This window comes from Acinetobacter sp. AR_0276, from assembly GCF_003000705.1.
Lineage (GTDB): Bacteria > Pseudomonadota > Gammaproteobacteria > Pseudomonadales > Moraxellaceae > Acinetobacter > Acinetobacter nosocomialis.
On the sequence record NZ_PSQO01000004.1, the window covers coordinates 1556779 to 1614449 of the forward strand.

Genomic DNA, 57671 nt, shown 5'->3' on the forward strand with positions numbered 1-57671 from the left:
TCGCGGATTTGCATGCTTAAAGGCGGCTGGCTCATGTTTAAGCGCTGCGCAGCTTTGGTAAAGTTTTTTTCTTCTGCTACTGCCAAAAAGTAGCGTATATGCCTAAGTTCCATTGTTATATATAAAACATATCATGACCTATTGTTAAATATATTAGAAAAATACCCTCTAAATTGCTAATTTTAATTCATCGAATTTTCTCGATGCAGCATGCCCAAAGCACTGCTCTTTTTTCTGTCATGGTCATGATATGAACTCTTCATCTACACCCAGTACATTAAACCCTGAGGCAACGTCTGTTCTTTCCCGCGAGTGGATTCACAAAGGGACTAAAGCCTATAAACACGCAGGTTTCGCTTTGTTCCTTGTAGGTTTTGCCAGTTTCTCACTGATTTATTGTGTACAGCCGTTGTTGCCTGCATTTAGCCAAAGCTTCCAGATTAGTCCTGCGAGTAGCTCTTTGGCACTATCATTAACGACTGCCTTTTTAGCAATTTCGATTGTACTATCGAGTGCCTTTTCACAAGCGATTGGCCGTCGCGGTGTAATCTTTACGTCCATGCTGTGTGCAGCAATTTTAAATATTGTCTCGATGTTTACACCGAACTGGCATAGTTTGCTGATGGCACGTGCGTTAGAAGGTTTATTACTCGGTGGTGTACCCGCAGTAACGATGGCTTGGATTGCCGAAGAAATTGCACCTGAGCACTTGGGTAAAACCATGGGGTTATATATTGCAGGTACGGCCTTTGGCGGCATGATGGGCCGTGTCGGTATGGGTATTTTGGTTGAATATTTTTCATGGCGCACAGCTTTAGGTTTACTTGGGGCAATCTGTTTTATTTGCTCAATTGCCTTTTTAAACTTACTGCCTGCTTCGCGTAATTTTGTGCAGAAAAAAGGACTGAATTTAGGCTTTCACATGCAAATGTGGCGCGCTCATTTAAGCAATACTAAATTATTACGCCTGTTTGCGATTGGGTTCTTGCTCACCAGTGTTTTTGTCACTTTGTTTAACTATGCGACCTTCCGCTTAAGCGGCGCGCCTTACTCACTGAGCCAAACACAAATTAGCCTTATTTTCTTGTCGTATAGCTTCGGTATGGTGTCTTCATCGTTGGCAGGTAGCTTAGCCGATCGCTTCGGTAAAAAAACCATGATGATGAGTGGCTTTGCGCTCATGATTGTGGGTAGCCTCATGACGCTACTTAGCTCGCTTTTTGGCATTATTATTGGGATTGCCTTTATTACCACAGGCTTCTTTATTACCCACTCACTCACCAGTAGTTCGGTGGGTGCTGAAAGCAAACAAGCGAAAGCTCATGCGAGTTCTCTGTATTTACTTTTTTACTATATGGGTTCAAGTATTGTCGGTTCAGCAGGTGGTTGGTTCTGGTTACACGGCGGTTGGAATGCGATTGTCGGTTTAACCGTTGTATTATCATTACTTGGGATATTTTTGGTTGTTTATACCGCATACGCAAAAGCGCATTAATTGATACATGAAAGGAAAATCACATGTCGAGTTTATTTGTTTATGGCACTTTAGGCCCTGGTCGCCCTAATGCGCATATACTTGAAAATATTGGCGGCCAGTGGGCAGAAGGTTGGGTAAACGGAACCCTACGTCATGAAGGTTGGGGAGCAGATTTAGGCTATCCGGGAATTGTACTCGATGATAGTGCTAACCAAGTGCAAGGTTTTGTTTTTAGCTCGGAACATCTAGATGCAAACTGGAAATTACTGGATGACTTTGAAGGCGAAGAGTACGAAAGAGTACCTGTTCGCGTCACTTTAAATAGTGGTGAACATGTTGATTCTTTTATTTATATGTTGAAGCCTTAGGCCATTTTTAAAGCTCAAACGCATAAGCGCTTAAAAATTGATAGAAAAAATCCAAATGCTCATTTTTTGGCTTGTATTTTTTTTAAGAAACTGTAAAATTCACTCCACATCGCCGGCATAGCTCAGTTGGTAGAGCAACTGACTTGTAATCAGTAGGTCCACAGTTCGAATCCGTGTGCCGGCACCATCATTAAACCTCATGAATATTTGATTTATGGGGTTTTTTGTTGTTTGTAGGTTTTGAAATATAGCTTTTAGCTGTGTTGCCTTAGACGAAAAAGAGATTCGTTAATAAGAAATGAAAAAAGCCCAACTTCCTGTTGGGCTTTTTTCGTATTTCGTTACTAGGTATACATCCTCTAATACCTCACGTCCTGATGCTTAAACTTATTATTGTTGTTTTACGTTTTGGAACTTCCTGTTCCTGATGAGTTCATCATAGGTAATTCGCGAGGTCATAGAAAGACGTCAATTTCCTGAATGGATGTAGGAAAAAGCGTACGAGCTTGTCAGAACAGCTACCCTTCTTTCTTCTTCTCTATCATTTTTTCAAAGTGTTTAAGGTTTGGGTTCAACATGTCCCAAGCATAGGCCTGACTCACAAAAACCTCCGCTTTAGGGTGATAGAGACTTGGGTCATCCAAAGTACCTGCGCGTATTGAAATCATTTCAGGAACAAGTTCAGGTAAACCAAAAAGCTGAGAACCACAAGTCGGGCAAAAAGCTCTTTTAATCGGACGGCCAGAAGAACCAACGGTCTCAAAATATTTAAGTTCACCAGTTATTTTCAATTCAGATTGGTGAAAAAAAGCGATGGGCGCATAGGCTGAACCTGTGGCTTTTTGGCAATCTCGACAATGGCAATTAAAACTATAACGTGGCTCTGCATCGCTTTGATAGCTTACAGCTCCACATAAACATGATCCTTGATATTTAACTGACATGGCACATCCTATTTTTTTATTGCTGTTATTTGAATATAACGGACATATCCATATTGATAGAGTTGTTGGCACAACTTTGCAGTCATTTGAATTTTAAACTTTGCCAACCCTCGACTATGGCTTTGTCCTTGTTGATTTCGAATATATTGTGAAAAACCTAATAATACCTGTTCTGACAAATCTTCGATTTTAATATCTGTAAAACCTTGTTGTTCCAAGGTAGTTTTCAGTATGTCTTCGGTTGGCACAGCATCCCAAGTGACATCGGCTGCCTTAAGTAAATAACGGTGCTTTTGTTCTTGAAAGGCTGTCATGTTCTCACATGAGTTAGCACGCATTAAGTAATGAAAACCTAATCGTCCTTTTGAATTTAAAACTGGCGTAACCGAATCAAGAAATGAATTTAAATGACTGTGATAAGCCGCATCAATACAGAGCACCACATCGAAAGGTTGTTTGAATTTAAATTGTTTTAAATTTAAAAATGAACCACAGAAAATCTGGCTTATTTCAGGAATAAGTTTTTGAATTTTATTAATACACGAGGCCTGTAGTTCGACTGCACTCAGGCTTTTGGGGTGATAGTACTGTAACCAGTGCAACAAACTTGCGCCCTGCCCACAGCCTAAATCAAGTAAATGATCTTTTGAATTTAAATTGACAGCTTGAGCCAAATGGTCAGCCAATTGGCGACAAGCTTCACGGTAGGTTCGGGTATTTTTCCAAAAACCCAAATTTGTCCAAGCAAGCTCTTCACTATCCCCCAAACTTGATGCATCAATTACATATTTATGGGGAATAAAGCGAGAAAGAGCTGCTCGAACTTTTGCTTTCACAATTTTAGTAACCGAGTTCTGGGGCAACTTCAACCTTAGGCTTTAATCCTACAAATGGTAAAGGTGCACCTAAGATTTCAGCAATATGCATTGCTGAAGTCACTGCTGACTCTAAAATTGGCAAACCATCACATGACCATGAACCACAGTAGAATACTTTACGGTTTGGTTCTAAGTGACGTTGCTGTAGCTCTTTGTTTAAAGCAATGGTTTGTGAGTCTACAACTGCACGCGTTAAGGTCACTTTTGAAATGATTTTTTTAGGGTCAATATCAGTCACTGGACGCCAAGTCTGGAATACAGGATTTTTACCCACAAGCGATGGCTCTACCGCGTTCATCCAAACCGTAAACTGCTGACGAGTAAACTTACGGTCCATCATATAGCTCAGCACTGACCAGTCTTTACGGCGTGGCGGCATCACTGTTGCGTCTGTATGAATAACCAAGTCACCTTGTTCAAAGCGGAACTGTTTAAGCAGATTCATATCTTCTGCAAACTGTTCAGGATTTAAGAACTCTTCAAGTTTAGATGTTGGTGTCGCCACAATAACGCGGTCAAATGTACCTTGGTCACCTTTCTCATTTTCGACCAGAACCTTTTCACCTTGTAGCTCAACTTTTTTAATTGCCGAACCGCTATGGATATCAATGCCTTTAATTAAGCTGTCTACAAACGCAGGTGTACCTCCTTTCATACGTAAGAGCATGTCACCATCAGTTAAATGACGCAAAAACTCAAGAAGGTTTTTCGCAGGCCAGTCACCAATTGTTTTTGGGTTACATGTACAAATGGTATAAAGCACCGGCATTACTACACCATGCCAGAATACTTCTTCAATATCGTTCTGATTAATAAATTCAGCGAGAGTAATATCTTGATTTTTAGATTTGAAAAACTGGTGAATCGCAGTTTTTAATTGCAACATCCCTTTAACAAGACGCCAGCCATATTGCTGAATGCCTTTACGGTTATTGATAATCGGGAAATTACCAATACGACTACGAGATGTGGTTAACCATGTTTCAGTACGATCTTCAAATAACCAGCTACAAGACATGTAGGTACGTACCGGAAAGGTTTTAATACCCAAGTGTGCAGCAAGGCTGAGTGTGTTTTTCCATAGATGAGGGTTCATCACGCGCAATGGTGCATCAATAATCCCACCATCGAACTCAATGCTATGACTGTCCATTCCCCGGCCAGGAAGTGCTTCAAATATCGTGATTGTATGTCCTGCATCTTTCAGGATTCTTGCTGCTGCAAGTCCTGCCATTCCACTGCCAATAATTGCGATATCCAAAATGATGTCCCATTTTTCGAGAATTTTTTTGATTATCACTCATACCCTAAAAAAACACCGTATTAAAAACTACCAGATTTTTATTTTTTGCATCAATTTATATAGAAGAATTTTAACGACGCAGTGGAGCTATCGTTCATAAAATTTTACAAAAGAGGATGACTGTATAAAAATCTATATTTTTTAAAAATTTAAAAAAATTCTTTTAAATAAAATGAGATAATTTAACTGTATTTATATCATTCGTTTTACAAGCAATCCTTTTTGCGGTATCATGATGACATAATAATGAGAACTAAATCACACAAAACAATGCCGACACAATAATGATATCCATCATAAAAACAGAAACTTTACAGCGAAAAAGCCCGCTATTCACACTTGATAGCGGGCTTTTTATTACTTTGCTTTAAAGGAACATTAAGCACAATTTAGCAATTTATGCTTCTTGCATGATAGAGCCGAATTTTCCACGATTAAAATCATCAATCGCTTCCATAATCTCGGCTTTGGTATTCATGACAAATGGACCATAACCTTCAATTGGCTCATTGAGTGGTTGACCAGTCAACACTAAGAATTTAGTGTCTTCTTCAGCATTTAAGCTAAACTCAACTCCCTCACGAGATAAAATCGCAACGGTTTTACCTTCAAGACGGTTTGTATCATTAATAACAACCGCACCCTCTAATATCACCACAAGTGTGGTATGCCCTTCAGGCACATAAAGGGTATGTTTTTGGCCTTTGACCAATTTACCATCCCATACGTTTAATGGACTAAACGTCGTTGCTGCACCTTTTGCATCTGCATATTCACCTGCAATCACACGCAAATGGCTACCGTGCTCGTCTAGCGCAATGTCTGGAATATCTTTGGCTTCAATCGCTTGATATTTTCCAGGGGTCATTTTTGAATGTGAAGGTAAATTTACCCACAATTGCACCATTTCAAACAATCCGCCATGCTCTGCAAATTCAGGAGAATGGAACTCTTCGTGTAACACTCCTGCACCCGCAGTCATCCATTGCACGTCACCGGTTTTAATGGTTCCACCACCACCACTTGAGTCTTTATGTGTCACTTCACCTTGGTAGGCAATCGTCACGGTTTCGAAGCCACGATGAGGATGTGACCCTACACCTTGTTGTTCGGTGGTTGGTGAGAAGTTATAAGGCGCTGCATAATCCAGTAACAAAAATGGGCTTAGGGTTTGGCCTAAACGGTCATAAGAGAACAGGTTATATACAGGGAAACCATCACCAACCCAATGCATGTGGTTATTTTGATATGCACCAAGAAATTTCTTCATCTGATCTCTCCTATATATGTAGGATTTTCTTGAACTGAGAGTAATTTTACGCCTCAATAATTGCAGTTTATAGATCAGGATTAGCAACACATTATTTCATATATGAGACAATCATAAAGTTTGCGGGATTCTTTAAAAGATCGTCCTATTTTTAAAATTCTTAATCCTATTTTTTAGACTTAATCACGACAATAAACTCAACTAGCATAATTTTAGGCACGAATGACCTACTTAATAATTTTGATTATTTATTTTGATAACATGAGGATATAAAAATGGCTCAAGATTACGCACGTTTAGACAAGGATAATGCTGCGGTTCTTTTAGTTGACCACCAAGCAGGTTTACTTTCTTTAGTTCGAGATATCGATCCTGATAAATTTAAAAATAACGTTTTAGCGCTTGCAGATGCAGCAAAATATTTTAACTTACCGACGATTTTAACGACCAGTTTTGAAAATGGTCCAAACGGTCCTTTAGTTCCAGAACTAAAAGAACTTTTTCCAGATGCACCATTTATTCCACGTCCTGGTCAAATTAATGCATGGGACAATGAAGACTTCGTAAAAGCAGTTAAAGCAACAGGTAAAAAACAGCTAATTATTGCAGGTGTGGTGACCGAAGTTTGTGTGGCATTCCCTGCACTATCTGCACTCGCAGAAGGCTTCGAAGTGTTTGTGATTACTGATGCTTCTGGTACTTTCAATGAATTAACCCGTGATGCTGCTTGGGACCGTATGTCAAAAGCAGGTGCTCAGCTGATGACTTGGTTTGGTATGGCATGTGAGTTACACCGTGACTGGCGTAATGATGTAGAAGGCTTAGGTGCTCTCTTCTCAAATCATATTCCTGATTACCGCAACCTAATGACAAGCTATAGCTTTAATACATCGCAAAAATAAGCAGAATTGCTAAGATTAGAGTGCTTAAGCGCTCTAATCTTAAATTTAAATGGATTGATCTGACATTGATAAGCTCTTTTGATGATTTTTATTATTTCTATTTAGTCGTAAAACACGGCGGCTTTAGTGCGGCCAGTGAAGCCGAAAATATAAGTAAATCCAAACTCAGCCGACGCATTATTGACCTTGAAAATAAATTTAATGTCAGCCTGATTCAAAGAACAACCCGCCATTTTAAAGTGACCGATTTAGGCCAAGAATTTTATGAAGAATGCTGCAAAGTTATTGCTCAAGTTGAATGTGCAGAAAACGTGTTATTAAAGCAAAAAAGTGAGCCTCAAGGTTTGGTAAAAGTCAGCTGCCCACCTTTAATGATGCATTTTCAAATTAGAAAAATTTTAAATCAGTTTTTAAAAACCTACCCTAAAGTTGAAATATCGCTTGAGCTAACGAGCCGCCGAGTTGATATCTTGCATGATGACATCGACCTTGCGATTCGGACCAATTTCGAACCGAATGAAGATTCGAATTTAATTGTTCGTGATGTGATTAAAACCGATCACTGCCTGGTGGCTTCGCCTGAATTACTACAAGGTCGAACCATTGAACATTATTCTGAATTACAAGACTTTCCAAGTATTAGCTTAGGTACTCAAAAGCAAAATTATATTTGGCATTTATGCAATATTCGAAATGGTGAATCGGTTGATGTACCTTATCAACCACGAATCAAAAGTAATGATTTGGCTGGTGTTTATTATTCTGTGATGGATGGTTTAGGCATTGCTGACCTTCCCTTTTTAACCGTTGAATCAGAAATTCGTAAAGGCACACTGGTTCATATTCTTCCTGACTGGAAGTCGAATATTGGCATGCTACAACTGGTTTATGTGTCCCGAAAAGGACAACGTCTGGTGGTCGAAAAACTCATTGAAACGCTAATTGAAGAACTCAGACGTTTACCTGAAAGCCATGAAGGGTATTTGCCAACTTAAATAAAAAAACCGGTCATGAATGGGCATGACCGGTTTTTTGTGAAACATCACATACAGCATAGCTGCATGTTTTCGTTCAGAACAAAACGAACTTGTTTTGTTCCTTACTCAGATAAGTCTACGCAGAGATATTTCATTTCGACATATTCTTCGATGCCGAATTTTGAACCTTCACGGCCTAGACCTGACTGTTTTACGCCACCAAACGGAGCAACTTCGTTTGAAATCGCGCCCGTGTTAATGCCGACCATACCGTACTCAAGTGCCTCACCCACGCGCCATTGACGAGCTGTGCTTTGAGTAAATAAATAAGCAGCTAAACCGAACTCGGTATCGTTTGCCATTGCCACTGCTTCATCTTCAGTTTTAAAGCGGAACAGTGGTGCAAGCGGACCAAAAGTTTCTTCTTTAGACACTTTCATGTCTTGTGTTACGCCAGTTAACACAGTCGGTTCAAAGAATGTACCGCCAAGTGCCGAGCGCTGACCACCGATACGAACTGTTGCACCTTTCTCAGTTGCATCTGCAATATGAGACTGAACTTTTGCAACTGCATCTTCATCAATTAAAGGGCCTTGAGTTGAACCTTCTTGACGTCCGTCACCTACTTTAAGCTTAGACACAGCTTCAACCAAACGCTCTGCTAACGCATCATAAATACCGTCTTGAACATAAATACGGTTAGCACATACACAGGTTTGACCGCTGTTACGATATTTACTTGCCATAATGCCCTGAACTGCTTGTTCGAGGTTAGCATCGTCAAATACCACAACTGGTGCATTACCACCGAGTTCAAGCGAAAGTTTCTTAATGGTTGGCGCACATTGTTGCATCAAGATACGGCCAACTTGTGTTGAACCTGTAAAGCTTAACTTACGAACAATATCGCTTTCGCATAGGGTTTTACCGACTTCAACCGCATCACCACTAATGTTAATTAAAACATCGGCTGGTAAGCCTGCCTGTAAAGCCAATACTTCAAGTGCATAAGCGGTTAACGGCGTTTGTTCTGCTGGTTTAACCAACATAGAACAGCCCGCAGCAATCGCTGGACCTGCTTTACGCGTAATCATGGCAGCCGGGAAGTTCCACGGCGTAATGGCAGCGGTAACACCAATTGCTTGTTTAATTACGAGCAGACGTTGATTTGGTTGAGTAGGTGTTAACACCTCCCCATCAATACGGCGCGCTTGCTCGGCAAACCAGCGAATAAATGAAGCTGCATAACCAATTTCACCACGTGCTTCTGCTAATGGCTTACCTTGCTCAGCCGTTAAAATCTGTGCCAGATTTTCTTTGTGCTCAAGCATGAGGTTGTACCATGCCAATAGCACATCAGCACGAGCCAAGGCAGTTTGCTTTTTCCAAGCAGCCTGCGCTTTTGCTGAACGGTTAATTGCGGCTTCAACCCCTGCACGGTCATAGGTTTTTACCCATGCCAAAGTTTCACCTGTAGCAGCATCATTCACCTCGATATAGTCATTTGATGCAGGTGCTTCTAATGAAATATCAGGATGTTTTAATAAATACTGCAAATTATTTTGAATCATGCAGATTGCTCCATTGCTTTTGCACTACCTGCTTTTAGTGTCGCAAAACCTTGTTTCAAGATATCAAGACCTTGACGGAATTGCTCAGCAGGAATGGTTAATGGATATAAGAAACGAATTACATTACCGTATTTACCACAAGTAAGAAGTAACAACCCGTTTTCCATTGCATAGTTTTGTACAACTTTTGCTTGTTCAGCCGTTTCAAGTTCTACTGCAACCATTGAACCTAATGCACGAATATCAGTGACCACGTCGCCTGTTGCTTGTTGAATATCTTTAAGCGTAGCAACTAACTCGGCGCCTAACTCATTTGCACGGTCGCATAGGTTTTCTTCTTCAATCGCGTCAATCACGGCATGTGCAGCTGCAACTGCAATTGGGCTACCTGCATAAGTACCGCCTAGACCACCTGGGTTTGGTGCATCCATGACTTCTGCACGGCCCACAACACCCGAAATAGGGAAACCACCGCCCAAGCTTTTTGCCATCGTGATGAGGTCTGCTTTAGTTTCATAATGGTTCATCGCAAACAATTTACCAGTACGCGCAAAACCAGATTGAACTTCATCAGCAACAAGTAAAATACCGTGCTTGTCACAAATTGCGCGTAAACGTTTTAAGAACTCGGCTGGCACAACATTAAAACCGCCCTCACCTTGTACTGGCTCAAGTACAATTGCTGCAACATCATGTGGCGCAATATCTTCACTGAAAATATCTTCAACGCTTTCAATTGCCGCATCTACTGAAATACCTTTAGCAGGCACAGGGTAACGTGCGTGAAACACACCCGCTGGCATTACACCAAAGTCACGTTTGTAAGGCGCAGTTTTACCTGTCATTGCCATAGTCATAAATGAACGGCCGTGGAAACCATTACCAAAGGTAATAATGCCGTGACGACCTGTGTAAGAGCGAGCAATCTTTACTGCATTTTCAACTGCTTCTGCACCTGTAGTGAAAAAAGCTGCCTTCGCAGGACCCGCAATTGGCGCGCGTTCATTAATACGTTCAGCTAGAGCCACATAGCTTTCATAAGGCGTAACTTGATAAGCAGTATGCGTAAATTTAGTGAGTTGTTCAGTCACCGCTGCAATTACTTTAGGGTGGCGATGGCCTGTATTTAAAACCGCGATACCACCAGCAAAGTCGATAAATTGGTTGCCTTCCTTGTCCCAGAGCGTGGCATTTTCAGCTTTTTCCGCATACCACTGACACATCACGCCTACACCACGTGGAGTTGCTTGCTGTTTACGTGCGTTAAGTGCAGAATGTTGATTATCCATTTGATTCCCTCATATTTTCATCATCAGTTGCAGCTTTGGTTTCTTGCATCCTGTGCTTAATTTTCAGGGTGCTTTACAACGACTGCCTATGCATGTAATTTCGCTCGTCTGACGCCAACTGACGAGAGCCACTTTTTAACTGTAGGAGAGAGCCAATTGCGTAGTTTACTTGGAGATCATTTGCTGCAACGACTCCAACAGGACACTGAAGGGAAACTACATCAACGCCTTTTCCGTTGCCTGCGTGGTGCCATTATTGATGGAGTCATCCAGCCGAAGACTCGTCTACCTGCATCACGCGACTTAGCCAGTGAAATTCATGTTTCAAGAAATACGGTGCTGAGCGCCTACGAACAACTACAGGCTGAAGGCTACTTAGAAGCGCGGACAGGACATGGCACTTGGGTTGCCGAAAAGTTACCAGAGAGTTTTTTAAATACACAAAATAAGAAAAAAGTAGTTTCTAGTCCAAGTGTTCAAAGTTCTTATGCCCTCTCGCAGCGTGGTTCAAACTTATTAGGCTATGCTGCGGCCTCGCCACATCAATGGGGCGCTTTTGTTCCGGGAGCACCCGATGTTACCGAGTTCCCTCATCATATTTTTAGCCGTATTCAAGCACGTTTAAGCCGCGAACCGGACATTAACCGCCTGATTTATAGCAACGCTGGTGGCTGTATAGAGCTTCGAAGTGCGTTGGCAGATTACTTACGTGTTGCGCGTTCAGTTCAGTGCGATGCAGACCAGATTATTATCACCGAAGGCATTCATCAAGCGATTGATTTAGTCTCACGTGCACTGAGTGATATGGGAGATAAAGTCTGGATTGAAGATCCCGCTTATTGGGGAATGCGTAATACATTACGAATTAATGGCCTCGATATTCAGCCCATGCCTGTCGATGCTGAAGGTATTATTCCTGAAGAAAATCCGGCAAAGCCGCCTAAACTCATTTTTGTCACCCCTTCACACCAATATCCGCTTGGTTCTCATTTAAGCCTTGATCGACGCAGACAATTGATTCAAATCGCACGTCAGCACAATAGCTGGATTGTAGAAGATGACTATGACAGTGAGTTCCGTTTCTCGGGTCAGCCTTATCCATCTTTGCAAGGCTTAGAAAATAACGCACCTGTTTTATATATGGGCACGTTTAGTAAAACCATTTATCCATCTTTAAGAATTGGATATTTGGTCGTCCCTAAGCCGCTATTTTCACCGCTACGTATTGTCGCAGCCGAGCTTTACCGTGGTGGGCATTTGCTTGAGCAAAAGGCTCTCGCTGAATTTATTCGTGAAGGCCATTATGAAGCGCATATTCGCCGTATGCGCCTGCTCTATGGTAAACGCCGTGACTACTTGGTGAGTTTAATTCAACGCTACCTTGGCCCCGAATTTATTCATGAATATGACGAAGCAGCAGGGTTACATCTGGTTTTAAAACTGCCGAACACTTGTGATGATGTCGCGATTGCGGCGACTGCGCTTGAACGTGGCGTTAAAGTTCGTCCACTTTCACAATACTACATGCAGTCGCATGCACATGCCGAACGTGGACTGCTCATGGGCTTTGCCTGTGTAAATGAAAAAGACATGGTGATGGCTTTTGGTGTCTTGCTACAATGCTTACGTGAAGCAGGCGTACCTACGCTGAATTGATCTTTTTATCTGAGTAAATAAAAAAAGAGCCTCATTGTGAGGCTCTTTTGGTTTAAAAATTCTAAACTAATTTTTCTTCATGGCTATGAGTTAAATGTGTCGCTCTACGCTCTTTACCCCAACCTAGCTTTTCAGACAACAATCCGAAGAACACAATAATGCCGAATAGCGCTGTAGTGTAAATCACTTCTTTAAAATAAGTACCTTCAATCAGCATGGTGAGAATTGCACCAATAATTGCAAAGATTACCAGGTAAGTTAAGTAAGGGAACATCCACATTTTAAAGTCAATTTTCACGCCTTCAGCTTCTAATTTTTTACGCATACGAAGCTGAGAATAAGCAATGGTTAAGTACACATATAGTGTTGCCGCGCCTGTTGTTAGCATGAAAAAGTCATACACATCCATACTCTTGGTTGCAGTTAAAATCACGGCAATTACAGAGAAGAAGCATGACACAATCACGCCCACCCACGGACTACTTTTACTGTTTACAGAACCAAAACTTTTCGGTGCATCACCACGTTTAGACAACGAGAATAACATTCGTGAACATGTGTAAAGCGCCGAGTTAAAACAACTACATACCGACGTTAACACTACAAAATTTACGATATGGCGCGCGCCCGGAATACCAAGAGCAGACAACGTAACGCTATAAGTACCCCAAGTTGAATCTTTCAAAAGTTCATTGTTGTGAGGAATGAGGCATACCGCAACGAACATTGATCCAACGTAGAATAAAATAATTCGCCAAACCACAGAGTTTGAAGCTTTACGAATTTCTTTAGATGGATTTGCCGACTCTGCTGCTGCTACAGTCACAATTTCAGCGCCAATATAGGCGAACATCACCCCAAGCAAGGCGGTAATCACTGATGAACCGCCATTTGGCATAAAGCCTTGAGAAGTTAAGTTACTAATACCAGATGCAGCCGGATTGCCCCAAGGCCATAAATGCATGATCGCTAAGCTACCAATCACAAGGAAAACAACAATCGCGATAACTTTGATGAGTGCAAACCAGAACTCGAATTCACCATAGTTCTTGACGTTTTGTAAATTAACAGCAACCAGTGCACCAATCACCACGGTCATATAGACCCAGATCGGTATAAACGGGAACCAGTTGTTTAAAATTTTTCCTGCTACATAAGCTTCCCAGCCCATGAGCATTGCCAGCGTACACCAGTACAACCAACCAATTGAAAACCCTGCCCATCGGCCAATCGCACGATCCGCATAAGTTGAAAAAGAGCCACTGTCGGGATTTAAAACGGCCATCTCGCCTAACATACGCATGATGAACCAAACGAGTAAACCACCTAAAGCATAAGTTAGAAAAACCACCGGACCGGTGTTGTAAATAATACTGCCTGAGCCAACAAAGAGAGAGCCACCAATAACCCCAGCAATCGAGATCATGGTTAAGTGGCGTGATTTAAGTCCATGTTTTAAACTTTGGGAGTGATTGGCTTCAGAACCATTTTGATGAGCTGCCATATCATTTTCCTTAATATATGGAGGATATCGGCTAGTCTCGGAAATCCTCCGAAGCCAAAAAATATCCCCTAAAAATTTAGCCGTTCTGCTCAACTCCTAAAACAGAAAATTCACTGAGCTTATCCGGCGCTTCCGTATGCATACTTCCAATGGCTTTAATTTGTCGTTTCAGCTCTCAAGAAACGAGAGCCATTTTTGTAATAAAAGAGAGAGCCAATTGCAAAATTTATACGCAAAATTGGCCCTTTTTGTATTAAATGAGGCTAAATGGCTTTTAATTTTTTTTTTAAGCAGTTTGAAATACTTTAGTTTTGTTCAGAAATTAATAACGCTTTTGTGCCTGTTTCCAAGGCTCTAAATATATGCTTTTGATCGGCTGGATAACAAATATAGTCTCCAACACCCAGCTCAACCGCTTCATCAATTAATCCCACCAAAGCTTTACCTTCAACCACAATAATATGTTCTACAGAACCGACCGGATGTGGTTCTGAAAGTCGATCTTCACCCGGTTCAACAATCAATAAATACACATCTCGGCGCGCATGGGGTGGACAGGTCGCCAACAAAATTGCTTTGTAATTAGCAATCTCCGAACTCACCGTTGGTCCATCGCCACAGCGAATGACTTGCACTTGATTGCTCGGTTCTTCTATTAAACGTGCAAATGGAATATTGAGTGCAACACAAAGTGCCCACAAGGTTTCAATACTTGGATTACCTTGCCCTGCCTCTAATTGAGAAAGTGTAGATTTGGCAACCCCTGCACGGCGCGCAACCTCTGCTAATGAAAGCCCTGCTCTTTGACGTTCACGCGCTAAACCTTTGGCAATAATTTCAATTGGCTGAGACATTCACCACACCCGTTCTATAAAAAAAACGATCGTTCGTTTTGACAAAACAATCAGATTTATTCATTATAATGGAAAATCGTTCATTATATCATGCTATGTCTACATACTCTCTGATTAAAAAACTTAGCAAAGACACTACTCGCTCGATTTTCTTTGTGTGTCTAGCAACCAGCGTGGTTGGTATGTCTTTAGGTTCACTCGCTGCAAGTTATGGCTTAGCACTCTGGATTCCACTTTGCCTGTCCGTATTTGTGCTCGCAGGAACTGCTGAATTTATCTTTATTGGATTCTTGGCGGTAGGTGGTAGTCCAATTGCGGCTGCAATTGCAGGACTACTCGTCAATTTAAGACATCTACCTTTTGGCATTGCGGTCAATGAACTAATCCGAGGCAAATTCTCTCAGTATTTTGGGTCTCACATCATGAACGATGAAAGCGTTTTATTTGGCATGGCACAACCTGACTTCGAGACAAAAAAAGCTGCTTATTGGTTGTGTGGTATAGGCATTATGCTGACTTGGCCACTGGGTGTCACTGCAGGTTATTTTATTGGGAGTGCTATTCCAGAGCCAAAAACATTTGGTTTAGATGCCATTTTTCCTGCCATTTTAATTGCTCTTACTTTTAATGCTTTAAAGAATAAATCGACTCGAAACGCTGCATTTGCCGGATCAACTTTAGCACTGATGACTACACCTTTTTTAGCCTCAGGGCTTCCAATTCTGATTTCGCTTTTTGGCTTAATATGGGGTAGAAAGAAATGAGTCAACAGTTACTTATTATTTTAGGTATAACTCTACTTGCACTTGGAACGTATGGTATTCGTTTTGCCGGCTTTCACTTAGGCGCCAAGTTTTCGTTTTCTGAAAAATACCAAGTTTTACTCTCAAATGGCGCAACCGTTTTGCTCTGTGCCATTGCGGTGACCACTACATTTTTTGAAGGCCAACATTTCGCAGGTTTCGCGCGTATACTTGGGGTGGCACTAGCACTGTTCTTGGTTTGGAAAAAAGTTCCGCTTTTATTGGTGATTTGTTTGGCCTCTGTTGGCACGGCACTTCTACGTTTGCTGGGAATTGAATAATAAAAAAGGCGAGATAAACTCGCCTTTTTTGAAACTTTAATTAGAACGGTAAATCGTCGTCTAAATCAGCTGGTGCAGACGCTGGTTGTTGCGGCGCTTTAGGAGCAAATCCACCACCTTGCGGGCTATTGCCACCATTACCGAAACCACCTTGGCCACCATAACCACCGCCATTGTTTTGACCGTAGCCGCCACCTTGGTTGTTATTTTGATAACCGCCACCTTGTTGAGGTGCGTTAAAACGTGGTTGGTTAAAATCATTACCGCCAGCGAAACCTTGTTCACCTTGTTGACGAGCATCTAACATTTGCATCTGGTCGCCACGGATTTCTGTAGTGTAACGTTCCTGACCATTTTGGTCTGTCCACTGACGCGTACGTAATGAACCTTCGATATAAACCTTAGAACCTTTACGTAAAAACTGCTGAGCAATTTCCCCTAAACGGTTATGCAAAACAATACGGTGCCATTCTGTTTGTTCTTTACGTTCACCTGACGTTTTATCGGTCCAAACTTCACTTGTCGCGATTGAAAACTGGGTTAACGAGCCCCCATTTGGAAAAGTTTTTGTTTCAGGATCACGACCCAAAGTACCAACCAAAATAACATTGCTCATATTAGTTTTACTATAGGTTGCAGTATCCATATGTTTTTTAAAAATATTTTTTCAATATTTAACAAATAATACTATAACAAAAAAAAATTGCTTCCATCTACACTAAATTTAACCTATCTTTTTTTAAATTAAGGTGTTCATCATCTGTATAAGTTCATTCGAATTACTATTCCGCAATACTTATTTTATATACAGTTGAATTAGGATCAGATGTAAAGATATTTAAGGATATTATTGTTCTTGATTTATTCAGCCGCAGCTCTATTGAAATTTATAAGACTAGCCTGCTCCTATTGAGCTTCTAATAAATTCCTCAAAGCTTTTAGCTCATAGCTTAAAAGGTGAATTTCTGATTCTTTTTGATCTATAAATCGATTAATCAGTTCAGAGCACTTAGGAAATTTTATAAGATACTTTTTATATTTGCTTAACTCCTGAAATAAATCGGATATATTCTCATTTACACGTGTATATTCCATCGAAAGGCAATTCTCAACCTCTAAAGATTTCAATTGGGTAATTAAATCGCAAATATCTTTTTTTGAATAATTAGATGAATATTTGTACGTACAATTACTAGTATCCATTAATATCAAGTTTTGACTTACTAACTCCCTAAAAATAATATAGATTTTTGAATAAAATCTTTTAGGCTCATATTCAGGAGAATATTTTATAAATTCTGCTCGAATCTTTTTAAACTCAGAATTAAAGAATGTTTAATTTGATAAAAAGTCTAGGAAACTAAACTTAAGTTGATGATTTATATTCATATCTAAACAACATCTCCAAAACCTAAATATCCCATTTTGGGATATTTAAAAGAATAGTACAACATGTCGAGCTATGAGCTCAATACATGATCCTCGCTATAAACAGCTAATTGATAAACTTATTCGAATACGTGAGTTAAAAGAAGTTACTCAGGTAGAGCTTGCCTCACGCTTAAAAAAGCCACAGTCATATGTAGCAAAAATAGAGAATTTGGATCGAAGAATCGATATTCTTGAATTAATGGATTGGCTAGAGTGCTTAAATTCTAATATTGATGAGTTCCTTAAATAAATTAGAGAACCTTTCTTAACTCTTGTCGAAAAACAAAAATCTTAATCAATTTATTAACTTATTCGCCATCATATCTAATTGATTTTTTATTTTCGCCCAATCAGGCATAACTTGATTCAATAGTTGGTAGAAACGCTCACTATGATTATGTTCAACCAAATGACAAAGTTCATGCAGAATCACATAATCAATGCAGATTGTAGGCGCTTTAACTAGATGAGGATTGAGCGTAAGTACACCTGATGGGGAGCAGTTTCCCCACTGTGTTCGCATGGTCATCAAACGAATATCAGGGTAATTTTCAACCCATAAAGCTTGTTCTAGAATATGTTGCAAACGTGCTTCGAATATGACTTTTGCTCGGGTTCTATACCATTCATTTAAATAAGATTTAATACTTTCAAGACCCATATCCAAGGTGTTTACTTCCAATCTTCCTCTCAGAAGTTTTACACCTTTTGGCTTGGTATCATCATGAATCACTTTCAATTGATATTGTTTACCCAAATAAAAGTGGCTTTCACCACTTTTATATTGGCGAGGCGTGATAAATCTGCTTTGCTCACGGAACTCTCGTAATTGTTTATAGATCCAACGACTACGCTGCTTTACAGCTTCAATGATTGTTTTATCATCTGCATTTAACGGTGCCGATACAACTACCCGACAATCAGCATAGACTTTAATCAGTATCTTTTCAGTACGGCTAGGACTTTCAAGCACCTCAAAATCAACAACTTCACCACCATAAATGATGCTTAACTTTTTCTCATCTAGCATATTCATCCTAGAGCCCATTTAAACCGACCCGAGTAATTTGTACGATCATTTCCACAATTTTTTTGGCTTGATCCATACCACTCCCAATGGTTTTACATTCACGGAACATCTGCGGTAATAGTTTTTTACGGATATCTGCTTCAATATTTTGTGGATTAATTGAGTTTTCAGCTACAGAACTCATCACAGAACGATCAACCTCAAAAGCGAGTTGAATCCACTTATCTTGATTCTGTTGATCTGTTATCGAGAATGCTTCAGGTAATAGTTTCTTAAATACACCATAATAAGCTTGAGCATGCTTATTATCACTGAACACATCAGGGATTTCATCTAAACGACGTGCCTCAACTTGTTCTTCAAACTCTCTAAACAGCATGTGTTGCTTCAATGGATGATCAAACTCTTTCTCTGCTTCTTCAATGACTTGACGTAACAGCTTAGAGAAAGCCTCCTGAGCATAGGGATCATCACGCAATTGCTGTTCAATCATCTTGGTTACACGAGTTTTGATGATATCCGTTTCGTTACGTGTTTTCTCTTCACTCCAATCTTCAGGTTGCGCCACTTTGCCCATCTTGCCGACTTCATAGACTCCATCAGGGTCTTTTACCTCAATACCCACAACATGTTTATCAAGAAGTTTTTTGACTTGCTCAGCATACTGATCATAGTCAATAGTCTCTCCAGCATCTCGTTTCACAATCTGACGCAAGCTTGTAAATAGTTTGACTGTTTCTTTGTAGTGCTGACGATCTGCATCAGAAAAGCTTTTATCTTCAAAGAAGGTTGCTGACTGCAATGCAACTTTTAAACAACTGGCAAATTCTGTAAGTGCTTCATAAAAATCATCACGAACTTTTAAGTGAATATCGACTAACTCACCCTCACGTTCTTCAATGCGTGGGACTAAAACTTGGCGCAACTGCTCTGGATCATTTTTATTTTTTACACCATCAAAAATCGCCCATAGCGCTTTATACAAACGAGGTAAACGTTTGTATTCAGAGCTCATTTGCGTATACAAGCCTGTAAGATCATTGATATCATAGCCACCTTGGGTACGAGCAGCGAGATCTTGGTAATCAAGAATTGTGGAATCTAATTCTTTTAAAATACCTCGATAGTCAATCAATAAACCAAACTTTTTCATTGGATGAAGTCGGTTTACACGCGCAATTGCTTGGATCAGATTGTGCTGTTTTAAATTTTTATCAATATAAAGAACAGCATTTTTAGGTTCATCAAAACCTGTTAAGAGCTTATCCACCACTATCAGCAATTTAAGCGAATCATCTTTTTCAAAACGCTCAATTACTTGTTTGGTATAAGTTTGCTCATCCTGAGTGCCGACATTGTCTTTCCACCATTGGGTCACTTCAGGGGTAGTCGATTCATCAACATCAGTATTTCCTTCACGACTATCAGGTGGGCTCATCACCACAGCAGACTCAAACAAGCCTGCTTCATCCAAGTACTTTTTATACTTAATCGCTGAAGCCTTGCTATCGCAAGCAAGCTGTCCTTTTAAACCATCATCAATATTTTTCACAAAGTGATTGGCAATATCTAACGCAATCAGGCGAATACGATCATCCGCAGTATAAATTTCACCTTTTCTCGCAAATTTACGTTTTAAATCTGCTTTTTGCTGATCATTTAAACCTTCTGTTATCCGTTCAAACCACGTATCAATCGCTCGTTCATTGACATCTAAATCAGGAATTCGTTCTTCATAGAGCAAAGGCGTTACGGTTTTATCTTCTACCGCTCTTTGCATGGTATAGGCATGGACAATAGGACCAAACTTGTTAACGGTCTTTTCATCTTTAAGCAATGGTGTACCTGTAAATGCCACGAATGCCGCATTTGGCAGTGCGAGTTTCATACGCACATGGTTTTCACCACCTTGGCTTCGATGCCCTTCATCAATCAAGACAATGAAGTCAGAACTTGTGTTAACACATTCAGGAAGTTTGGTTGCAGAGTTAAATTTCTGAATCAAAGAGAACATGATTCGCTCTGTACCCTTACCAATTTGTTCAGCCAAGCGTTTGCCTGAAGTCGCCATAGCGTTTTGCTTGTCTCTTTTCCCTGTCAGTTCGCCACCAGAAACAAAGGTTTTACTAAGTTGATCTTCTAAATCAACACGGTCAGTAACAACCAAGATACGGCATTGTTTTAAAGCCTCATGCAAGATCAAAGCTTTACTAAGAAAGACCATGGTAAAAGATTTACCTGAGCCCGTTGTATGCCAAATCACACCACCTTCACGACCACCCTTGCTATTCTTAGTACTAATACGCTCAATGAGTCGTTTAATACCAAAAATTTGCTGATATCGAGCAACAATTTTTCCTGCTTTCTTATCGAAAAGCGTATATAGGCGAACAATTTCGAGTAGTCGTTCAGGCTTTAATAGACTAATCAGCAGTTGATCTTGACCTGTAACAGCTAAGTCTCCACCTGAAATTAGATTTTCATACCAAGTTAAGTCATCAACTGGACGATAAGAAAATTGGCTGTGTTTTTGTGAAGCAGTTAATTTCTTATTTTTAAGTGCATACATCTCTGCATCAGAAATATCTTCTTCTCGCCATGCAGCCCAAAATTTTGCAGGGGTATTACATGTGCCGTAACGCCCTTCATGTCCATTTATAGAAAGTAGTAGTTGGCTATAGGCAAACAGATGTGGAATTTCATCAGGACGTTGATTACGAAGTGTCTGGGAAATACCTTCATTAATCGTTGGACCTTTCTTAGCCTGACTATCAGGGCGTTTAGCTTCTATCACAACTAGAGGAATACCATTTACAAAGCAAATGATATCGGGTCTACGTGTATCTACACCACCTGAGCGTGTGACAGCAAACTCCTCAGTATATGAAAAATCGTTGTTATCAATATTATGCCAATCAATCAGTGGAATCGTTGGGCTGACCTTCTTTCCATTTACAAATTCAGTTACAGGAATACCGTAGAACAAATGGTTATACATTTTTTCGTTGGCTGTCAGTAGCCCTTCGTTCAAGGCAGGGCTACAGATTTCGGCAATTAAGTTATCAACTGATTTTGGCGATAATGAATATTCTTGACCCGCAAATGGAAAAGTACGCTTAGAGAGCTCTTTACGTAAAATTTGACGCAAGACAACTTGGTCTTGTTTACCATCACGGGCAACAAGTGCCTGTGATGGCGGTAAAAACGACCACCCCAAATTTGTTAACAATGTTAAAGCGGGGATCTTAGCACTGTATTCTTCTTGAAACTTAATTGAGAGACCGTTCATACCTAACCAAAATTTTTAAAATAAAACTGCGAAACATGCACTAAGATTTGCTTTATAAATAAAGCAAATAGTCATAACAATTACGACAACCAAGAATACATAAAAGCTCAAAGGTACTTTATCCCGAAAAAACCTAAATTTCTTCTGCTCATCAACCCATTCAATTTGATGCTGCCAAAAGAATTTATAGTGTGCATACCAATCACTGAACAATATTTGCTTACTCAGACCTACTGAATAATACTGACTTTCTAACTGCTGATATTCACTAATCAAATTTGTTAAATCATCAGAATCACTTTTACTTTGAACTGAGTAATATAAAGCTCGAAGCTGATTATAAATTTTAGTCAGCTCAACACCTGCCTTTTCATAATCACTTTTTTTTGCATCATACATACTGACATAGAGACCAACCACGCCAAGCACAGTGAAAGATGCTGAAAGAAAGCTTGTTGAAAGCTCCTTGAATGCTAAAGAATAAATACCGAAAGCAATTGATATAAAACTAATCCATCCTGGGGATTTTTCAACAAGATCATAAGTAGCAAAGTGTTTTTTCGCTCCAAATCCTACGTTATAGCCAGTTTCAGTGATACATTTAAGAAAATCAGATCGATTCATATTTAATCCTCAATTGGCACATAAATGCGATCACGAGCTACAACCACACCATTTTGAATGATGTAGCACTCCACTAGATGTTCACCATTAAAACTTGAATATTCATCAATGCGTTCTTTTCCATCATCCAACACAATTTGACCACGAATACAATTATGTCTTTTCGCTTCTTCACCTCTATTCAGCACTTTCCACCTCACAGAATAGTTCTGTAAATTTTTTGGTGTTGTATTTTCTTCAATATAAAAACTTAAACCACGTCCATGATTTAACTTTTTCTTTCTACGTTTAAATCCTCTTAGCCAATCAATCGTTTGACCATCTTGAGTAACTTTAGACTCAATTTTTAGCTTATATCGAATATCAATTGGATATTGATCCTCAATAAACTGCTCTGTATGTTCATAACGCATATCTTCAATGCGTATCGACATTTCTGCTTGTTTACTTGGTGCTTTAGGAAACTGTCGTCCATAAATCATTCGCCACTTACTATAAGCTTTATCGTCAGTACCTAAATCAATAGCCTCTAAACATAAATCATAGGCATCTTGTGCAGCATCTTGGAATTTAGCTTTAACTTTAACATCCTGATTACTGCCTAAAGCTTGATAATGATCACGATCAGGTTGATCAGCTAAAAATTTAAAAAAATCTCGGCTTAACCAGTCATAATACATATAGCTTTTATCATCATAGTAAGTCGTAGATTTCATGAAGTTATAAGCTAGCGTATCAATCAATAAACCTCCCATGGAAACACCATGTTTATTTTTCCATGCTCTAGCCATCTTACATAAACGACGTAAATTTCGATTTTTGGCATTGTTCATGTTTTGCATTTCATCAAGTTCAGCTTGAGGTTTTGTAATCTTCCAACTACCGCCATTTTTAGTATCTGGATATTTATATGACCCATCATCTTGCTTAAATACAGGCTGTACCTCTACATAGAAGTTCGTATATTGCACACAAACGACTAATCGATCTACAAAAACTGTAGTTCGGGGATAACGTGCAAGAATTGCATCTTTCGTATCCTTTAATAACTTCGATTGACCACCATTTTTATAATCATCCCATTTTGATGGTGGCATGATATAAAGCATGTCTAAATCTGAAATACCTTTAATCGCAGTCCATCTTCCATAGGAACCAACTTGTAATTGATTCGATGTTTTCGATTCTGTATCTCGAAATTTTTTGTTTAATGCACATGTTATCTCTTGATAACGCAACGTGATTTGTTCTTCATTCGCAACTTTAATATTGCTTAAAAAGTCTTGAAACATTTGGGAAATTGACATTACAGCCCTCAAATTTTAATTGTTGATAAAGTATTAAAAACGTCCTTGTTTCTAACGATCCATTTGATATTTAGTGACGCCAAATATAATCTTTCAGAGTCAAATTTCAGTTTGCATTAGCTTTTATTGAGCTTAAAACTCAACTGATAACGGTAAAACTCAATATTCTGAGCCACACTCAAAGCACGACGAATTCTTAAGTCATCCTCTAGTGCAATAATGACCCCTTTCACTTGCTGATCTGTCTCAGCCAACTCATCTTTGACATAGCCCATATAGCGTTGAATTTGCCCCACCACACGATCACTTGCACGACCACGTTTTAGCTCAACAACAAGCAATGTCTTTTTATCCTTACTGATTGCCAAAATATCGATAGGACCTGTATCCGATGGATACTGCTGACCGACCAATTGACCATCTTCAATATAGATATCATAAGTTGCACCCAACTCAGTTTTAGACCAGTTCTCTACCAAGAAATGCTCCAAATGCTTTTCTAAAGCAAAAGCAGTTGGGTCTTCTAACACTTCATCAGGTTCGAGATGCTCAACTGTTTCTTTGCCTTGAATAAGCGATTTAAGCTCTTCTGTATATTTGGTTAGATTACAAACTGTACCCACTGATCCAGATGAGTTTTTTAGCTCCTGAGACATCATTTCTCTAGGTAGAGTCTGCTCAAACCACTCGACTTTTCTACGATGGCTTAGCTCACCTGAAGGTACGTAGTAGTATTCTGAAATGACTTTACCCACCAAATAATGACCATCCCCACGAGGTGTAAGGATAATGTCTCCCTGTTTAATTCCCTTAGAAAGGGTATGTAACATGCCACATGCTAAACCGGCTGAAATTTTACTTTTTTCAGGCAAGGCTGTTAAATAAACAGGAATAAAACGATGATTAAACTCACGCCAATCATCAGGTAAGTCATGGGTTAAGTCTTGGTCAATGTTCCAGTTGGCGGCAATAAAGCCGCCCTCTAGAAACTCTTGAGCAAATACAGACTTCGCACCCGCCATAATGCGGTAATAGCTAGGCATCATTTGCATCATTAGGCAGCCACCTTGACACGTTTTTTACCTGTCAAAAGTTGTTGCATGAGCGCTTTTTTCTCTTGCTTTAAGCAATCAAGTTTTTTTTGCAAGGTTTCAATTTCTTGATCAGCAATAAACAGAACTTCTGCAATTCTTCGTTGTTCTTCAATTGTTGGCAAGGGAATCTGCAACTCTTTTAATGCAGCAATATTTAGAACCTTTTGAGCATTTCCAGTCGCTGTATTTAGCAACCATTCTTGAATCATTGATGAATTTAAGTATTGATAAATAAACCTCGTATCAATTCGCTTAGGATCTGCTCCAATTACTGCGAAAGCACGTGTTATGTTTGCACCATTCAATTCTTTAGGAATAACAAATATTTTTCCTAAAGTTCCAACGATTGATATAATTAAATCATTAGTATTTAAAATAGTACGACGAAACTCATAATGCAGTTCATCTGTAATCCGAATAACCTTTCGAATATCTATAAATCCTCGATCATCAATGTCTTGTATTCGAATCAAAGGATGACCATCAAGAACATCTTCACCAGGTTTCAACACCCCGTAACATAGTGGTCGATAAACCAAGGATTCTAAATTTTTAGCAGACCATTCGTTCGAAAATTTAACCCCATTCTCATCAAGCAACCGCTTCTTACTCGTCAGCAATTGTTGCATCAATGCTTTTTTCTGCTGTTGGCTATTTTCAAGCATTTTTTCAGTAGTCGAAATCGCTTGATCCCAAGTTGAAAGGATTTGGGCGATTTTTTCCTGCTCAAAATAAGGAGGTACAAGTACAGGAATTGATTTGACAATTGATCCACTCAAATTTTCCTGACTACCACTATTTGACATATTTCGAATGTTTTCATATTGATATATCAAAAACTGATAGTAGTAATCTACACAATAATCAGAAGATAGAATAATTGCGGCACAAGCCTGATTCGTAGAAGCTTCAATCCCTAACTTTGCAACTTGCCCTCTAGTCTTACCTTGCCCATACATTGCCATTAAAATGGTATTTATTGGAAATAGCTTGGCAGAAGAATTTGTTAAACCTTCTTTAGTAATTTTTTCAGCACTATCTAAAATAGTTTTAAACTGTACTTCAGCCGTTGTTACCCATGGAATATCACCATTCCAATATGCTTGTTCTTTTCTGTTTGGAGTTCCTCCAGAAGATACTGTTGCAATATCACCTATAGTCTTAATTTTCCATTCTTTAGGCACCATAACCTAACTCCTCTAAATACTTCGCCATTTGAACTTCAAGCTCAGCAAGTTGAGTCTTCAATTGCTCACGCTCAGCACGAACAGCAACCAAATCAATCTCTGCTTCTTCTTCAAAGGTATCCACATAACGAGGAATGTTTAGGTTGTAATCATTGTCTTTGATTTCCTGCAAAGTCGCCAAATACGCATACTTATCTACACTTTCACGAGCACGATAGGTTGCAATAATCTTGGCAATATTCTCTTCAGTTAAATTGTTTTGATTTTTACCTGACTTAAACTCACGGCTTGCATCAATAAACAAAACCGAATCATCAGACTTTTGCTTTTTGAAAATTAAAATCGCAGCAGGAATACCCGTACCGTAGAACAGCTTTTCAGGTAAACCAATCACCGCATCTAATAAGTTCTCGTTAATCAACTTCTCACGAATCTTACCTTCAGATGAGCCACGGAATAACACGCCATGTGGAACCACAACACCCATACGACCCGTAACAGGTTTTAGCGTCTCAATCATGTGTGAGATAAAGGCATAATCACCTTTGGTCTTTGGCGGCAAACCACGACGGAAACGATCAAACTTATCATTTTCAGCTTGCTCATAACCCCATTTATCTAATGAGAATGGCGGGTTTGCAGTCACAATATCAAATAACATCAAGTCGCCATTTTTATCCAATAACTTTGGATTACGAATGGTATCTCCCCACTCAATTTTGTGGTTATCTTCACCATGCAAGAACATGTTCATCTTGGCTAATGACCAAGTTGAACCAATCGCTTCTTGCCCATAAAGTGCATATTCTTTGCTATCGTGATTCGCTACAACTTTACGGCCACACTTCATTAACAGTGAACCAGAACCACAGGCAGGGTCACAAATACTGTCGCCTTTTTGTGGATCAAGTAACTCCGCAATTAAGTCCGATACTTCAGGTGGCGTATAGAATTCACCTGCCTTTTGACCACCACTCGCAGCAAAGTTTTTAATCAAAAACTCATAACCGTTACCAATCACATCAAGTGAACCCACACGGCTTGGTTTTAAATCTAAATCAGGCACAGCAAATACTTCTAAAAGATCTTTTAGAATCGTATTTTTTTGCTTTTCTTCGCCCAATTTATCGGTATTAAACGAGATATCTTGGAAGACACTTTTGCCTACATCTTTCAGCTTTGTACCATTGGCTTCTTCAAGTGCATGTAAAGCCATATCAATACGTTCACCATTGCCGGGCTCAAAACGATGCTCAAGCAAGGTATAGAAATTAGATTCACGAGGCAGTACAAAACGCTCATTTTTCATCATTTCTTCAATCAGTTCAGGTTCATCACCATATTCGTTTTTATAATTATCGTAGTGGTCTTGCCATACATCAGAGATGTACTTTAAGAACAGCATGGTCAAAATATAGTCTTTATAGGTATCTGCACTCACCGTACCACGGAATACATCACATGCCGACCAAAGGGCTTTATTGACGGTATCTTGGTTGATTTGAGGACTCACTATTCTTTCCTTTATTTCAATATTTAAAATGTTTGATTCAAGAGATCATTAGCAATGAGAGACATCATTTGCTCACCATTTCTTAATAACTGCTCTATAATTTTTTGCTCTCGATTTAAAGCTCGTACCATTTCTACAATCGCTTTTTGTTTAACTAAAGGTGGTATAGCAATTGGAGTTTCTTCTAATACACTACGCCGAATGCTTTTACTCATTGAGCCTTCAGCATTTTGCTCTAAATATTTTTGACAAGGACTTTGATTTAGCAGCCATGTCAAATACTCGGGTAATACATCAAATCGATTGATACGCACTACAAAAAAATGTGGCGCAGCGATTGCCTGAACGTTACTTCCTCTTTCACCTACTTGTACTGCATAGTAATGATTACCACGAGCAGCTACGAGGATATCTGTAGGGTTTAGCCATTCAGGTTTTTTTTTACCTGTGAGTTCTGTTTTCAGACATTCATCCCATTTAATTCCTGTATTTATAGAAGCATCTTTCATTTGTACAACAATAATTGATGAGTCTTGTACTTCAGGAATTTTTCCTCGAAATGGATAGCCTGCGCTTATTGATGCACTATCTTTCAGTCGCATTTTTAATTTGCTTCATTGTTATTGATGCAAAAAATATAAAACACATATTTACTTATGTCAATAAATAAATGCATCATTAGTGATGATGCAATTTGGTAACTTCTGTTATTTAAAATTTTATCAAGTAAAAATCAGATGCAGTAAATTAAGACCCAAGAAGCGACATAATATGTCGCATATAAGTGGCTTTGTTGCACAAAGCTATTCTTGAGGGCTTCTTTAGCAATATAATTTCCAGATGAAGAAGCCTGCACCTAAAACTTACCGTACAACCAATTGGTCCTCGTATAACCAAGCTTTAATCAAGCGAGGAAATATTTCAATCTGGTTTGATCCTAAGACCCAATGGTATGCACAACCACAAGGCAAGCACGGACGAAATCAAACTTATTCCGATACAGCGATTCAATGCTGTTTAATGATCAAATCTCTATTCCGTCTTTCTTTACGTATGGTCACTGGCTTTGCTCAAAGCCTGATTAAACTCTGTGGCTTGAATTGGACAGCACCAGATTACTCCACCCTCTGTAGACGACAAAAGCATATTGATATTGCGATAAGCTATCAGAAAAGTCGTGATGGGTTACACCTACTCGTCGACTCTACGGGTTTAAAATTTTTAGGTGAAGGTGAATGGAAGCGTAAGAAACATCAGCCTGAATACCGTCGGCAATGGCGTAAACTGCATATTGGTATAGATGCTGAAACACTGCAAATACGTGCCGTTCAGCTTACGACAAATAATGTCAGTGATTCACAAGTACTAGGTGATTTACTGGATCAAATCCCACCAAATGAGCGAATAGATTCTGTCTATACCGATGGGGCGTACGACACGAAGTACTACAGACAAGTGATTCAGATCGTCAAGCACATGCAGTAATTCCACCCAGGAAGAATGCCAAGCCCTGGAAAGATTCTAAAATCAGTTCAATAGAACGAAATGAGTTACTTCAAACGGTTAAGCATTTAGGCAGAACCCTATGGAAAAAATGGTCGGGCTATCACCGTCGCAGTTTGGTGGAAACCAAGATGCATTGCATCAAATTATTAGGAGATAAGCTGACGGCAAGATATTTTCAAAGTCAGGTCAATGAAGTTCATGCGCGTGTGGCAGTTCTGAATAGATTTACGGAATTAGGTAGACCTCACACCCAAGTTGTCACTTAAATTTGAATGGATTGGGGAAAACTCAGCTTTTGAATGTTTATGCAACAAAGCCCCTTGTATGCGACAGATCAACATGGCAAAAATATTCCAATTAATTTTCGAATTTATGATAAGTCAGAAAGTAAAACCAAGAATGATTACTTTATGGAGATGTTAAGTGAAGTACTCAATTGGGGTGCAAAGATTCAATTTATTACAGGTGATAGTTGGTATTCATCGACTGAAAATCTAAAAACCATAAGAAAACATGGTATTCGATTTATGTTTGGTGTCGACAGTAACCGTAAGGTTTCCCCTGAAAAAGGACAATGGTTTCAACTCCGTTTATTGCCGAATTTTCATCAGGGTCAAGTGGTCTGGCTCAAAGATGTTGGCTTTGTACAATTATTTAAGACTCAGTTAAAAGAACAGCAGAGATTTTATATTGTGCATCAAGATGAAGATGATTTATTGTCCTTTGATGGTTTTTATGAATTACATTCAAGTCATTGGAAAATAGAACAATATCATCGAGTAATTAAACAGGTTTGTCATATTGAAAAGTTTCAAGTAAGACGATCCAAGCTGATTTTGAATCATATTTTCTCAGCCTTGATGGCCTATGTTGAGATACAAAAGAACCAGTTTGAGCGGATCTTTGAAAATGTATATCGTTGGCAGAAGAAATTATTTAGACCAATTATCAAGAACTTTATTGATGAATTTATTCTCGATAAGAATCATCTGCTGCCACAGAAAATCTATAAATAATAGTGCGTAAGTCCTATATTAATAAAATAGATTAAATTTTAAATGCATATTGGACACGGTTTATTCCTCGATGACAGATTGGTTGCCATACTTAGTATTTTGCATTAAAAACTATGACCGTTTCTAATCAAGACGTACTATCTGTTAAAGTACCTGTCATCATTTGATAATGCCCCATTTGACCAGACCTATTAAAAATCTCTTTAAAAACAGATAAATATGATTCATTAGTTTGCTGTCCGTGGTTAATATACAAATCATCATGGATTGAGTGTGAACCATCATTGACCCATGCAAATAACGACTGACAAATTAGCTTCTCATTCCCTTCAAAAAGATCACAAATTTCATCTTTTTTCATACTACCCCACATTGTGAAATAGTTTTCAAGAATTCGACGTAATGTATTCTGAATAGTTAGGTTTGACTGATTATTGGTTTTAATATCTGACCAGAGTAGCTCATAGGCTGAACGGATAGGATTCTCTGAGCATTTTTCAATAGTAGATCCGCTAGAATTTTTCTTGACCATCCAAAAGGTTTCATCGCCCATGATCTGATTCTGACTTCGTTTGTTATTAAAAGTAATTTCTTTATGAAAATAAACGTTATGGGTCAAAACAAAAACTTGTTTAATCAAAGCATTATTAGTGCGAACATGATCAAATACACGCTTTATGAGGCTACTTACAATATAGAGAATATCACTATCTAAACTAGAAATAGGGTCATCAAAGACAACAATTCTATTTTCGGTAATTCCTGATGAAGAATGGGAACCTTTTACAAGTGAATAAAAATAGAGGAAAGTTATAAATGTCTTTTCTCCTTCACTCAAAGATCGGCTAGCATCATCTCCATTTGCTCGGCAAATTCTATAATGACCTTGTTCATCTACAGGGCTTATATAGAATGAGGTAAAGCCGAATGATTTGAGAAGATCGTTTATTTCATTTACTGTCGGTATTGTTGACGTAGCTTTCTTTTCAAATACTTTTAGTTGAGCTTCTAAATTACCTAAAATTTCTCTTTTTTGCTTTAAGCTATTGTTCATTCCGTTAATAGTAGATTCGAGTCTCGTCTTATTTTTTAAATAACTACTCAAGTCACTATCTAACTCATTTATAATGTATTTCCAAACTTGATTTGTAAGGTTTTGCTTTTCAGTCGAGAGGTTCTGGACAACTTGATTGTGGAGCATAATCTTTTGATTTACATCTTGGATCATATCTAAGATTTTACTAATAATAGGTTCTAATGGTTCTAGAGAAACTTTTAGGCTCGGTTCTGACAATTTCCTTTGTAAGATACCTTTGTTCCGCTCCAAACGCTCATTGAGTATTTGAGCTTCTGCTTGAAAAAGGTCTATTTCTAAAAAAGGTATATTTTGACTACTTATGAATTGAATTGCATTTAATACCGTTTCAGATGTGTCTAGATATTGCCTAAATATTTGTTCAACAATGCCTATTTCCTGCTCATATGTTTCACTAAAAAATTGAAGTAATTCATCAGAAAGACTTGGGGAAGTTATTTGCTGGCAAAAAGGGCATTGGGGATAACTTTTTTCAAAATGTTCACGCCCATGTTTAACCCAATCACTATTACCTATAGTTTCTATAAGCTTAGAGATATTAACATCTTGATTACCAATAATTATTCTTTGTAAAATCGGGTTTTTTTCTACTTCAATAAGTGTAGCAGCATTAAAAGCTGGAATAAGATTGTATCTTTCGACGTTACTTGAAAATATTGTAGAGGCTTTCTCTTTTAACTCTTCTAATGATAATAGAATTGATTGATTGATTTGTTTTTCCAGTAGAACTTTATCTTTAAATCTTTCCGCACTATTTCTAAATCCAGTAAAAGCATCTTGAAAATACGAGTCATACTTTTGTTTTTTTTGCCAACATTTTGCTTGTATTTCAGGATCTAATGCTGCTCTTTCAGAGACTTTACCACCTTGGTTAGCTTCACCATTAAGTTGAATATTTAACCCACGTATATCATTCTTTGTTTTATCGATTTGTGGACGCAATAAAGCAATTTGACGTTCTGCCTCAACTTGATCGTCACCTAGAGTAAAAACTCCTTTAACGGTATTTTCTTGATTGAAATTACGATCAATAAAATCTTTATTATAGACGAGAGTTTTTATTGGTTCTTCACCAAGCCATTGAAGTAAACAATGTGTGTAGCCTAATGGTTGATCTATAATTCTACCAATTGTAGTTTTTCCAGACCCATTTGCCCCAAATATAAAATTTATCTGCTTTAAACAGAGGTGGATCAGGAAATTTGAACAACACTTATAAGTGATATTTTGCTCCCCAAATGATGTTATAAACATCAATATATGGAGTATTTTATGGCACGTAGACCAAGAAGAAATCATTCAAATGATTTTAAAGCTAAGGTAGCACTTGCTGCGATTAAAGCAGAAAAAACACTTGCTGAATTGAGTGCTGAATTTGATGTTCATCAAAACCAAATTATCGACTGGAAAAATCAACTGATTTCAGCTTCCTCGCAAGCTTTCGATCAATCAAAAGCTCCAACAGAACCACCCATCGATCTAAAAAAACTACATGCAAAAATCGGTGAGCAGGCATTAGAAATTGATTTTTTAGAAGGTGTGTTGAAGAAACTGGGCCGCTTCAACCACAAAAGTTAATCGATGACTCACTTCAGATTTCAGTATCTAAGCAAGCTCAGCTGCTGAAAGTCTCCCGTGGTTGTTATTACTATCGCCCAAAACCTGTGAGTGCATCAGATCTGAAGCTGATGCGGTGTATGGATGAGTTACATATGCAATACCCTTTTGCAGGTAGCCGTATGATGCGTGATTTGTTGAATCGTCAAGGACATCATATAGGACGACGTCATACACGTACTTTAATGAAGAAAATGGGCATTAATGCGTTATATTGCAAACCAAATTTAAGCCAGGCTAATCAAGCTCACCGCAAATATCCATATCTGCTCAAAGGATTGGCTATTCAGCGCAGTAATCAAGTGTGGTCTACGGATATAACGTATATCCCTATGGCAAAAGGCTTTGTTTATTTATGTGCTGTGATTGATTGGCATAGCCGCAAGGTACTTGCGCATAGAGTATCGATTAGTATGGAGGTTACATTTTGCATAGAAACATTAAATGAAGCTATTGAAAAATATGGTCGACCTGAAATATTTAATACAGACCAAGGCAGTCAGTTTACCAGTGATGCATTTATTGATGTATTGAAATCAAATGACATCCAAATCAGCATGGATGGTAAAGGTCGATGGGTTGATAATGTGATGGTTGAACGATTATGGCGGAGCGTTAAATATGAAGAGGTGTATCTCAAAGCCTACAGCAATGTTTTGGATGCGAAGAAGCAATTAAACGCATATTTTGAATTTTATAATTTGAAACGACCTCATTCGAGTCTGGACAAAATGACTCCAGATGAGTTTTACTATGACCAGCTACCACAACAAAATAAGGTAGCTTAACTAGAGCAGAGTATCACTTATAAATAAGCTTTTAGTTGTTCAAACATGTGGGACCACCTCTAACCATCTAATTGTGTTGGTACACTATAAGTAGCAACATTATTTATATAGACTCCAGTAAGCATAGCTTTCCCTATTTTTAATTTGCACGATTTAAAATTTATTTTTTTAGATTATATAGTTACATACAAATATCATCTACTAATTTTAGAAATATATAATAGCCCCATAATAAATAACGGTCGTTTTCTTACATTCGGAACAATATTCTAAAGTGATTTAATTTTTGCCATCCAGTATAAGGTCTTAGATATGAATCGATTAACTTTTATAAACGGTGCGATTGTTTCTGCGTCTAATGTTCGCAAATCTTGGAGCAAAATTGTTCAATGTGTCAAAGAAAGTCATAAACCTGTTTTTGTTTATACGAAGAATGCGCCCGAAGCTGTTGTTCTGAGTTTTGAAGAATTTCAAAACATGCAGGAAATTGTTGAAGCCGTCCGGCGTGAACAGCTAGGACAACAAATGGTTTATGATCTTTTGGATATTAATCAGCTCACTGGTCAACCGATCAAACACATGCTTTTGAACCCCAAAGGTGTATTTGAAGAAGTAAATGGACAAGAAAAATAGCTTTTGAGGATATTAGCGGATTCGAGATTAGAGACAAGCTGATTTAAAAGTCATCTTATATTTATATTCGTTGCACAATGAGCTTTGATTTTCGTGAAATACTAGGAAGTGAAAACATATTCGTAAGTTAAGTAGCCCTGATGACATAGAGTTGACTAAGTTTATTGAAAATTACAAAGAACGCTTGGATGTCTATAGAACTATATTAAATAATGCACTGGGTAAAGTAATAGACTCACCCCAATGGATAAGTCTATTAAAAAGAGCGTTCAAAATTCTGTGTCAGCCGAATTGGCTAGAGTTTAATTATATCATCGAGTCTACCTCCAAAGTAAATCGATAACTGTGTGATGGTTTGCCCCCAATTTGTCACCGGCATTGTCCATTTTTCAGAAGCCTGTTGAATGCCAATATACAGCAATTTCAGTAGGCTATTCTCATTCGGAAAAGCCCCCTTGGTTTTGGTCAGTTTTCTGAATTGGCGATGTACCGCTTCAACCGCATTGGTGGTATAAATTGGCTTCCTAACCGCTTTCGGATATTTGAAATAGGCACTCAGTAAATGCCATTTTTCACGCCATGAACGAATGACTTTCTCGTATTTATCATTCCATTTGGCTTCCAGCTCATCTAGCGCCATTTCAGCGGCCTGCTTGGTATCTGCCCGGTAAACAGGCTTCAGATCAGCCATAAAGGCTTTTTGATCCTTACAGGCCACATAACGCAAGCTATTGCGGATTTGGTGAATAATGCATAACTGCACTTCTGTCTGCGGAAATATGGCAGCAATTGCTTCAGGGAAGCCTTTAAGCCCATCCACACAAGCAATAAGAATGTCTTGGATGCCACGGTTTTGCAGATCTGTCAGTACACTGAGCCAGTAATTGGCACCTTCACTTTCTGATAGGTACAGGTCTAGTAGCTCCTTATGGCCCTCGGTATTTAATCCAAGTACGGTATAAACTGCTTTGTTGACATAGCGCCCCTCATCCTTGATCTTATAATGAATGGCATCCAGCCAAACAAATGAATAGACAGCATCAAGCGGACGCTGTTGCCAGGCACGTAATTCGGGGATTAGCTTGTCTGTAATATTGGTAATGGCACCTTCAGAAATATCTAATCCATACATATCGGCAACATGTTTTTGAATATCACGGTAGCTCATGCCCAGTGCAAATAGCGAAATAACTTTACTGTCGATCTCTTCAGAGAGTTTGGTTTGGTTTTTCTTGATGAGTTGGGGCTCAAAATCACCAGTGCGATCCCGAGGTGTTTCCAGCTCAAATGAACCGGAGGATGATTTTACGGTCTTGCCAGAGTAACCATTCCTACGATTGGATGGTTTAGGATTTTCTTCCAAATAGTTTTCAATTTCAGCATTTAAAGCTGCTTCTGTCAGCTGTTTGATCAGTGGTGTCAGGATACCGTTTTCACCAGTGAGGAGTTGTCCTGACTGTAATTGTTTTAAAGCTGCTTCGAAATCAAAGTTGTTTGCCATGATGTGTCATTTCCTGTTTGATTCAGTTTATTGAAATGACACAGATTTTTGAACACTACCCTATTAAACTAAAAACTATTTAAGATTTTTATTGACCTCTTTAAAGATAGTTTCAAATCTTGATAAAGTAGTTTCTGAAAGATTATTAACAAAATCCTTATTACTAGCAAATTCTTTTGCAGGCAAATAATGATTAAACCTATTCTTTTTAATAACTTTATTAATTTTTGATAATATATCTTCAATTTCAGTACTTAATTCTTCCACCTTAATTTCAGCATGAGTAGATGACAGAGAAATATTAAAAAGTTGCAGATATTCATCAACAGTAAACATATCTTCAATATCAGCTTTTTTTCTATTATCTAAAAAATCATGAAAAAATTTTATATTTTTATCAGATATAATTTTTTGAATAGTTAGACTATCAAATCTTGCCTGAGACTTTTGGTCAGTAAATGAATCTAAAAGGCAGAAAATTGATAGTTTTGAACCTCGAAGTAATGAAATAAAACTAGCAACTTTATCTAAACCACCTGTAGGCACAATTGTAATATCTTCATTTAATCCAGTTCGTTTATTCGCATTCAAATATTCTGAAATTGTAGTTAAGTATAGTAAGTCTGAGACACCTTCTACCAATAGATTCTTTTTAGAAATAAATAAATTCTGTGCAACATCATATCCTAAAGCAGCTTGTAAAGGGAAAAGTGTATTAGGATCTTTTTGTTGAATGCTATCACTAACGATAGAGCTATCTGAGTCACTAAATACCGTTCTGACCCGATTTAATTTCGTTGTTTCTACCATGAAAGGTGAGTGAGTTGTATAAATAACTTGATATTTATCAACTAAACTCTCTAAAAAACGTAGTAAATCTGCTTGAGCAGTTGCATGCAAGTTAAGGCCTGGCTCATCTAAGAGTAGAATATATTTTGAATTTGAATCAGCCTGAATTTTGTTAAACCAAACTAAGAATGAAAAAAACCAATTAAATCCTTTACTTCTATTCTGAAGAGGTAAAGAAACTCTCGTTTTCGAGTTTTTTACACGGATATCTAAGACATGTTCAACAATATTTGTATCGACCGTTGTAGCACTGCCATAACTTGTATTTACTTGCCTTTTAGCAGTAGCTGTTTTTTTATCAATTTTAAATTCAATATTTAAGTTCTGATTTGCAGACCAATATTGAAATAATGTGTCAGAAATCAAAGCCTCAGTTGCTTCTAATTCAGCAATAAAGTCTTCGAAATCATCAGCATTAATAAGTTCATTCACATTAATTTCAGATAAATCTAACAGCGCCTTTGCTGTTTTTAGATCGTCCGATAGATCAACATCATCATCTAAAAAACTTTCTAGAATAATTCTTGATGGGAGCTGATAATATTCATCATAGTAAATAAATTTTGGTAAATGTCTTTTTATTAAAACACTATATGTATATCTTTCAATAAAAGACATCCATGTAGAACTTTTGAAGAAATATTTTCTTAAAGGCTCTAACCTTTCGGTTTCATCAGAGAACTTCTTTAATATTTGATCGAATTGCTCTTCCGTTAGAGCCAACTTCAACTCAGCTTTTACATCATCACCAATATCAGATAAATTTAAGTGTTTTAAAAATAATTCAAAATTTATCGATACACCACTTATTAAAGTAGATGAATCACCATAAGAACTTGTTAGGGTGATTTCATTACTTCCTTGCCAAGTTCCTTTACCTAACCTATTTTCGATAAAGCCAATCAACTCATCTGAAAGATGATAAGTGCAAATAATTGCTTTAGGTTTGCTATCCGACCTACTGATACTCTTTAGTTCTTTTCGTGGATAGTCTAAGGTTTCGTTAAATTTAAACTTTTCATCATCTTCAAAATAATTAGTTTTAGCTAAACATTCTAAAACAGAAGTTTTTCCCGATTCATTCATTCCTACTAAAACAGTTATATCTTCCTCAATGTTTATTGATTGAGGAGTTGTAAATGACTTATATTTTAATATCTCAATATTTTTAAGTTTAATCATTAATATTTCTCCCTAAAATTAAATATATAATACTGATAAAGATTAACAATAGAGGTGGTCCCACATGTTTGAACAACTAAAAGCTTATTTATAAGTGATACTCTGCTCTAGTTAAGCTACCTTATTTTGTTGTGGTAGCTGGTCATAGTAAAACTCATCTGGAGTCATTTTGTCCAGACTCGAATGAGGTCGTTTCAAATTATAAAATTCAAAATATGCGTTTAATTGCTTCTTCGCATCCAAAACATTGCTGTAGGCTTTGAGATACACCTCTTCATATTTAACGCTCCGCCATAATCGTTCAACCATCACATTATCAACCCATCGACCTTTACCATCCATACTGATTTGAATGCCATTTGATTTCAATACATCAATAAATGCATCACTGGTAAACTGACTGCCTTGGTCTGTATTAAATATTTCAGGTCGACCATATTTTTCAATAGCTTCATTTAATGTTTCTATGCAAAATGTAACCTCCATACTAATCGATACTCTATGCGCAAGTACCTTGCGGCTATGCCAATCAATCACAGCACATAAATAAACAAAGCCTTTTGCCATAGGGATATACGTTATATCCGTAGACCACACTTGATTACTGCGCTGAATAGCCAATCCTTTGAGCAGATATGGATATTTGCGGTGAGCTTGATTAGCCTGGCTTAAATTTGGTTTGCAATATAACGCATTAATGCCCATTTTCTTCATTAAAGTACGTGTATGACGTCGTCCTATATGATGTCCTTGACGATTCAACAAATCACGCATCATACGGCTACCTGCAAAAGGGTATTGCATATGTAACTCATCCATACAGCGCATCAGCTTCAGATCTGATGCACTCACAGGTTTTGGGCGATAGTAATAACAACCACGGGAGACTTTCAGCAGCTGAGCTTGCTTAGATACTGAAATCTGAAGTGAGTCATCGATTAACTTTTGTGGTTGAAGCGGCCCAGTTTCTTCAACACACCTTCTAAAAAATCAATTTCTAATGCCTGCTCACCGATTTTTGCATGTAGTTTTTTTAGATCGATGGGTGGTTCTGTTGGAGCTTTTGATTGATCGAAAGCTTGCGAGGAAGCTGAAATCAGTTGATTTTTCCAGTCGATAATTTGGTTTTGATGAACATCAAATTCAGCACTCAATTCAGCAAGTGTTTTTTCTGCTTTAATCGCAGCAAGTGCTACCTTAGCTTTAAAATCATTTGAATGATTTCTTCTTGGTCTACGTGCCATAAAATACTCCATATATTGATGTTTATAACATCATTTGGGGAGCAAAATATCACTTATAAGTGTTGTTCAAATTTCCTGATCCACCTCTCAATTTCATTGTTTCTAAGCTTACTATGATAACTCGCAAGAAACAGTTTTAATGGATATTGGGCATCACCCACTGTTTCATTGATTGAAGTAAATTTATTAAAGCCGCCATCAAACCAAGCTCCAACTTATAAAGTATTTTTATCACTTAAATTTACAAAATCTTTAGAAGTCTTTCACTAAAAACCTTATTCCGCTTTTTAGTTTTACATGACTTTAATAAAAAAAGACTACCTTATGATAAAAATAAAAAGTTAAACCACCTAATAATTTACTTTTCAAAATCAATCCGAACTTTTTTTGTTCATTGGCTCATTCAATTGATCAATATTCACTCCATACTTATGAGCATTGTATTGCCATACTACGGTAATCCCCCCTCAAAATAATTGAACTCAAAAGTAGAAAATCGAATAATCCTGTTGAAGGAGATTTTTTATGAAAACATCCAATATATTCAGCAAAGTTAGTCAAACGCCTATAAATTAATTCTTTAGAAATATAATCTTGAGTAGTAACCACTTTTATTCTAGATCGCTCTTTGTTACTACTTTTTGGAAAACTTATAATCTTTTTATTTGAGGCCATTCCATCTAAGCGACTACGACTGAAACTGGCTAAATTTGCTATAGCTTCGATTTCATTTAATTTTAAAAAATCTTTACTTTTTTATCCTTTGTTCCAAGTCAACTTCTTACTTACCCAACAACTGAAAGAGCAACTTAATATCTTCCAAAATAGCTGAAATTGTATTGATTGACTGACCACGATTTCTTAAATGAATGATCGTATATAAATTTGGATAAGTCATAGGAACACCATCACTACCCAAAAGAACAGCAAATCTCTCACCACTACCCATGACAAATCTTTTGATGACCATAAGTAAGCTTAACAATAACTCTAGGTATGAAATATATTAATTAAAGACTAAAAAAGTTTACAGTTTCTTTGCTAAAAACTGTAAACCTTCATTTCAAGTTAATTTAAATCAATTGTTTAGAATTAAACTTAACAAATATACATCTTTGGTAAGTCTCAGAACGGTAGATCGTCATCTAAGTCTGCTGGTGCTGGTGTCGGTGCAGGCTGTTGTTTCGGCGCAAAACCACCCGGGTTATTGTTGCCGTAGCTATTGCCTTGAGCCGGTTGATTATTACCATAACCACCTTGGTTGCCGTAGCCGCCTTGGTTTTGGTTATTATTATAACCACCTTGATTGTTGTTAAAACGTGGTTGATTAAATTCACCACCACCTTGACCTTGCTCACCTTGTTGACGAGCTGAATCTAGCATTTGCATTTGTTCGCCACGAATTTCTGTAGTGTAACGCTCTTGACCATTTTGATCCGTCCATTGACGGGTACGCAATGATCCCTCAATGTAAACTTTAGAACCTTTACGTAAAAATTGCTGAGCGATTTCGCCTAAACGGTTGTGCAACACAATACGATGCCATTCCGTTTGTTCTTTACGCTCGCCAGTATTTTTATCTACCCAAGACTCACTAGTAGCTATTGAAAACTGTGTAAGTGAACCACCATTTGGGAAACTTTTGGTCTCAGGGTCTTTTCCTAAACTGCCAATCAGAATGACCTTGTTAACCGAACCTCTAGCCATGATAACCTCTTAATTTCAATACATTTAATACTTAACTGAACACACCATATTTATCGTGAAGCATAAGGCTATCAGTCTTCCTTAAAACTTCCTTTCATGGAAATGACTTTAGAACATTCTATCTCATTTTTCATTTTTTGAATTTGTTCTTTTGCAACCTTCGCTACCTGTTTTCCATGATACTTTGCTTCAAATGTCTTTATTATTATATCCAGTTCTTTATACCTTCTCCCTACAATTTGTGAATTTAATAAGAAAGCTAAAATATACAATTGTGACTCTAAATTTTGTATTTGATTTTCATCATTCCGATGAGCTGTATTTTCAAAACTACTTTCCATTTCAACTAGTTGGGTTAAGAGTTGGTTATTTTTATCTTCTAACTCTTTAATCCTCAATTTGAGCTCTTTATTTGTTTCAATTGATGTCTTTTTTTTATTAAAGTTATTTTTCGGTAGATTAGCAATCTTTTCATTTAGCTCATCTATTAAAGTTGCATGAATAGGGTCTTTAGTTACAGCATTTTTTGCATATAAAGTAGTTTTTCCTACTGAAGATCCATCTTCAAATTTCGCATTTTCAATAATTTTAGTTTTGGTAATTTTTTTTTCACCATTAGCAAGTAACTGATCAAATGATTCTCTTATTGCTTTTTGGAATCTATCCTTACTATTTGCCAAAAGTTATCTCTCTATTTACCTATTTGATTATTCAAGACATCTGGTTAGCATACCACCAAATTTCTCACTAACTGAAATTATATGCTCTATCATAGCATTATGATTATTGGAGTATTCAATTATTACATTAAGCGCTCTATATTCCATTTATTCACTAAGCTATATCCTTTAATATTTTTTCTGCCTTTTTAATAAATTGTTTTGAACCTTCAATAAGCTGCTCATTTTTGCTTGATTCAACAACTTCTTGATGTAATTTAATTCTTTTCTCCCAATACGATTTACGAGAATTATCTGTGGCGAAGTTAGGGCACTTCATACATATTGTGTCTTTCCTCTTAACAGGATCTAAACCTATCCCTTCAGTTCGACATAAAGCATTTTCCAGACTTGTATGATTTATAAAACAAAATCCATCAGCATGAGCTACCACACGTAAACCAGTATTTATTATGATGTCATCTATGTGATCCGCTATAGTCACAGCATCAAGTAATGTAGATTTAGCTTGTATGATGCGACTGTATCGTTCCAAAGTCTCACTCATTTTTCCTGCGACAACAATCTTTCTTTGAAAAGCCCTATTCAACAAATCAAAAGCTAAATCCTGTTCATTTTTCCCCATAAACTCCCAGACGTTTTCATCATCAGTATATTTCTGAGTAAAATTTAAACTATTATGTTTTAACATTAATCTTAATTCTTCAAGATCACCAATTTCATATCTCCAAGTCCATAGCATTGCGTATGCTCGCCTAAACATATGTGGTCTTAGATCAACTCTATTAAATTTTGCAGAATTCGCGAAATATCTTAAAACCATATACAATCCATTTGTAGTGAGATAGAAACTTTTCTCTCCTGTTCCATTTACAGAATGGCTAAAAGGTAATTTTAATAGAATAGTTTCTAGCCTAGACTTTTCTTTTGTATATTTAGTTAATTCTAATATAACGTTTAAAGCATCTTTAACTTCTTGAATAACTGCTCTTTCTGTTTTTTTACCTGTAATTGTTCCTGCTGTTTTCATTTCTAAACCAACAAGAATATCAAGATCTTTATTTAGTAAATCTATAACATCTTCCTCTTTTGTAAGAGATAATTCATGTTTCCTTTCAGCAAGTAAAATTAATATTATTGTTATAGCTGCCCCATACAAAGCTCGTACCTGCCTTTGTAGGTCACTAGATTTCACCCCAGTTAATTTAAAAAATCGTAAATACATTGATCTATGAGCCATGGAAGTATCCGAATGGATTTTCATGTATTTATCAAATAGTTGTAATGTAAGTTTAGATTCTTTTACTAATTTTAAGGCATGGTTTAGCAACCCAAATATTTCTTGAGGATACAATGTTGGTGTATGACCATTTTCTATTGAATAAGCTTTAGCTAAAGCTGTTATTTTTTTTGATTTAAATGGATTAAATTTAAAAGATTCACTCAAATATTTTCGATGAGAATAAACATACGAAATTACTATCAATTTATTCAAGACCGTACTTTCAGTCAATTTTTTTGCAGCGACATGCTCAATAAAAGACGTTATATCTTCTTGTTTTACTTCAGATAAAGAAAAACACTTTCTTTCAAAGCATAGCCATTCATATATTTCTCGAATAGAACGACAAAAATTAGCTAAGGAACTAGTAGTCTTACATTTATTGGTAGGTGCATTCATTATCCAATAAGCTAATTCCTTCGCAGCACTTTTCCAATAATCCCATCTATTAAAAACCCCAATGTATTCATTAATATCAAAGATGTTCCAATTGACTGTATATCTTGAATTATCATCAGAATGAATATGAGGTTTTAACTTCCAAACATCATCTTCATAATTATTTAATAACCATGGAGTATTTCTTTGGACTAACTTCTCATCAACTTCAACAATATTATTGTTTTTTATATAAAAAATATTATCTCGAGGCTGTTTCATTATAAATATTCTTTTAAGAGAGTGGTGGAAGTTTAATATGCTTAGCTAATTCTAAAGCATTTCTTTTATCTACCTCTAGCACCATGGATATGATCCTAGACAGTATCGTGGACAACAAATCCCTCTAAATTCTTAAAATATTTCTTCTCAAAGGCTTCAGGGCTTAACCAGCCATTTGCAGAATGTCTTCTGACCCGATTGTAATAAATCTCAATATAGTCAAACAAGACAGCATTCGCTTCTTTTCGAGTGGCAAACACACTGCCATGGACCACATGACCTTTCAATGTATGAAAGAAGCTTTCAGTCACTGCATTATCCCAACAGTTTCCACGTCTAGACATACTCTGAGTACAATCATTTGTCAGTAACAGCGCTCTAAAATCACGACTACAGTACTGTGAACCTTGGTCCGAATGAACCATAACACCAGTTGGATAACCCTGACGAGCCATTGCATAGTTAAACGTATCACACACCAACTGGCGGTCTATTCGATGGCTGGTTTGCCACCCCACGATACGACGACTAAATAGATCCAGCATCACACATAAATACAGCCAACCTTGCTTGGTACGGATATAGGTAATATCCGTTGTCCAAACCTTGTTAGGCTGAATGACTGTAAATTGACGCTCTAACAGATTGGGTGCTGTAGGCAAACGATGGTTTGAATCAGTCGTATGCTTGTATTTACGCGCAATCCTGCTGCGTAAACCCAGATTTTTCAGCATTCTTCCAACAGTGCGTTCACTCATGCTGTAACCTAAATCATGCATGTCATGTACCAATGAAGGTGCACCCAATCGTGCATGATGCTGCCAATATACGGCTTTTAAATCATTATATTTCTCTACCGTATTGGCCTGACGTTTTCGCCAGGCATAATAGCCTGAAGTGCTGACACCTAGGTATTTACAGGCAGAAGATACCGTGACTTCATTCATATCTAGATCTTGAATTACCGTGTACTTTTCTTGGCATGATCTGTTAGAAAGTACACATGCGCTTTTTTTAAGATGTCATTGGCTTCCTTGAGCTGTTTGACTTCTTTCTCTAATTCCAAGATCCGCTGTTGTTCTGGTGAAAGTTGACGTTTGCTTGAACCCACTGGATTGGTTTCACGAATCCATTTGTCTAAAGTTGAATAACCCACACCTAATTTCTGGGCGATTGCAGCTATAGGCTCGTGTGAGTTTGAAAGTGCATAATCAATTGCTTGCTGTTTAAATTCAGCACTAAAACGTTTGGCCATTTCTTGGATCTCCAAAGTTAACGTTACGTTATCTTTAGAGGGAAGTACTGTCCATTATTTTGGCTAGGATCAATATTAAGCTTTGAAACTTTACTAATCTTGGTAGCCAATAATTTTCCCATCTTACAATATTGTCAAATTTCAACTCCTCTTCAGATTCTCGAATTGCTTTTTCCCATGCAATCCATTCTGCAATTACCTCATGATCTTTAAACCATAGTCTTTTCGCTTCACAATTCAGCCACTGATCAACAGGCTCATTAAATTCTTTATTTTTTAATGCTTTGTTCCTATTTTCAATATCTCCGTTTAAAGCATTATCGACCAAGTAATGCTGAAATTCTTTTGATTTGTTTAGTAAAATTGAATGAGTATGGACACGCTCAGTATAAATAGTTGTAGTTGTAGAATGAGAATGATTTAATAATTTTTGAATCATAAGTAGACTAGTTCCACTTAATCGTTCAATTAAGGCTATAGTTGGTCTAAAGTTTTGCCCTGTACAAGACCCTTGAACTAAAGGCAAAATTGAAGGTTGCTCAGTTGCTAAATCTGCCAAGAATCTCTTAACAATATTAGTCAAAGTTGATCGATCTAATATTCGAATATATATATTATTATTGGGAGTAAATTGTAAGAATAAGGGAATTTTTTTTTGAGTTAAGATAGCTTTAACCTCACCTCTATTCAAATTCTTTAAAACATTTAACATTCTATTAGCATGACGCATGCAGAAAGAAATCATTGGGTCAGATTCGTTTATATCTCTATATAAGTGTTTTCCTCTAAATTTTTCTAGATAAACTGTAACTTTCTCTTTCTTTGTACTTAATTTAAAACTATCTAGATAACAATAGAACGCTACTGAATCAACATTGGGAGCTAATTCTGGATGGGACAATAATCCTACTATAAAAGGAGCTAAAGTATCTGGATGAGGGAAAAATGCTGCTCTAACTCGATTAGGCGTCCACCCTCTATATTTAAGATAATCTACTATCCCTTTAGGCCATTGGGTTGAATCAGGTAAAATACGGCCATAGTTTACAAAAAGAATGCATAACGCTAACTCAATACTTCGCGGATCTCTCCCGTCTGAATTTAAATAGTAATCTTTAACTTCTTTTAATTTTTTTTCATTAGCTAAAGACAGACTACTAATCGCTTTATCCAAAACTTCTAAATCTCCAGCATGGTTTTCAATCCCCTTAAATACATTTTTAACTCTACTAGTTTTCCAATTTATGGAACGAAAGAAATCTTCCATGCCTTTTGGCCAGTATTTGACTGCTGGAATATTATTTCCAAATTTTGAATATAATATTTGAAAAGCCTCATTTAATGTTCGCTCAGGAACCCTAAACTCCTTATTAAAATCAATCACTTTACTTATTTTATCGAAGTTAAATTCATCTATATTATCAATAATTTCTTGTATTTTATCCCAATCTTCCTCCCATTTCTGTATGTCTCTAATGGCTTTATCATGTATCAAATCAAGTGAAGCTAAACAATAACTTAAAGTCTTAGCTTCTAAAGAGGCTAGTGAAAAAAAGTTACTAATCTCATCAATATCGAATTTATCAAAATTATTATCATTTTCTATATAATTCCGTGCTATATCCCCAAATGAAGGTATTGGTTTCTTTTCAATATTTTCAAAATTTAGAGGAATAATAAAATCCTCAATAACATCTATTGAAATTAAATACTTAACAAAATTACATGCAGCTGAATATTTTTGCCCCTTAGTAGATAAGGTATTATCAGGATTAGCATCCAATTGATTCTTATAAAGGATCATTGTTTTTTCATCAATTTTTCTTGAAAGTTTAGAAATTATTCTCAGAAAATTTCTTAATACTAAAAACTGCGTCCTAGCTGACCGCTTTCCCTGAAGATATGTTTTGACTCCTGAAACTATTTCATAAAAATGATCTAATGTATTCAATTCACTGAGATCATAGTATTTATTTTCAATGTTTATCTCTGCTTTTGGAAAATCTAAAATTGTGTCACTTTTAGATTTTTTGAGAGAAATAGGAATACGTTGTAGCTTACTCATCGATATCCTCTAAATCTAAATAAAGACGAGCGGTATAAGTATCGACAGTAGATGCATGCTTATGCCTAGTAAGCATTTTGGTAACTTGCTGAGGATCACGAATATTCGTTTTTTCTGAAACTCCTTTTAATATAGTAGTAGCAAAACGATGCCTTAGCCCATGTGTCCATACATGTTGGTCTTCTGTGAGCTCTCCATCCTTTACAGCCTGACACCAACCAGTCCTAATTTGATTCGATAACGTTCTAGGATGAAGTGCTTGGCCTGTTTTTAAAGAAAGAAAAACTTCTTGAGGTGGACTATATGCCTTTCTGGTCAATTGTGATTTTTCTCTAAACTTTTTAATAATCTCCTTTCTTTCGAAATCCATATAGTCTCGGGTTTTTTTCAACAAATCAGGACTAACAGGAATTGTGCTTTTCTTCATTCCTTTTGTCACATTCAAAACAATATGAATATTTTTCTTTGCTATCAAACTTTTCTCAATTTCGTCTCTAGCAGGAATTTGATCAATGTTTAAGGCACAAATCTCATGAGCACGAAGTCCAGCATCTTTCCCCCAATCCACCATTACACTAAAACGCTTTTCCAAACTGTTGGATTTAAAATGTTCTACTGCTAATACTTTTTCGATCCATTCTTCTTTAGGTGCAAGCTTAAGTGGAGACTTTTGCTTAGAGTAATACTGAATCAATTGATGAGTAAAAGAATCTTTATTTGAAATTATTCTGATTTTAAAAGTTGAAGCAGTACCAATTAAATTTTTACAGTACTCGTTATCTTCACACCAAACCAAGAAATTAATAACGGTGGTTAAAATCTGTGAAACATAAATAGGAAAATTTGAATTTCTCTCAAGTATTTGATCAGCATATGCTTCTAACCAATCGTCATCAATATAATCAAAGGATACTTCTGGATTTTCAACTTCAAGTTGAGAGAAAAAATCACATAAGTGTTTGCTATAAGTACGACGTGTACTTTCACTCCACACTACCCTGTGTGAAAGAAAATATTTTAAAACAAGCCGATTTAGAATATGTTCATTATTTAAAATTACAGGAAATTTCTTATAAACTTTATTAGAGAGTTTTACTTCATCTAAGTAATTAATGTATGCCATCTATACACCTCATCTATCCCTATCGAACTACTTTATTAGAGCAAGTTCTATAGAGCAGAGTATAAATGAATATACAGCATACTTATAGTAAAATATTAGAGTAAGAATTTAATGAGCAATAATAACCTTATTTACACCACGCATTAGCTGTCTTCATCCTATTCATTTCTATGTTTTACTTTATAAGAGTTATGCTTAAATGGCTACCTCTTTACCAAACAACTGCGTTAAATCACGTCGTGCAGCATCATCAAGAGACTGTTTATCGACTTTAATATAAGCAACTTGCTGGTCAGGCATCACCACAACTTCTTCAATACCACGAATTGCCAATAGCTGTGTGGTCCACTCATTCACCTGTTGCACTTGCGGCAATGGCAACACAATCGATGACAAATACCGCGGCTGAGCTAAACCAAAACTAATTAGCAGCCATATTATAGCAATCCCTGCTAAGACACTCCATCCAATCGCAGTATTATGTAACATCAATAATTGACCACCTAGCGTGCCACCAAAAAAAGCACCTAAGAACTGGCTACTGGCATTTACACCCATAGCGGTGGCTTTCGACTGAATTGGAGCTGACTTTGATAACCAAGAAGGCAATAAAGCTTCCATCACATTAAAAGCGATAAAGAAAATACCGAGGCCTGCAAGTAAGACATATTTAGACTGATAACCAAATATCAGTAATAGCAAACCTGCAATAATGCCTGTAATTGCGGTTAAGAAAATGCCGCGCATTTTGCGGTATTTCTCAGCGATGATAATGCTCGGAAATGCAAAAAATAAACTAATCACCAAGAGTGGCAAATACACTAAACCATGGCTCGCCAAAGGAATATGCGCAAACTCGATAAGCTGTGAAGGCACATAAATAAACATGGCTGTCAGTAATAAATGCAATGCGAAAACTGACACATGTAAACGGTTTAAATCACCCATTTGAATGACTTGTTTAAGCTGTGCCATATAGCCTTGCTGATAATTACGATGATGGCGGGTCACTTTAGGCACCAGCAATAACATCAAAATCGCAATTAAGCCCATAATGGTTGTCACAAAGAACAAACCAGAAATACCAACAAGACTGGTGAGCCAAGGCCCTAGACTAAATGCCACCACAAAAGACAGACCAATACTCATACCCATCGCAGCCATGGCTTTAGTACGCTGCTCTTCACGTGTCACATCGGCTAAAAGCGCCATGACCACTGCCGAAACTGCCCCAGCCCCAGCGATAGCACGACCAATAATTACGCCATAAATCGTGTCTGATAAACCCGCAATTGCTCCACCAATAGCAAAGAGTAGCAGGCCAAATACTACAAGTGGTTTACGGCTAAAACGGTCAGCTAGTAAGCTAAAAGGAATTTGTAAAATAGCCTGACTTAAGCCATATATACCCACAGCCAAACCTATGAGTGCTGGAGTCGCATATTGATATGACTGCCCGACTACAGAAAAAACCGGAATAATCATGAACAGACCCAACATGCGTAGTGCAAAAATACTACTTAAAGCAAAAGTTGAGCGGCGTTCCAAAGCATTCATCATATCAATACACGTTATCAAACTAGGCAAATTATAAGCCGATTCGTTTCTAAAAATACGGGAGAGATGATTTAAAATAACGATTTCGGCTTAAAAAAATAAAGAGGCATTTAGCCTCTTTATTCTATCGAACTTTACTGAAAATTAGCTTAAGACGATTCTTGTTCACGTTTTGCATATTGGATAGATGCAATTACTGCCCATGCAATAAATGCAACACCAATGAGGCCTGTCACGACTTCTGGTATATGTAAACCTGTACCACTTGCAATCATAATGAAAGCCAATGCACCAATCGCATAATGTGCACCATGTTCTAAAAACACATAAGCGTCTAATGTGCCCTTTTCAACAAGATAAACCGTCATTGAACGAACGAACATTGCACCAATTGCAAGACCTAGCATAATCACGACAACGTCACTGGTAATGGCAAATGCACCAATTACACCATCGAAACTAAATGATGCATCTAATACTTCAAGGTATAAGAAACCACCCAAACCGGCTTTAATCACACCAGAAGCAGCGCCTGAACCGTCTTGCATGACTGCATTACCATCTTCATCAATTTCAGGTTCGCCGCCCAATAAATGACTAAGAACTTGTACACCAATGTAAACCACAATGCCCCAAACGCCAGCCATTGTCACAGCTAAACGCTCATGATCTTCAACATAGCCCGCCATTACAATTAATGCGATGAGTGCAATAAAAACCGACATTGCTGGTACATTGGCTAGGTCAGATAATTTAACTTCAAGCCATCTAAACCAATGGGTTTCTTTCTCTTCATCAAAGAAGAAGTTTAAGAAAACCAACAATAAGAATGTTCCACCAAATGCAGAAATTTCCGCATGGTGAGCCATTAAACGTTCAGAATAGGTTTTTGGATCATTGAGTGCCATTTTAGCAACTTCAATAAAGCCCATGTCGGCAGTCATAGAAACAATCAAGACAGGGAAAATCAATCGCATACCAAAAACGGCGATTAGAATACCGACTGTCAAAAAGATCATTTTCCAAAAATGATCCCAACCACGAAGTACCGATGCATTTACGACAGCATTGTCAAAAGATAATGAAACCTCCATTACAGCTAAAATTGCAGTAATAGTTAAAGCTTTAAACATGGTCGACACGCCAGCTTCAGGTCCATGGGTAAAACCCCAGTAAGCGGCGAGTGCTAAACACACCACCGTAAAAAATATCGAAAATCGGAAATGCTTCATGGATCAGACCTATACCAAGAACTAAATGTAATCTTTCTTAAAAACCGCGGCTATTATATCGATAATTAACCACAAAACGATGTTGTTTTATGCCGTTATTACCTTTACTTTATCTTCATGTTTAATAAAGAAATTTATAATATTTCATTAACTTGTTAATCGTATTAAATATTTTCTTGCGATATATCTATCATTATTATTTTTGTATTTTAAAATTGATTTAAAATCGAGGTTAGCTATCTTATTTTAAATGGAATGATTTTATGCTTTTTTCTCAAGAACTCTGGCAACGTAATTTAAATTTATATCAAAAAATTCTCGACCTGCCTTTTAATCAGGAACTTGCTAACGGTACTTTAGATAAAGAAGCTTTTTGTCATTATGTCATTCAAGATGCTCAATACTTAGTGGCCTATGGTCGCGTACTGGCTGTTGCAGCAGCAAAAGCCTTTGATGCTGACGATATTATGCAGTTTTCAGATGCAGCTAAAATTGCAATTGTGGTTGAGCGCAGTTTGCATGATGACTTTATGAAAAATTTTGGTGTCACCAAAGAAGAATTTCAAAATACACCACTGACCTTGGCAGGCCATCATTACACTTCATTTTTAACAGCAACGGCTTGGTCTGAAAGCTACCCTGTTGTACTTGCTGCACTTTTACCTTGCTTCTGGATTTATGCCGAAGTCGGTAAAGACATTGTGAATAAGTCTGTCCCGAACAATCCTTATCAGGCATGGATTGATACCTACGCAGGTGAAGAATTCCATACCGCCGTTCGTAATGTGATTGCCACTATAGACAAAGTTGCTGCACGTTGTGATGCAGATACTTTAGAGAAAATGCATGCTGCTTATACCATGGGTGCAAAACTTGAATGGTTATTTTGGGATAGTGCCTACCATCAAAGACAATGGTTAGGTTTAGATCAGATCTAAAATAAGATGAGGCTCTGACCATTTACTTCGTTAAATGGTCAGTCTTTCATTTAACTTTGGAACAACTGCCAACCATAAATTAAACCTGCCGCAGCGACCACCCAACATAAGGTTGCCAAGCCCAGACACGACCACATCGACACGCGTGTTGCCAGCATGTAAACCGCAACTAAATAAATGGCATAAGGAATAAGTGACCATAGACCAAACAGAGCCGTTTTTTGTAACGCTTCGGCTCCTTTTTGCTGAAAAACAATCACATGAGCAATTAAAGCAAAGGTAGGAAAAAGCGGGACTAAACCTGCAATATAAAATGCCTTACTTTTCGATAAAATCGAAATAATAAGGACAACCCCAGCCCCCAACATACACTTTAAAAATAACGCCCACATGCGCTGATCCTATTTGGTCATTTCCATTTCAAAACGCTGTATTTTGCGCTTTTTAAAGAAAATTAACAGCGACTAAAGCAATCAATGCAGGAACTGCCTGAATATAAATAATCTTTTTACTTGCAGTCAGCCCACCATAAATACCCGCAATCAGTACACAGCCTAAAAAGAAGTTGGCAATTGATGTGGCAAACGGTGCATCAGCCAATAAAGACCAGAATAAACCTGCTGCTAAAAAGCCATTATAAAGCCCTTGATTTTGTGCCATGACTTTGGTGAGTTTTGCTTTTTCGGCATTATTTCCAAAGGCTTTCATGCCATAAGGTTTGTCCCACAAAAACATTTCTAACACTAAAATATAGACATGTAATATTGCGATAAGCGCAATGAATATTTGTCCGATCATACGTTTTTCCTTTTTATTTTAAAGATATGAAAAAAGATCAGTCTCTCGACTGATCTTTTTTATGTTTTACGGCTTTAGCAATACCTTGCCTTGACGAGCACCCTGCGTTGCTTTTTGAGCGGCAGTTTTAATCTCATCAAAACTAAATACACCTTCTACAGGCAAGATTAATTTTTTCTGAGTCGCTAATGTTAGCAGCTCAACGATCAATTCCTTTTTACGAGCTGCTGGCATTTCTTTATTGACCACACTCGCCCAGAAACCTTTTACTGTCGCTTGTTTAAAAATCAAATCGCCCGATGAAATCTGCATGGTTTCGCCAGTCATACTACCAAACGAAACGAGTAGGCTATTTTCACTGAGTAAATTCAGCATTTCACCACTTGCTGTTCCACCAATCGAGTCCACACCAGCAATAAGAGGTTGGTCACCATGAATCTGTTTAACTTGCTCTTTCCAATTCGGCTGATCAGTCGCAACCACATGTTGGATGCCTAATGCTTGCATCTCGGCAATTGCATCAGTACGACGAACCAAATTAATCACAGGTAAACCACGTGCCTGTGCAATCATCGCAACCGTTTTACCTACTGCACCATTTGCCGTGTTTTGGATTAACCATTGACCCGGTTGAACGTTAACAAAGTCTAATAGCATGAGAGCACTAATTGGCATACCAATCAGTTGCGCTGCTGTTTCATCATCAATTTCATTATTTAAAGGAATAAGGCCTTGAGCTGGTGCAATAAAGTATTCAGCCCAACTTCCATGCACAGCTGCAACGGCAATACGTTGCCCTACCTGTACATGTTCAACACCTTCACCCAAGGCATCTACAATACCAACACCTTCACTACCACCAATCGCTGGTAAAGTTGGTTTATAGCCATAACTTCCTCGTACTGTCCATACATCATGATTATGGATAGGAGACATAATGGTTTTAATACGCACTTCGCCTGCTTTCGGCTCTGGCTTTGGCATATCCGCCTGCTCTAAAACGTCTACAGGTTCGCCAAAATTACGATGGATAATACTTCGCATGCTTTATTCCTCTATCGGTTTTAAGAGTTGTTGGGTGGTTTCTAAGGCTAGGTATAAATGTGCTTTGTCTTGCGACAGTTTTGTGAGTAAAGCAGCACCTAACCATAACTGATACATGACTTGCGCAGTTTTTAAAGGCTCAATATGTTTTGGAATTGAACCTTCTTGTTGACCTTCTTTAATTAGCAAAGCCAAACGTTGCGTTAGTTTATGTACGCCTTCGTTAAGAATCTGGCGCATATCTTCTGATAAGTCCGAAACCTCGGCTGCCAGTTTCACAATTAGACAGTTTTCAGCCCAGCTACCATTTACTGGATCATCAATCCACGCCTGCCATAAGGCCATTAAACGGGCATGGGCGCTTTGCTCACCGTGCTGCCAAAGTTGTTCCATACGAACTTTATAGTCAGTCATGTATTGCTCGAGCAACGCACAGCCGAAAGCCTCTTTCGAAGCAAAGTAGTGATAGAACGACCCTTTAGGTACATCACAAGACTTTAAGATTTCTTGCAAACCAACACCGACGAACCCTTTACGTAGTACTAGCTCAAAGCTGGTATCTAGAATGTGTTGTCGTGTAGTTTCGCTTTTGTTTAATCGTTTCATATATTCATCATAAACAACTATTAGACCAGTCGTCTAGTAAAATTATGTTGCTTGTGAAAATAGGCTAAGAGTAGAAATGTAGAGTAAGGAATGTTAAAAATACAATCTGCTTATTTAAACAAATTTTGTCGATTGTCGTTTAACCGTCACAATTTGTCGCTTTAAATCATTTTGTACTACTTGAACAATTTTAAATCGTTATCATATAGGGTCTGTTGTTTATAAATAGCCATATCTCCCTGTGACTAATCAAACAACACCTAAATTTTCATCAATACATAATTGAGATGTTTTATGAGCCAAAGTCATATCCGTATTCGAGGCGCACGTACCCATAACTTAAAAAATGTGTCACTCGATATTCCACGCGACAAATTTGTGGTGATTACGGGGCTATCAGGTTCAGGAAAATCTTCTCTTGCCTTTGATACCTTGTACGCCGAAGGACAACGCCGTTACGTCGAATCACTTTCGGCCTATGCTCGTCAGTTTTTATCGCAAATGGAAAAACCTGAAGTTGACTCGATTGAAGGTTTATCACCAGCGATTGCAATTGAGCAAAAATCTACCAGTCACAACCCACGTTCAACGGTTGGTACGATTACCGAAATTTACGACTATTTGCGTCTGCTTTATGCACGTGTCGGTACGCCTTATTGCCCTGAACACGACTTACCTATGGTTGCGCAAACTGTTTCTGAAATGGTCGATGCGGTAAAAACGCTTGAGGAAGGTACAGCACTTATGTTGCTTGCCCCAGTGGTACGTGAGCGTAAAGGTGAATACAGCAACTTGTTCGAACAACTACAAGGTCAAGGTTTTGTTCGTGCCCGTGTTGATGGTGAAATCATTGATATTGATACACCACCAGAACTCGACAAAAAGAAAAAACATACCATTGAGGTAGTTGTTGACCGCTTTAAAGTACGTGATGACTTAGGCAACCGTATTGCTGAATCATTTGAAACTGCACTGCGTTTAGGTGGCGATATTGCAGTTTTATCGTGGATGAATGGCGAACACCCAGATCGCGTTTTTTCTGCAAAACACTCATGCCCTGAGTGTGATCGCGCAGTTGCTGAACTTGAGCCACGTTTATTTTCATTTAACAATCCGTTCGGTGCCTGCCCTGTTTGTGATGGCTTAGGTACCCGTAGCCACTTTAGCTCTGAAAAGCTCATTCCAAATCCTGATCTTGCGATTAGCGAAGGTGCTATTCGTGGTTGGGATCGTCAACGTCCTTATTACTATTCAATGCTGCAAAAAGTTGCCGACCACTTCGGTTTTCAACTTGATACGCCTTGGAACCAGTTAGATAAAGACACGCAAAAGAAATTTCTACAAGGTACTGGCAAAGAAAAAATCGATTTAAGTTATATCGATGAACGCGGCCGCAAACATACACGCGTACAACCTTTTGAAGGAATTTTGCCACATCTTGAGCGTCGCTACCGTGAAACTGAAAGTAACTATGTACGTGATGATTTAGCTCAATATTTATCTAATGCAGCATGTGATGCATGTGGTGGTTCACGTCTAAATGAAATTTCACGTCATGTTCGTGTAAAAGATAAAACCATTGCAGACATTACCCGCATGTCGATTGGCGATGCAGAAAGCTATTATCAAGATTTAAATCTTGAAGGTGCTAAAGGCGAAATTGCCGATAAAATCTTTAAAGAGATTCGTGAACGTCTACACTTCTTGGTAAGTGTTGGTCTGAACTATTTAAGTCTGGCTCGTTCTGCCGAAACACTATCGGGTGGTGAAGCTCAGCGTATCCGTCTGGCTTCGCAAATTGGTGCAGGTTTGATGGGTGTTATGTATGTACTCGATGAACCATCAATTGGTCTCCATCAACGTGATAATGACCGTTTATTACAAACGCTAATTCGCTTACGTGATTTGGGCAATACAGTATTAGTCGTTGAACATGATGAAGATGCAATCCGTGCAGCTGACCATATTATTGATATCGGCCCGGGTGCTGGGGTACATGGTGGCGTTGTCATTGCTGAAGGAACTTATGAGGAGCTGGCTAAACATGCCGACTCTCTTACAGGTCAATATCTTTCAGGCAAGCTTAAAATTGAGGTGCCAAAAAAACGTACTCAATCGCCACGTCCAGATGAATTCATCAAGCTTTCAGGTGCATCAGGCCATAACTTAAAAAATGTCGATTTGACTATTCCACTTGGCATTATGACTTGTGTGACTGGGGTTTCAGGTTCGGGTAAATCAACACTGATTAACCGTACGTTACTTCCACTGGCTGCAACACAGCTTAATGGTGCAACAACCTTAACAGCTGAAAAGTTCGACTCGATTGATGGTCTACAACACCTTGATAAAGTCGTTGATATTGACCAAAGCCCAATTGGCCGTACACCACGTTCTAACCCTGCAACATACACAGGGCTATTTACACCAATTCGTGAGTTATTTGCTCAAACGCCAGAAGCGAAAGCCCGTGGTTATAGCGCTGGTCGTTTCTCGTTTAACGTGAAAGGCGGACGCTGTGAAGCATGTGAAGGCGACGGCATGATTAAAGTCGCGATGCACTTCTTACCAGACATGTATGTACCTTGCGATGCTTGTCATGGTAAACGCTATAACCGTGAAACACTTGAAGTGGGCTATAAAGGCAAAAACATTTCTGATGTTTTAGAAATGACCGTTGAAGATGCTGCTGAGTTCTTTAGTGCTATTCCAGTCATTCACCGCCGCTTAGAAACCTTAACTCAGGTCGGTTTAGGCTATATTCGTTTAGGTCAGGCGGCTACTACACTCTCTGGTGGTGAAGCTCAACGTGTAAAACTGGCGCGTGAGTTAGCAAAACGTGATACGGGTAAAACACTTTATATCTTGGATGAACCGACAACAGGTCTGCACTTCCATGATATTGCTAAGTTACTCGATATTTTGCATGAGCTACGTAACAAGGGTAATACCATTGTGGTGATTGAACATAACCTTGATGTGATTAAAACAGCGGACTGGGTTGTGGACTTAGGCCCTGAAGGTGGCTCAGGTGGTGGGCAAATTATTGCTGAAGGTACACCTGAACAAGTAGCTGAGGTCGAGATTTCCCATACGGGTCGTTTCTTGAAACCGATGTTGAAACAATAAAACAAAAAAGCCGGAAAGTGATTTCCGGCTTTTTTATCCCTCTACAACATTTCGTCCCCGAGCTTTAGCTCTTAAGAGTGAACGATCTGCTTTTTCTAACAGCTCCATCCAGCTTGTCGCGCCAATCGCAAACCCTATACTGACTGATACATGTAATTTTTCATTTGAGCCAGATAAATTAATTTCTTCTAAAGCAATCGCAATACGAATTTTTTCCGCTAATAGACGCGCATCTAAAAACGGCACCTGTTCTAATAAAATTAAAAACTCATCACCACCATAACGCACAATTAGATCAGAAGCGCGTACATTCGCTTTCAATTGATCGGTAATACGCTTAATCACTTGGTCACCAACAATATGACCATATTGATCATTCACATCTTTAAAGCGATCTATATCAATAATCATTAAACAGGTTTGTGAAAACTTTTGAGGATAGCTCTCAACAATTTTTAAATACTCAGATAAAGCCAAACGGTTGGATACACCAGTTAACGGGTCTGTATTGGCAATATTTTTAAGTTGGAATTCAAACGCATCTCGCTGCTTAAGCATTCTTTGCAAACGGTCAATCGCTTCAAACAATGAAATGAACTCACCTTTTTTAG

The 57671-nt window shown here is 37.8% G+C and carries 47 protein-coding genes, 1 tRNA gene and 3 pseudogenes (2 of these 51 only partly in view); 15 read left to right on the forward strand and 36 right to left on the reverse strand.

Annotated features, from left to right (window positions below; genetic code table 11):
• Nucleotides 1-113: the start of a multidrug efflux pump transcriptional activator SxtR gene (gene sxtR / locus CSB87_RS08300; RefSeq protein WP_031953496.1), read on the reverse strand. It extends 808 nt beyond the left edge of the window; the window shows 113 of its 921 coding nt (coding positions 1-113); it begins with the start codon at nt 111-113; its stop codon lies off the left edge, out of view.
• 137 nt (nt 114-250) lie between these two features.
• On the opposite strand from sxtR, the gene sxtP reads away from it, so the two are divergent.
• From sxtP to CSB87_RS08315, 3 genes are all read left to right on the forward strand, one after another.
• Nucleotides 251-1495, forward strand: a complete 1245-nt coding sequence (gene sxtP / locus CSB87_RS08305; protein WP_031953497.1) for a multidrug efflux MFS transporter SxtP — start codon at nt 251-253, stop codon at nt 1493-1495.
• Nucleotides 1496-1518: 23 nt separating this feature from the next.
• Nucleotides 1519-1845, forward strand: coding sequence for a gamma-glutamylcyclotransferase family protein (locus CSB87_RS08310; RefSeq protein ID WP_002052161.1), 327 nt, complete (start codon nt 1519-1521; stop codon nt 1843-1845).
• A 111-nt stretch (nt 1846-1956) separates the two neighbouring features.
• Nucleotides 1957-2032: transfer RNA gene (locus CSB87_RS08315), tRNA-Thr, on the forward strand.
• A gap of 331 nt (nt 2033-2363) precedes the next feature.
• On the opposite strand, the gene CSB87_RS08320 is transcribed toward CSB87_RS08315, so the two are convergent.
• The 4 genes from CSB87_RS08320 to CSB87_RS08335 all read right to left on the reverse strand — a co-directional run bounded on the left by CSB87_RS08320 (nt 2364) and on the right by CSB87_RS08335 (nt 6240).
• A complete protein-coding gene (locus CSB87_RS08320) occupies nt 2364-2789 on the reverse strand; it encodes a GFA family protein (RefSeq protein WP_002052170.1) in 426 nt (141 codons plus the stop codon).
• An 8-nt stretch (nt 2790-2797) separates the two neighbouring features.
• Nucleotides 2798-3625: an SAM-dependent methyltransferase gene (locus CSB87_RS08325; RefSeq protein ID WP_031953498.1), complete on the reverse strand. Its 828-nt coding sequence runs from the start codon at nt 3623-3625 to the stop codon at nt 2798-2800.
• A 4-nt stretch (nt 3626-3629) separates the two neighbouring features.
• Nucleotides 3630-4928, reverse strand: a complete 1299-nt coding sequence (locus CSB87_RS08330) for an NAD(P)/FAD-dependent oxidoreductase (RefSeq protein ID WP_002052191.1) — start codon at nt 4926-4928, stop codon at nt 3630-3632.
• A gap of 439 nt (nt 4929-5367) precedes the next feature.
• A complete protein-coding gene (locus tag CSB87_RS08335) occupies nt 5368-6240 on the reverse strand; it encodes a pirin family protein (RefSeq protein WP_002052147.1) in 873 nt (290 codons plus the stop codon).
• Nucleotides 6241-6515: 275 nt separating this feature from the next.
• Here CSB87_RS08335 and ycaC point away from each other — a divergent pair, with 275 nt between their 5' ends.
• Both ycaC and CSB87_RS08345 read left to right on the forward strand, forming a co-directional pair.
• Nucleotides 6516-7142 carry an isochorismate family cysteine hydrolase YcaC gene (ycaC, locus tag CSB87_RS08340; RefSeq protein ID WP_031953499.1) on the forward strand — a complete coding sequence of 209 codons (627 nt, stop codon included), beginning with the start codon at nt 6516-6518 and terminating at the stop codon, nt 7140-7142.
• Nucleotides 7143-7162: 20 nt separating this feature from the next.
• On the forward strand, nt 7163-8137 hold the full coding sequence (locus tag CSB87_RS08345; RefSeq protein ID WP_022576040.1) for a LysR substrate-binding domain-containing protein: 975 nt from the start codon (nt 7163-7165) through the stop codon (nt 8135-8137).
• Between the two features lie 104 nt (nt 8138-8241).
• Here CSB87_RS08345 and CSB87_RS08350 read toward each other — a convergent pair whose 3' ends face one another.
• Both CSB87_RS08350 and gabT read right to left on the reverse strand, forming a co-directional pair.
• Nucleotides 8242-9690, reverse strand: a complete 1449-nt coding sequence (locus CSB87_RS08350) for an NAD-dependent succinate-semialdehyde dehydrogenase (protein ID WP_002052182.1) — start codon at nt 9688-9690, stop codon at nt 8242-8244.
• Entirely contained in the window at nt 9687-10979 is a 1293-nt protein-coding gene (gabT, locus tag CSB87_RS08355) for a 4-aminobutyrate--2-oxoglutarate transaminase (RefSeq protein ID WP_004884860.1), read from the reverse strand. Before gabT ends, CSB87_RS08350 begins: the two co-directional genes overlap by 4 nt.
• A gap of 156 nt (nt 10980-11135) precedes the next feature.
• Here gabT and CSB87_RS08360 point away from each other — a divergent pair, with 156 nt between their 5' ends.
• The gene (locus tag CSB87_RS08360) at nt 11136-12635 is read left to right on the forward strand and encodes a PLP-dependent aminotransferase family protein (protein WP_031953500.1); all 1500 of its coding nucleotides are present in this window, start codon (nt 11136-11138) and stop codon (nt 12633-12635) included.
• A gap of 61 nt (nt 12636-12696) precedes the next feature.
• On the opposite strand, the gene CSB87_RS08365 is transcribed toward CSB87_RS08360, so the two are convergent.
• Entirely contained in the window at nt 12697-14139 is a 1443-nt protein-coding gene (locus CSB87_RS08365; protein WP_004711533.1) for an amino acid permease, read from the reverse strand.
• Nucleotides 14140-14444: 305 nt separating this feature from the next.
• Nucleotides 14445-14993, reverse strand: coding sequence for a helix-turn-helix domain-containing protein (locus CSB87_RS08370; RefSeq protein WP_031953501.1), 549 nt, complete (start codon nt 14991-14993; stop codon nt 14445-14447).
• Nucleotides 14994-15061: 68 nt separating this feature from the next.
• Here CSB87_RS08370 and CSB87_RS08375 point away from each other — a divergent pair, with 68 nt between their 5' ends.
• Nucleotides 15062-15757 carry an AzlC family ABC transporter permease gene (locus CSB87_RS08375; protein WP_031953502.1) on the forward strand — a complete coding sequence of 232 codons (696 nt, stop codon included), beginning with the start codon at nt 15062-15064 and terminating at the stop codon, nt 15755-15757.
• A complete protein-coding gene (locus CSB87_RS08380; protein ID WP_031953503.1) occupies nt 15754-16077 on the forward strand; it encodes an AzlD domain-containing protein in 324 nt (107 codons plus the stop codon). The genes CSB87_RS08375 and CSB87_RS08380 overlap by 4 nt, the downstream gene beginning before the upstream one ends.
• 40 nt (nt 16078-16117) lie before the next feature.
• Here CSB87_RS08380 and ssb (CSB87_RS08385) read toward each other — a convergent pair whose 3' ends face one another.
• On the reverse strand, nt 16118-16693 hold the full coding sequence (gene ssb / locus CSB87_RS08385) for a single-stranded DNA-binding protein (RefSeq protein ID WP_029776704.1): 576 nt from the start codon (nt 16691-16693) through the stop codon (nt 16118-16120).
• Between the two features lie 846 nt (nt 16694-17539).
• Between ssb (CSB87_RS08385) and CSB87_RS08395 the strand changes: the two genes are divergently transcribed.
• Nucleotides 17540-17758 carry a helix-turn-helix domain-containing protein gene (locus CSB87_RS08395; RefSeq protein WP_002059957.1) on the forward strand — a complete coding sequence of 73 codons (219 nt, stop codon included), beginning with the start codon at nt 17540-17542 and terminating at the stop codon, nt 17756-17758.
• Nucleotides 17759-17803: 45 nt separating this feature from the next.
• Here CSB87_RS08395 and CSB87_RS08400 read toward each other — a convergent pair whose 3' ends face one another.
• The 8 genes from CSB87_RS08400 to CSB87_RS08435 all read right to left on the reverse strand — a co-directional run bounded on the left by CSB87_RS08400 (nt 17804) and on the right by CSB87_RS08435 (nt 28154).
• On the reverse strand, nt 17804-18544 hold the full coding sequence (locus CSB87_RS08400; protein WP_025467365.1) for a M48 family metallopeptidase: 741 nt from the start codon (nt 18542-18544) through the stop codon (nt 17804-17806).
• A 1-nt stretch (nt 18545) separates the two neighbouring features.
• Entirely contained in the window at nt 18546-21827 is a 3282-nt protein-coding gene (locus tag CSB87_RS08405) for a type I restriction endonuclease subunit R (RefSeq protein WP_002059945.1), read from the reverse strand.
• 15 nt (nt 21828-21842) lie between these two features.
• Nucleotides 21843-22451 (reverse strand): SLATT domain-containing protein, encoded by a 609-nt coding sequence (locus CSB87_RS08410; RefSeq protein WP_002059939.1) that lies wholly within the window; start codon nt 22449-22451, stop codon nt 21843-21845.
• A 2-nt stretch (nt 22452-22453) separates the two neighbouring features.
• Nucleotides 22454-23758: an SMODS domain-containing nucleotidyltransferase gene (locus tag CSB87_RS08415; RefSeq protein WP_002059963.1), complete on the reverse strand. Its 1305-nt coding sequence runs from the start codon at nt 23756-23758 to the stop codon at nt 22454-22456.
• 116 nt (nt 23759-23874) lie between these two features.
• Nucleotides 23875-24813, reverse strand: a complete 939-nt coding sequence (locus tag CSB87_RS08420) for an endonuclease NucS domain-containing protein (protein ID WP_002059943.1) — start codon at nt 24811-24813, stop codon at nt 23875-23877.
• On the reverse strand, nt 24813-26039 hold the full coding sequence (locus CSB87_RS08425; RefSeq protein WP_002059960.1) for a restriction endonuclease subunit S: 1227 nt from the start codon (nt 26037-26039) through the stop codon (nt 24813-24815). The genes CSB87_RS08420 and CSB87_RS08425 overlap by 1 nt, the downstream gene beginning before the upstream one ends.
• Nucleotides 26029-27552: a type I restriction-modification system subunit M gene (locus CSB87_RS08430; RefSeq protein ID WP_002059929.1), complete on the reverse strand. Its 1524-nt coding sequence runs from the start codon at nt 27550-27552 to the stop codon at nt 26029-26031. Before CSB87_RS08430 ends, CSB87_RS08425 begins: the two co-directional genes overlap by 11 nt.
• Nucleotides 27553-27575: 23 nt before the next feature.
• Complete coding sequence (locus CSB87_RS08435) at nt 27576-28154, reverse strand: restriction endonuclease subunit S (protein WP_002059955.1); 579 nt, start codon at nt 28152-28154, stop codon at nt 27576-27578.
• Between the two features lie 322 nt (nt 28155-28476).
• Between CSB87_RS08435 and CSB87_RS08440 the strand changes: the two are divergent.
• Nucleotides 28477-29324: pseudogene (locus CSB87_RS08440) on the forward strand (IS5 family transposase).
• Between the two features lie 54 nt (nt 29325-29378).
• Nucleotides 29379-30074 (forward strand): annotated as a pseudogene (locus CSB87_RS08445) (transposase); the annotation flags it as partial.
• Between the two features lie 127 nt (nt 30075-30201).
• Here the strand turns inward: CSB87_RS08445 and CSB87_RS08450 are convergent.
• A complete protein-coding gene (locus tag CSB87_RS08450) occupies nt 30202-32424 on the reverse strand; it encodes an AAA family ATPase (protein ID WP_228131604.1) in 2223 nt (740 codons plus the stop codon).
• Nucleotides 32425-32430: 6 nt separating this feature from the next.
• Here CSB87_RS08450 and CSB87_RS08455 point away from each other — a divergent pair.
• Together CSB87_RS08455 and CSB87_RS08465 are read left to right on the forward strand one after the other, a co-directional pair.
• Nucleotides 32431-33575 (forward strand): IS3 family transposase gene (locus tag CSB87_RS08455; RefSeq protein WP_085944219.1). Its coding sequence is split into 2 segments (ribosomal slippage): nt 32431-32695 and nt 32695-33575, totalling 1146 coding nucleotides; the frame shifts between segments, so codons are not numbered across the junction.
• Between the two features lie 312 nt (nt 33576-33887).
• On the forward strand, nt 33888-34208 hold the full coding sequence (locus CSB87_RS08465) for a type II toxin-antitoxin system Phd/YefM family antitoxin (RefSeq protein WP_002059946.1): 321 nt from the start codon (nt 33888-33890) through the stop codon (nt 34206-34208).
• A gap of 295 nt (nt 34209-34503) precedes the next feature.
• Here CSB87_RS08465 and CSB87_RS08470 read toward each other — a convergent pair whose 3' ends face one another.
• The 12 genes and pseudogenes from CSB87_RS08470 to CSB87_RS08525 all read right to left on the reverse strand — a co-directional run bounded on the left by CSB87_RS08470 (nt 34504) and on the right by CSB87_RS08525 (nt 50545).
• The gene (locus CSB87_RS08470) at nt 34504-35709 is read right to left on the reverse strand and encodes an IS256 family transposase (RefSeq protein WP_031960037.1); all 1206 of its coding nucleotides are present in this window, start codon (nt 35707-35709) and stop codon (nt 34504-34506) included.
• Nucleotides 35710-35784: 75 nt separating this feature from the next.
• The gene (locus CSB87_RS08475) at nt 35785-37740 is read right to left on the reverse strand and encodes an AAA family ATPase (RefSeq protein ID WP_002059431.1); all 1956 of its coding nucleotides are present in this window, start codon (nt 37738-37740) and stop codon (nt 35785-35787) included.
• Nucleotides 37741-37851: 111 nt separating this feature from the next.
• Nucleotides 37852-38984, reverse strand: a protein-coding gene (locus CSB87_RS08480; RefSeq protein ID WP_223235881.1) for an IS3 family transposase whose coding sequence is annotated in 2 segments (ribosomal slippage) — nt 37852-38732 and nt 38732-38984 — 1134 coding nt in all. Because the reading frame shifts where the segments join, the coding sequence is not laid out codon by codon here.
• Between the two features lie 501 nt (nt 38985-39485).
• Nucleotides 39486-39933 (reverse strand): annotated as a pseudogene (locus CSB87_RS08485) (site-specific integrase); the annotation flags it as partial.
• 176 nt (nt 39934-40109) lie between these two features.
• Entirely contained in the window at nt 40110-40691 is a 582-nt protein-coding gene (ssb, locus tag CSB87_RS08490) for a single-stranded DNA-binding protein (RefSeq protein ID WP_002059460.1), read from the reverse strand.
• Between the two features lie 71 nt (nt 40692-40762).
• Nucleotides 40763-41371, reverse strand: coding sequence for a hypothetical protein (locus tag CSB87_RS08495; RefSeq protein ID WP_002059422.1), 609 nt, complete (start codon nt 41369-41371; stop codon nt 40763-40765).
• 154 nt (nt 41372-41525) lie between these two features.
• Nucleotides 41526-43313 (reverse strand): site-specific integrase, encoded by a 1788-nt coding sequence (locus CSB87_RS08500; protein WP_002059424.1) that lies wholly within the window; start codon nt 43311-43313, stop codon nt 41526-41528.
• Between the two features lie 95 nt (nt 43314-43408).
• Nucleotides 43409-44568, reverse strand: a protein-coding gene (locus CSB87_RS08505; protein ID WP_085945698.1) for an IS3 family transposase whose coding sequence is annotated in 2 segments (ribosomal slippage) — nt 43409-44334 and nt 44334-44568 — 1161 coding nt in all. Because the reading frame shifts where the segments join, the coding sequence is not laid out codon by codon here.
• 34 nt (nt 44569-44602) lie between these two features.
• Nucleotides 44603-46633, reverse strand: a complete 2031-nt coding sequence (locus CSB87_RS08510; RefSeq protein WP_106105062.1) for a hypothetical protein — start codon at nt 46631-46633, stop codon at nt 44603-44605.
• Nucleotides 46626-47756: a tyrosine-type recombinase/integrase gene (locus CSB87_RS08515; protein WP_002059435.1), complete on the reverse strand. Its 1131-nt coding sequence runs from the start codon at nt 47754-47756 to the stop codon at nt 46626-46628. Before CSB87_RS08515 ends, CSB87_RS08510 begins: the two co-directional genes overlap by 8 nt.
• A gap of 195 nt (nt 47757-47951) precedes the next feature.
• On the reverse strand, nt 47952-49316 hold the full coding sequence (locus CSB87_RS08520; protein ID WP_004711530.1) for an MFS transporter: 1365 nt from the start codon (nt 49314-49316) through the stop codon (nt 47952-47954).
• 146 nt (nt 49317-49462) lie between these two features.
• Nucleotides 49463-50545: a DUF475 domain-containing protein gene (locus CSB87_RS08525; RefSeq protein ID WP_002054048.1), complete on the reverse strand. Its 1083-nt coding sequence runs from the start codon at nt 50543-50545 to the stop codon at nt 49463-49465.
• A gap of 263 nt (nt 50546-50808) precedes the next feature.
• Between CSB87_RS08525 and tenA the strand changes: the two genes are divergently transcribed.
• Nucleotides 50809-51483: a thiaminase II gene (gene tenA / locus CSB87_RS08530; RefSeq protein ID WP_023188069.1), complete on the forward strand. Its 675-nt coding sequence runs from the start codon at nt 50809-50811 to the stop codon at nt 51481-51483.
• Nucleotides 51484-51533: 50 nt separating this feature from the next.
• Here tenA and CSB87_RS08535 read toward each other — a convergent pair whose 3' ends face one another.
• The 4 genes from CSB87_RS08535 to CSB87_RS08550 form a co-directional block, all read right to left on the reverse strand.
• Nucleotides 51534-51875: a GlpM family protein gene (locus CSB87_RS08535; protein ID WP_002053924.1), complete on the reverse strand. Its 342-nt coding sequence runs from the start codon at nt 51873-51875 to the stop codon at nt 51534-51536.
• Nucleotides 51876-51927: 52 nt separating this feature from the next.
• Complete coding sequence (locus CSB87_RS08540) at nt 51928-52281, reverse strand: DUF1304 domain-containing protein (protein ID WP_002053763.1); 354 nt, start codon at nt 52279-52281, stop codon at nt 51928-51930.
• Nucleotides 52282-52347: 66 nt separating this feature from the next.
• Nucleotides 52348-53325, reverse strand: a complete 978-nt coding sequence (locus tag CSB87_RS08545; RefSeq protein ID WP_031953536.1) for a zinc-binding dehydrogenase — start codon at nt 53323-53325, stop codon at nt 52348-52350.
• A 3-nt stretch (nt 53326-53328) separates the two neighbouring features.
• Complete coding sequence (locus CSB87_RS08550) at nt 53329-53931, reverse strand: TetR/AcrR family transcriptional regulator (RefSeq protein WP_002053780.1); 603 nt, start codon at nt 53929-53931, stop codon at nt 53329-53331.
• A gap of 294 nt (nt 53932-54225) precedes the next feature.
• Between CSB87_RS08550 and uvrA the strand changes: the two genes are divergently transcribed.
• Nucleotides 54226-57060, forward strand: a complete 2835-nt coding sequence (gene uvrA / locus CSB87_RS08555; RefSeq protein WP_004884874.1) for an excinuclease ABC subunit UvrA — start codon at nt 54226-54228, stop codon at nt 57058-57060.
• 33 nt (nt 57061-57093) lie between these two features.
• Here uvrA and CSB87_RS08560 read toward each other — a convergent pair whose 3' ends face one another.
• Nucleotides 57094-57671 carry the final stretch of a GGDEF domain-containing protein gene (locus tag CSB87_RS08560; protein WP_031953537.1) on the reverse strand. 1129 nt of this gene lie beyond the right edge of the window, so the window shows 578 of its 1707 coding nt (coding positions 1130-1707); its start codon lies off the right edge, out of view — the gene reads right to left on this strand; the stop codon is at nt 57094-57096.

What these genes read in the sequence shown, in the direction of transcription:
- ssb (WP_002059460.1), bottom strand. Translation starts at nt 40,691, where the DNA reads ATGGCTAGAGGTTCGGTTAACAAGGTCATTCTGATTGGCAGTTTAGGA.
- CSB87_RS08410 (WP_002059939.1), bottom strand. Translation starts at nt 22,451, where the DNA reads ATGAATCGATCTGATTTTCTTAAATGTATCACTGAAACTGGCTATAAC.
- CSB87_RS08350 (WP_002052182.1), bottom strand. Translation starts at nt 9,690, where the DNA reads ATGATTCAAAATAATTTGCAGTATTTATTAAAACATCCTGATATTTCA.
- CSB87_RS08520 (WP_004711530.1), bottom strand. Translation starts at nt 49,316, where the DNA reads ATGATGAATGCTTTGGAACGCCGCTCAACTTTTGCTTTAAGTAGTATT.
- ycaC (WP_031953499.1), top strand. Translation starts at nt 6,516, where the DNA reads ATGGCTCAAGATTACGCACGTTTAGACAAGGATAATGCTGCGGTTCTT.
- CSB87_RS08420 (WP_002059943.1), bottom strand. Translation starts at nt 24,813, where the DNA reads ATGATGCAAATGATGCCTAGCTATTACCGCATTATGGCGGGTGCGAAG.
- CSB87_RS08400 (WP_025467365.1), bottom strand. Translation starts at nt 18,544, where the DNA reads ATGAATATGCTAGATGAGAAAAAGTTAAGCATCATTTATGGTGGTGAA.
- CSB87_RS08310 (WP_002052161.1), top strand. Translation starts at nt 1,519, where the DNA reads ATGTCGAGTTTATTTGTTTATGGCACTTTAGGCCCTGGTCGCCCTAAT.
- CSB87_RS08465 (WP_002059946.1), top strand. Translation starts at nt 33,888, where the DNA reads ATGAATCGATTAACTTTTATAAACGGTGCGATTGTTTCTGCGTCTAAT.
- CSB87_RS08535 (WP_002053924.1), bottom strand. Translation starts at nt 51,875, where the DNA reads ATGTGGGCGTTATTTTTAAAGTGTATGTTGGGGGCTGGGGTTGTCCTT.
- CSB87_RS08475 (WP_002059431.1), bottom strand. Translation starts at nt 37,740, where the DNA reads ATGATTAAACTTAAAAATATTGAGATATTAAAATATAAGTCATTTACA.
- CSB87_RS08515 (WP_002059435.1), bottom strand. Translation starts at nt 47,756, where the DNA reads ATGGCATACATTAATTACTTAGATGAAGTAAAACTCTCTAATAAAGTT.
- CSB87_RS08500 (WP_002059424.1), bottom strand. Translation starts at nt 43,313, where the DNA reads ATGAAACAGCCTCGAGATAATATTTTTTATATAAAAAACAATAATATT.
- CSB87_RS08540 (WP_002053763.1), bottom strand. Translation starts at nt 52,281, where the DNA reads ATGATCGGACAAATATTCATTGCGCTTATCGCAATATTACATGTCTAT.
- CSB87_RS08510 (WP_106105062.1), bottom strand. Translation starts at nt 46,633, where the DNA reads ATGAGTAAGCTACAACGTATTCCTATTTCTCTCAAAAAATCTAAAAGT.
- CSB87_RS08425 (WP_002059960.1), bottom strand. Translation starts at nt 26,039, where the DNA reads ATGGTGCCTAAAGAATGGAAAATTAAGACTATAGGTGATATTGCAACA.
- CSB87_RS08415 (WP_002059963.1), bottom strand. Translation starts at nt 23,758, where the DNA reads ATGTCAATTTCCCAAATGTTTCAAGACTTTTTAAGCAATATTAAAGTT.
- CSB87_RS08395 (WP_002059957.1), top strand. Translation starts at nt 17,540, where the DNA reads ATGAGCTCAATACATGATCCTCGCTATAAACAGCTAATTGATAAACTT.
- CSB87_RS08375 (WP_031953502.1), top strand. Translation starts at nt 15,062, where the DNA reads ATGGAAAATCGTTCATTATATCATGCTATGTCTACATACTCTCTGATT.
- uvrA (WP_004884874.1), top strand. Translation starts at nt 54,226, where the DNA reads ATGAGCCAAAGTCATATCCGTATTCGAGGCGCACGTACCCATAACTTA.
- CSB87_RS08405 (WP_002059945.1), bottom strand. Translation starts at nt 21,827, where the DNA reads ATGAACGGTCTCTCAATTAAGTTTCAAGAAGAATACAGTGCTAAGATC.
- CSB87_RS08370 (WP_031953501.1), bottom strand. Translation starts at nt 14,993, where the DNA reads ATGTCTCAGCCAATTGAAATTATTGCCAAAGGTTTAGCGCGTGAACGT.
- tenA (WP_023188069.1), top strand. Translation starts at nt 50,809, where the DNA reads ATGCTTTTTTCTCAAGAACTCTGGCAACGTAATTTAAATTTATATCAA.
- gabT (WP_004884860.1), bottom strand. Translation starts at nt 10,979, where the DNA reads ATGGATAATCAACATTCTGCACTTAACGCACGTAAACAGCAAGCAACT.
- CSB87_RS08545 (WP_031953536.1), bottom strand. Translation starts at nt 53,325, where the DNA reads ATGCGAAGTATTATCCATCGTAATTTTGGCGAACCTGTAGACGTTTTA.
- CSB87_RS08320 (WP_002052170.1), bottom strand. Translation starts at nt 2,789, where the DNA reads ATGTCAGTTAAATATCAAGGATCATGTTTATGTGGAGCTGTAAGCTAT.
- CSB87_RS08335 (WP_002052147.1), bottom strand. Translation starts at nt 6,240, where the DNA reads ATGAAGAAATTTCTTGGTGCATATCAAAATAACCACATGCATTGGGTT.
- CSB87_RS08550 (WP_002053780.1), bottom strand. Translation starts at nt 53,931, where the DNA reads ATGAAACGATTAAACAAAAGCGAAACTACACGACAACACATTCTAGAT.
- CSB87_RS08450 (WP_228131604.1), bottom strand. Translation starts at nt 32,424, where the DNA reads ATGTTTATAACATCATTTGGGGAGCAAAATATCACTTATAAGTGTTGT.
- CSB87_RS08525 (WP_002054048.1), bottom strand. Translation starts at nt 50,545, where the DNA reads ATGAAGCATTTCCGATTTTCGATATTTTTTACGGTGGTGTGTTTAGCA.
- CSB87_RS08470 (WP_031960037.1), bottom strand. Translation starts at nt 35,709, where the DNA reads ATGGCAAACAACTTTGATTTCGAAGCAGCTTTAAAACAATTACAGTCA.
- CSB87_RS08380 (WP_031953503.1), top strand. Translation starts at nt 15,754, where the DNA reads ATGAGTCAACAGTTACTTATTATTTTAGGTATAACTCTACTTGCACTT.
- sxtP (WP_031953497.1), top strand. Translation starts at nt 251, where the DNA reads ATGAACTCTTCATCTACACCCAGTACATTAAACCCTGAGGCAACGTCT.
- CSB87_RS08365 (WP_004711533.1), bottom strand. Translation starts at nt 14,139, where the DNA reads ATGGCAGCTCATCAAAATGGTTCTGAAGCCAATCACTCCCAAAGTTTA.
- CSB87_RS08435 (WP_002059955.1), bottom strand. Translation starts at nt 28,154, where the DNA reads ATGCGACTGAAAGATAGTGCATCAATAAGCGCAGGCTATCCATTTCGA.
- ssb (WP_029776704.1), bottom strand. Translation starts at nt 16,693, where the DNA reads ATGAGCAATGTTATTTTGGTTGGTACTTTGGGTCGTGATCCTGAAACA.